The following is a 42,415-nucleotide window of genomic DNA, read 5'->3' on the forward strand; positions in this document are numbered from 1 at the left end:
CATCATCGATTGCCCGGACACGATGAAGCTGGCAGCCTTCTACTCCGAGGTGACGGGGCTCCCCGTCAAGGAGGGTAGTAACGAGAACTGGGCCGGTATCCAGTTCGGCGAGATCGAACTGGCCTTCATCCAGGTGGAGGACTACCGCGCCCCGCGGTGGCCCGACAGCGCGCACCCCAAGCAGTTCCACCTGGACTTCGAAGTCGACGACATCGAGGCCGAACAGTGCCGCGTCCTGGCCCTCGGCGCGACCCTGCAGCGGGACTGCATCGGCACCGAGGGCTACGGCTTCCGCGTCTATGCCGACCCCATTGGCCACCCCTTCTGCCTCTGCCGCAACAAGGGTGTCATCTGGACCGATCAGGGCCTCATCTGGCCCAAGCGCGACTAGGCCGTGTTTTAGAACTCGCTGACCTGCATGGTTGGCCGTCCGGGGAAGTCGCGGGCGGCCAACCAGATGGTGAGGTCGCGGGCGATGTCGTTGATGCTGGTCGCCGTGGTGACCTCGTGCACGTTGCGGGCGGTGTCACGGCGGACGATCTCGTAGCCGCCTTCGTCGAGAACGGCCACGGAGGCGAACCAGACGGGGTCGTCCTCGTCGGGCTGGACGACCACGAAGGTGTTGTCGGAGTCGTTGAGGTCACTGATCATCATGAACAGCGCGTCTTCGGAGGGGTCGTCGATGCGGTCGCCGTTCTCGCTGTCGGCGCCGTAGTACTGAGCCCCCATCGTTGCCTCTCCTTCGCTGTTGACCCGGGTCGTGGTCAGCATGGCATGAGGAACCGACAGCTCAGGCCGGTCACAGCCATTCACCGATCGCGGCGATCAGGACGGTGGCTTCGAAGCGGACGGCGAGCTTGTCGACCGGGTGGCGACCGCGCGGTTGCGCTAGAGTCGGTTGATCCCGCACTCGACCGCGTGCCGGGCCTTGTAGTCCTCGCGATCGAAGGCAGGGGGCCGTCCGCCGGCCTTCCCACGTCGTTTGCGGTTGGCGGCCTGGTCGGCAGGTTCCGGGATCGTGCAGCGGATTCCGCGCTTTCGGAGGTAGGCCCGGTTGGCGCGGGAGGAGTACGCCTTGTCGCCCCGCACTCGCAGCGGCCGGACACGGGGGCGGCCCGGTCCGGTGCGGGGCACCCGGATGCCTTCCAGGACGGCGGCGAACTGAGGACTGTCACCGCGCTGACCTGCGGTGACGAGCAGCGGCAGCGGTCGTTGGCCTTGCTCGCAGGCCAGATGGATCTTGGTGGTGAAGCCTCCCCGTGACCGGCCCAGGCCGTGGTCCTCGGGCTCGGTGCGGGTTCCGCCTGGCGGTTCCTTCTGGGCCTGGCCGTCGCGGCGGGCTCCCGCGGCATGCTGATGGGCCCGGCAGATCGTGGAGTCGACGTTGACCTCCCACGTGATCAGCCCGTCCGCGTCCGCCCGGGCCTGCAGCCGGGTCAGCAGTTCGGGCCAGGTGCCGTCGCGTTGCCAGCGGCGAAAGAGTCCGTAGACGGTCTGCCATGGCCCGTACTCCGACGGCAGATCCCGCCACGGAGCACCGGTCCGCACCCGCCACCGGATCCCGTCTATCAGTTTCCGCCGACCCAACGACGGCCGCCCCAGCACCACGACCGGCAACAGCGGCTCCAGCACAGCCCACTGCCCGTCAGAAAGATCCCCTCGTCCCACACCGCGATCATTGCGATGCGGGACGAGGAGCAGAGCCGACTTTCAAAAAACGGCCTAGCCCGCTCCCCGTCTTGTCCGTCTACGAAGCCCGGAAGCGGCGTGGTCGCGGGTTCGAGTCGAACTCGCGGGTCCGATGCCGTTCGGCATGACGACGGAACCCTGGGTTCCCGGCGAGGACTCTGCGGTTTGCGTGAACCCGCGGGACTCAAGGCCCTGTTCTTGTATAGCTACGGCGAGCGGACATGTAGCGCTGAGTAGCTGCCAGAACCCTCGTTTTCTCCGCTCTGGCTGCCTCGTTGAGCTGAATGAGTGACGGCGAGGGGTGGGGCGAATGATTAGGGCAGGTGCCGGAGGATCGCCCGGTACGCGGGCCCTTCCATGTAATCGTCGTCGGGGGCGACCCGATCGACCTTGGGCGGACCGTATAAGGGTTCCCACGTGTCGAACCACGGCGTCCGGGGGCCGACGTACACGGTCCCGTGCTCGGGGAACTGGTCGGCGGTGATGTCGGCGACAAGGCCCTCCCGCTCTGCCCAAGCATGGGTCTCGTGCGGGTTCTCCCTTTCGCCTCAGGCGTACAGCCAGCCGTCCAGACCCCGCTCGGCGAGGTAGGTGCACAGCATGACCGTGGCCGCGCCGTAGCTCCCCTGAGGGAAGTCCCGGAACCCTGGGTGTGGTGCGTCGAGGTCGCCGGCCTGCTTGGCGTCCTCGATGGCGCGGCGGAAACGGGTGGCCTCCAGCAGCACGTGATCTTCGTACGAAGCCATGGCCGGGAACCTACCTGGTGCGGTGAGAGGCAGCGGGTAGGCGCTCTGACGGCCCTTACGTACCTACGGCCGCTTGAGCGGGATGCGTCCGCAGTCGATCGCTTCGGCGGCCTCGTTCTCGTCGTAGCTCATGGTGCCTTCGCCGTGGCAGTCCTCGCAGGTGTCCCACACGAGGGAGTAGCCGTCGGGTGCTTCGTCGTCTTCCTGGCCGACCTGGATGGATCCTTCACCGTCGCATTCGAGGCAGTCGAAGACGTACTCGCCGGGTTCCAGCGCCAGTTCGTCGGCCCACGCCTCGAAGTCGTCGACATCAGTGTCGGGCGCGCTCGAGCGGGCGCGGGCGAGGACAGCGATTCCTCCGGCGAGCACCGCCATCGCGCCGACGGCCACGGCCGCCCGGCCTACGGGGCCGAGGCGGTCCCAGCGGGCGACGATACGCCGGCGCAGCGGCGGCCTGGTCTCGGCGTCGTCTGCTGGCTTCTGTGGTCCGTCGGTCATCGTGTGCCCTCGAGTGAAGTGGAGTAGTGGCAAGGGGCGTTCAGTGTGGCAGGAGCGCGGCCGCGACAGGGCGGGAATACAGTGATCCCGGCCTACAGCTACGCGGCCGCGCAGCCCCGTGTAGTTCCTCAGCGCTACATGTCCGTTCGCCGTAGCTATACGAGAACAGCAGTTGGCACTTGTGCCGAAGTACGTGCTCAGATCCAAGGCCCGCAGGTCAGCCGCCGTAGAGGCCCCACTCGTCGAGCCCCCCGTAGATGTGCGCTTCGAGGCATTGCGGGGCATCAAGGCCCACAGCCTCACCCCGGTACACGGCGATGAGGGAGTCCTTGCCCCGCCACCACGAGTCGGTCACACCCTGTACTTCGGGCACTGGCTCGAATTCACCGAGATCCAGTGCATCGACGGCCTTGCGCGTGACTCTTGTGACGGTTGTGGCCCAGCGGCGGGCATGAGCGGCGAGCGCCAGGGATTCCACCCATCCGTCAGTGCTGGCATGCAGGGGCGACCAGCGGTAGGCGTCGATACCGAACGCACCGTCGGGGCCGATCACGAAACTGTAGGCCATGGACACCCGGCAGTCGCCTGCCGGGAACGACCAGCCTTCTGCGGGCACCTCCTCGGGGCAGTCGGCGTCCAAGACGCGCGGACCGCCCTCGTAGAACGGGGCCGGGGGCAGGGCGAGGCCGCCCCAGCGGTCCTGGAAGGCAGTTACCCGTTCGATCTCCGCAGCGGGGATCCCGTGCTTGAGCCACGCGTCGCGGTGTCGTCGGAAGTCCTGCCGGCGAACGCGGATGCCCTCCGTCTCGATGAACCGCTGGGCCCTGCGGCTCAGGCCGGCAGGCGCGACCGGGACGGGCGATACGGGCTGGTCAGCCATTACCGCTGCTCGCCATCACCGGCGTGGAGCACGGCCGACGCAATCTCCCGCACACGCTCCAGGCTGATCCCTGTGCGCTGCTCGATGGCGAGGGGGTGGTCGGTGGGCTCCAGCTCGACGAAGGGGCGCTCGCCGACCGGACGGGTATGAACGCGAGTCTTCAGGTTGAGCGTCGTCGCTGGGTACACCGGAAGATCGGTGGTGAGCCAGCCGAAGTACGGCTTCTCGGCCTCGCGGCCGGGCCTATCCCACAGATCTGAGGCCCGGGAGAAGCCTTCTCGGCTGAGCGAGACCCAGACACCCCAGGAGAACACCTCGTCACTGCCGATGACCGGTATCTCGATCAGGCCCTTTACGAAGTAGTGCTGCGCGCGGACCACGCACTGGTCCGTAGAGAGCAAGCAGTCGTCAGCGTTGGCGAAGGCCGGATCCCACACGGCGGGGGCCTCGGCCGTGTAGTTCATCGGCAGCTCAGGGTGGTGGGCCCCGCAGCACGCGCAGGTGAACCCCAAATCACTGGTCATGGGCTCGGAGCCTAGCGACGGATTTCAGACGCACCCGAAGGGGGCTTGCCGGGCCACCGCTCTTTGCGCGGCCAACTACCGCGCTACCCGACCACAGCTGGTTGCCCCGATGACAGGTGATGGCAAGCGGCTTCCCTGGCGTCTTGGCACTGGAATGCCGCAGCTACGGAACAAGTGCACTCCGCCAACACATACGTCCCTCGCTCGGTGCCCACTTCACGGGACTGGGGGACAACGCCATGCACTCCGAGGAACTGTTCCCGGAAGTCCCGGTCCGCCCTGGTCGCCGTCGGCCGCTGCTGACAGACGAGAGGAGCCCTGTTTGGCCATGCGCCGGGCCGGCCTCTCCGCCCTCTCACAGAACTACTAGTCGCGAGTGTCCGGTGGACGGGCCGGGATGCCAGGGTCCCGGACTGGACGCAGGGAGTAGACGGGCGGGTGGGTGGGAAACGAGGCATGGACTGCACGGGGCTCGCTCTCAGACGTCGGCCGCGATGGAGAGGTTCGAGGGCGCCCGGCAAACGGACCGAGACGGGCGGGTGGGTGGGAGATCCCTCACGCCACCCGAACGCTCCGCGCCGCCCGGGACCCCATCACCGTCACCGTCACCACGCCGAGCACCGCCAGCAGGCCCAGCCCCACCGTTCCCGACCAGCCGCCCGCGTGGAACGCCACCGCGCCCAACGTACTGCCGGCGCTCGAGCCGATGTAGTACGCCGACTGGTACAGCGCCGACGCCTGCGCCCGGCCCGTCTTCGCCGTGTGGCTCACCGCCGAGGACGCCACCGCGTGCCCCGCGAAGAAGCCCGCCGTGATCAGCACCAGGCCCAGCAGGACCAGCGCCAGGGTGTCCGACAGCGACAGCAGCAGGCCCGACGTCGTCGTGCCCCCGGCCAGGTACAGCGCGCCCCGCCGACCCAGTCGGGCCACCAGCCTGCCCGCCGTCGACGCCGACAACGTACCCACCAGGTACACCAGGAAGACCGAGCCGACGATGCCCTGGGGCAGGCCGAAGGGGGCCTCCGTCAGGCGGTACCCGATCACCGTGTAGACCCCGCCGAACACCGTCATGAACAGCGCGCCGATCGCGTACAGCCGCCGCAGCAACGGGTTCGCCAGATGCGTACGCACCGTGCGTGCCAGCACCCGGGGCCGCAGCGAGCCCGTACGGAAGTGCTTCGGTGCCGGGAGCAGCAGGCGGAACGCCACCGCGCAGCCCACCGCGATCACGCCGATCACGCCGACCGCGACCCGCCAGCCCCACTCCTGCGCGACCCAGCCCGTGATGACCCGGCCGCTCATCCCGCCCACGCTGTTGCCGGCCACGAACAGGCCGATCGCCGTGATCAGGGCCTTGGGACGGACCTCCTCGGCCAGATAGGCGGTCGCCGACGCCGGGAGCCCCGCGAGGGCCGCGCCCTGCACCGCCCGCAGCGCGACCAGCGCGCCCAGCGACGGGGCGAAGGGGACCAGCAGTCCGACCGTCACCGCGACCACCAGCGACGCCGTCATCAACGTACGCCGCCCGAACCGTTCCGACAGGGCGCTCATCGGGAGGACGAACAGGGCCAGCGCACCGGTCGCCGCCGACACCGTCCAGCTCGCGTCGCTCGCCGTTACGCCGAACTCGCCGGAGATCAACGGCAGCAGTGCCTGCGTGGAGTAGAGGAGGGCGAAGGTCGCGACGCCCGCGAGGAAGAGCGCGAAGCTCATCCGCCGGTAGCCGGGCCCACCCGGGGTCATCCGGGAATCGACGACGGGGAGTGCGGGGGAGACGGCGGCCACTGTCGTGGACGCCTCGGTACTGGCAGGCATGCCTCGAAACTACGTACGCCCCCACTCATCCGTCCAATGCACAGAAACCCCATAATCGTTCCCATGGTGCATCAGCAGAGGTCAGCCGCCCACCTGTCACCGTCCAGTGACACAGAAGACATCGTCACAGCCCTCGCCCCACGCCTCTCCTACTTCGCCGGAGTCGCCCGCACGGAGCACGTCACCCGCGCCGCCCAGGAGATGCAGGTCCCGCAGTCGACGCTCTCCCGGGCGATGGTCCGCCTCGAACAGGATCTGGGAGTGGATCTGTTCGCCCGGAGAGGGCGCACGGTCTCGCTCACCCCGGCGGGGCGTACCTTCCTCGCCTCCGTCGAGCGGGCCCTCGCCGACATCGGGCGCGCCGCCGACGAGGTACGCGCCGACGCCGACCCCGCCACCGGCAAGGTCGCCTTCGGCTTCCTGCACACCATGGGCGCCGAGACCGTACCCGGCCTGCTGCACGCCTTCCGCGCCGACCATCCCCGCGTCCGCTTCACCCTCGTACAGAACTACGGCGAGGCCATGCTCGAACGCCTGCGCTCGGGCGAACTGGACCTCTGCCTCACCTCGCCCGTCCCCGACGCCCCCGACCTGGTCGCCCGTCGCCTGGACGAGCAGAAACTCCGCCTGGTGGTCCCCGCCGACCACCGCCTCGCCGCCCGCAGACGGATCCGCCTGGCCGAAGCGGCCGAGGAAACCTTCGTCACCCTCGAACCCGGCTACGGCCTCCGCCGCATCACCGACGACCTCTGCAAGGAGGCCGGCTTCCGCCCCCGGATCGCCTTCGAGGGAGAGGAAGCGGAAACGCTGCGAGGCCTGGTGGCGGCCGGCCTGGGGGTCGCCCTGCTTCCCCCTCCGGCCGTCCCCCGCCCAGGAGTCGCCGAACTGACGGTCACCTCCCCAAGAGCGGCCAGAGAAATCGGCGTGGCGTGGCTCGACGGCCACCCCGACACTCCACCGGTGGCAGCCTTCAAAAAGTTCCTCCTGGCAAGAAAGGGCAACCTGCTCCCGACGTGAGACGGGCGGGCTTTTAGGGGCGCGGGGAACTGCGCGACAAGCCCCCACCGGCCCGCACCCCGAACACAACCGATCCGCCCCCGAACCTATCGCCGCAAAGACGCCCCGAACCCCGCAGCCAACGGCATCCGCAACCCCAACGGCGGCGGAGCCATCAACGCATCGCGCACAGGCCGCGAAAACCCCCTCCCGAACAACACCCCCATCACGAAGTCCTCCGCCAACGCGTGCACTTCACGCCGGTACTGCCGCAACCCGTGGCCGTCCGCGTGCACTTCGAACCGACAGATGTCCCGGTTCGCCTTCTTCGCCCGCGCCGCGAATCGGAACGACAGTTCGGGATCGGTCCGTTCGTCGTTCGTGCCGTGCACGATCAGCACCTGCCGCCCGGTCAGCTGCCGTACCGGTTCCGGCGTCGCCGCCACATCGTCCTCGGGCAGCCAGGGCGCCATCGCCAGTACGGAGTTGACGGCCTCGTGATCCGCCGCGCGCAGCGCCGCCCGCCCGCCCATGCCGACGCCGACGAGGCACACGGAGACATCGCCGTACCGCCGGACGATCTCGTCGACGGCCCAGCGCGCATCGTGCGCGAGCTGCGCCTCGCTGCCGTTCCAGCCCCGGTAGCGGTAGTGGACGACGTGCACGGCCAGTCCGTCCGTACGGCCCGCGCGGGCGAGCCGGAGGCCCAACGTCCTTACGGAGGCGGCCGCCAGGACGGGCGACGGCCTGCGGGTCGACACCTCGTCACCGCCGGGAAGCAGCAGGACCACTCCGCTGACCGATGTCGGCTCGGGGCCAAGTACCTTTCCCAGCCGGGCCTGTCGTACCGGCGTCCCTTGGTGTGCCATCAGGACCTAGCCAGGGGACGCCCCGCTTTGGCGGGGTGGGGAATGGCTTCTGAGTCCTGCTCTGACCTCGACTGGGTGCACGGATCCGCACTGTTCACCTGTGCCCACCTTTCTGCCGCACTATACCTGCGGCGTGTGTATAGTGATCGCGTGGCTGTGACCAGGAAAGTTCGTCGATTCTCCGGCGGCGTGTACGACCTCGGGCTCCACATCGTGTGGTGCCCGAAGTACCGCCGTCCGGTCCTCGGCGGCCGGGTCGCGGAACGACTGGACGAACTGATCCGGCAGAAGGCAGACGAACGCGGCTGGGAGATCATCGCCCTTGAGGTGATGCCCGACCACGTGCACCTGTTCGTGAAGCACGACCCGAAGTCGTCGGCCTCGTACGTGGCGAACCAGTTCAAGGGCTTCACGTCCCGCGTGCTGCGCGAGGAGTTCCCGCACCTGAAGTCGCGGATGCCCACACTGTGGTCGTCGTCGTACTTCGCGGCCTCGGTCGGCGCCGTGTCGGCGGCCACGGTCGAGAAGTACATCAACACCCAGTGGGAACGTCCGCGGAAGAAGGGGGACGGCTCGTGATCCGCGCGTACAAGTTCCTCCTGCGCCCCACGGCCCGTCAGACGGCCGCACTCGGCGAGATACTGCGGGACCACTGCTCCCTCTGCAACGGCGCGTTGCAGGAACGCCGGGACGCCTACCGGCACACCTCGAAGACCAGTGTCCGGTACGGCGACCAGTCCGCGCAGCTCAAGGAGATCCGCGCGTTCGATCCCCAGCGGCAGGGCCGCTGGTCGTTCTCCTCCCAGCAGGCCACCCTGCGCCGTCTGGACAAGGCGTTCGCCGCGTTCTTCCGCCGCGCCAAGGCCGGGCAGACTCCCGGCTACCCCCGCTTCAAAGGCGCCGGCCACTTCGACACCGTCACCTTCCCCAAGGATGGCGACGGCTGCCGCTGGGACTCCACCCCCCACGACGCGCAGACCCGCGTCCGCCTCCAGGGCGTCGGACACGTCCGCGTGCACCAGCACCGGCCCGTACAGGGCCGCGTCAAGACGATCTCGGTGAAGCGTGAGGGCAACCGCTGGTACGTCGTCCTGTCCTGCGACAACGTGCCCGGTGAGGAACTGCCGCCCACCGGGGCGATCGTCGGTATCGACATGGGCGTCGCTCACTTCCTGACCACCTCTAACGGCGAACACGTCGCCAACCCGCGCTTCCTCCAAGCGATGGCCGACGAGCTGGCCGAAGCGCAGCGGCACCTCGCGACGTTCCCGAAGCGGACCCGCCGGCGCACCAAGCGCCACCGCGCCGCCGCCCGGAAGGTCGCCAGGCTGCACGGCAGGATCCGGCGGCAGCGCGCCGACTTCCAGCACAAGACCGCCCGTACGCTGATCGCCGACCACGACGTGATCGCGCACGAGCGGCTCAACACGGCGGGTATGGCCAAGAGCCCCGCACCCAAGGCCGACCCGGAGCAGCCTGGCAGCTTCCTGCCGAACGGTGCTGCCGCGAAGGCCGGACTCAACCGCAGCATCCTCGACGCGGGTTGGGCGCAGTTCCTCGCAATCCTGGCGAACAAGGCTGAGAGTGCCGGTCGCCTGGTGGTTGCGGTGGACGCGCGCAACACCTCCCGCACGTGCCCCGAGTGCGGGCATGTCGCGAAGGAGAACCGCGCCACCCAAGCGAAGTTCGCATGCACGGCGTGCGGATTCGCGGCGAACGCGGACCACGTCGGCGCGACGAACGTCCTCAACAGGGCCGGGCCGGCCCTCTGCGCGGCGGCTTAGCCACCGACGCAGGAAGCCCGCGCGTTCACGCGTGGGTGGAGTCACGACAGAACAGTGTCAGAAGCAACGGTGTACGCCACCTGTCCTCGCGGTCACCGTTACGTATCGGCGAAAACGTACAGGCGAAGAAAGGAAGAAGAGAAGGGAGGGACAGGGGGTGTTCTACGCGCGTAGGAGTTAGAGTGCGGAAATGACGAGCCAGAGTGACCGGACACCGGGTCGGACGACAGCGCAGAGCGCGGCCACCGTGAGCACGCCGGGCCCCAGTCCCACCCCGGACCAGATCCGCCGCGCCCCCAAGGTCCTCCTGCACGACCATCTCGACGGTGGCCTGCGCCCCGGCACCATCGTCGACCTGGCCCGCGACACGGGATACGCCCAACTCCCGCAGACCGACCCCGACAAGCTCGGCGCCTGGTTCCGGGACGCCGCCGACTCCGGTTCCCTGGAGCGGTACCTGGAGACCTTCGCGCACACCTGTGCCGTCATGCAGACCCGCGACGCCCTAATCCGGGTCGCCGCCGAGTGCGCCGAGGACCTCGCCGAGGACGGCGTCGTCTATGCCGAGGTGCGGTACGCGCCCGAGCAGCACCTCGAAGGCGGGCTCACCCTCGAGGAGGTCGTCGAGGCGGTCAACGAGGGCTTCCGGGAAGGCGAGCGGCGGGCCCGGGAGAACGGTCACCGGATCAGGGTCGGCGCCCTGCTCACCGCGATGCGGCACGCCGCCCGCTCGCTGGAGATCGCCGAACTGGCCAACAGCTACCGCGATCTGGGCGTCGTCGGCTTCGACATCGCCGGAGCCGAGGCCGGCTTCCCGCCCACCCGGCACCTCGACGCGTTCGAGTACCTCAAGCGCGAGAACAACCACTTCACCATCCATGCCGGTGAGGCCTTCGGGCTTCCCTCCATCTGGCAGGCCCTCCAGTGGTGCGGCGCCGACCGGCTCGGCCACGGCGTCCGCATCATCGACGACATCCAGGTCCTGGACGACGGCTCGGTGAAACTCGGCCGCCTGGCCTCCTACGTACGGGACAAGCGCATCCCCCTGGAGCTGTGCCCCAGCTCCAACCTCCAGACCGGCGCCGCCGCCTCCTACGCCGAGCACCCCATCGGGCTGCTGCGCAGGCTTCATTTCCGTGCGACGGTCAACACCGACAACAGATTGATGTCGGGTACCGGAATGAGCCGGGAATTCGAGCACCTTGTCGAGGCGTTCGGCTACACGCTCGACGACCTGCAGTGGTTCTCTGTCAATGCTATGAAGTCGGCATTCATTCCTTTCGATGAACGACTGGCGATGATCAATGACGTCATCAAGCCCGGATATGCCGAGCTGAAATCCGAATGGCTGTTCCGACAGACCGCCTCCACCAGCGGTTCTGTCGAAGAACAGGGCTGATCCGGGAGTCCGGGAAGCGGTCGGGTCGGTGCGATTCGACCGCTTTTCGATATTTGCGGAGGGCGACTTCCCGTGTTTACGGTTATGGACCGCTCACAACCTCGTCTCGCATTCAAGGACGCATTCACTATGAAGCAGTCTGCTGCCAAGACCCTCGGTGTCGCCGCTCTCGGTGCCGCCTTCGCCGCGGCGGGTGCGGGTGCCGCCAACGCCGCCCCGGCCCTCCCCGCCCTCCCGGACTCCGCCGCGCTGGGCTCCGTGACCCAGACGCTGCCCGTGGAGAGCGCGTCGAAGGCGCTGCCGGGTGCCGCCGAGGCCGTGGCCCAGGGGCAGAGCGCGATCGGCGCGGGCATGGCCGCCACGAAGCCCGCCGCCGCCAAGCCGCACCCCCAGGGCCCGACCGCGCCGGTCGCCGGCCTGCTCGGCGGCCTCCCCACGCAGGGCCTGCCCACGCACGGCCACTCGGTGAACGGCATTCCGCTCGTCTGACCCACCCCGTGAACGCGCCGATGGGGCGCACCCCTGCATCAGGGGTGCGCCCCATCGGCGTACAAGCAAAGGTCCAGGCAAAGGTTCAACCGGCTACCAGGCGGTGTGCGCCTTGTCCGCGTACTTCTCGGAGGGCAGCAGGAACCACAGTGCTATGTAGAGCACGAACTGCGGGCCGGGCAGCAGACAGGAGAGCACGAAGATCACGCGCATCGTCGTCGCGGAGATCCCGAAGCGCCGTGCCAGCGCGGCACACACTCCGCCGATCATGCGGCCGTTCGTGGGGCGGGCAAGGGCGGTCATGGCGTCTCCTCGATGACTACGGTGACGGGGACCGGCCTGTCCGGTCGCCTCATCTGTACTCAACGTTACGGACGCACAGCGGACGAAGCGTCGCTCTACGGGGCGATCCCGACCCTGGGAATCGTCGGGGTCATACCCTGAGTCGCTTCCTCCCTGCGGATGGCCGCCCGGCGCCTGGTCTCACTCCTGCGGCGCAGCCAGGACCGTACGGCGGGCACCACGGCGACATGGGCGAGGCCCACGCCCACCGTGTTCAGGAGCAGCGAGTCGACGTCCAGTACCTGACCGGGCACGCCGGTCTGCAGCAGCTCGATGCCGAGCGAGATCAGGGCGCCCGCCATGACCGTACGGACGAGCGAGGCGAGCGGGGAGACGTCGAGCCGGCCGCCCGCCATCGGCAGCAGCACGCCCAGCGGGGCCAGCAGGGAGAGGCCCTCGGCGATGCGCCGGGCCGCCTCGGGCCAGCCGAGGGCCAGATCGGCCCTCAGGCCAGCGAACGGGCGCAGGTTCGTGGGCAGTTGCCACGGGACGTCGAGCGGACGCAGCGTGATCCAGGCGACGAGTGCGAGATGGGCGACGAGGAGGACACCTCCCGCCGTACGGATGCGGAGCGCGGCACTTTCGCCGCTCGAACCAGGACGCTGCACGCCCCCCAAGACGCGGGGGGCGGCACGATCGGTTCCGGGTTGCCCCCTTTCAGGGGAGTGAGGGATGGGCCACACGGGGGGCGGTGGGTCTTTGGCTGCGGGCCGGTGGGGGCTTGTCGCACAGTTCCCCGCGCCCCTTGTCGGGGCGCTGCGCGCCCCTCCGGGCGGCGCGGTTCTTCGGCCGCGGGCCGGTGGGGGCTTGTCGCGCCCCGCGGCGGAGCCGCAGATCGATACAGCCCCGCGCCCCTGGACGGGCGCTACGCGCCGTCCACCGTTGATGACGGGGGGACCTGGGAGCCTGGGCGGGAGCGGACCTCCGGTGTGCAGGCGTAGCGGCGTAGGGGGGCGTTGTCGGGGCCGCCCAGGACGACGTGGCCGCCTCCCTCGGCGGCGGCCGAGTCGGAGAACGTGCAGACGATCTGGGCGAGGGCGTACGAGGCCAGGTCGGCCGGGGGTGTACTCAGGCGCAGGGCGTCCTCGGGGTCCTTCGGGCCCGGGCCGCTCACGCTCATCCCGCCGCGTACGTCCGTGGTGTAGCCGGCCTCGGTCTCGCTCGCCGTCGGGGTCCTGGCCAGCTCGTCCAGCAGCCCCTGGGCCACCAGCACGCGCCGCCGCGCCTCCGGCGTACCGTCCGGGACGCGCACCGCGCGGTCGACGGTCACCAGCTGGGAGGCGCACAGCAGGAACACCTGCACCGGTACGCCCGCCGGGGTCTGCGCGGCGACGGAGTCCGGTGAGGTGGGGGCGGTGACGTCGGAGAGGGAGCACGGAACGCGGGAGGGTGCCGGACCGAAGTCCGTCGGGACCTCGGTGGCCCGGATCCCGCATCCGGCGAGCAGCGCCGCGAGCACCGGGACCGCCAGCCAGGGCCGCCGCCCGCCACGTACGTTCATCACGAGCCCTCCCCGTGGCCGCTGCCGTCGTCGTTGCTGTTCGCGCCGTTCGGGTCGGCCGGTGTCTCCGTCAGTGCCGACGGGTCCCTGGGGAGCCGCAGGGTGAACACCGCGCCGCCCTTCGGGGAGTTGGCGGCGGTGATCTCACCGCCGTGGATGTGGGCGTTCTCCAGGGCGATGGACAGACCGAGCCCGCTGCCCTCGGAGCGGGGCCGGGACGCGCTCGCCTTGTAGAAGCGGTCGAAGACGTGCGGCAGGACGTCCTCGGGGATGCCGGGACCGTGGTCCTGCACCTCGATCAGCAGGTCGGGATCGGTGTCGGACGCGCGCACCGACACCCGAACCGGCGAACCGCCGTGCTTGAGGGCGTTGCCGATGAGGTTGGCGAGGATGACGTCCAGGCGGCGCGGGTCGAGCAGGGACATGATGCCGCGCTCGGCGTCCAGGTCGACCGCGTCCAGCCAGGCGCGGGCGTCGATGCAGGCCGTGATCTGGTCGGCGATGTCGACGTTGTCCAGGACCAGCCGGGCGGTGCCCGCGTCGAAGCGGGTGACCTCCATCAGGTTCTCCACCAGGGAGTTGAGCCGCCGCGTCTCGCTCACCACCAGCTTCACAGCCGGTTCGATCATCGGGTCGATGCTGCCGGTCTCCGCGTCCAGTTCCTCCTCGAGGATCTCGGTCACGGCGGTGATCGCGGTGAGCGGCGTACGCAGCTCGTGGGACATGTCCGCCACGAACCGCCGGGATGCCTCGTCACGGGCGCTCATGTCGGCGACCCGCTTCTCCAGCGCCTCCGCCGTGTGGTTGAACGTGCGGGAGAGATCGGCCAGTTCGTCCGTACCGGAGACCCGCAGTCGGGTGTCGAGCTTGCCCTCGCCGAGCCGCCGGGCCGCGATACCGAGCCGGTGCACCGGCTTCAGTACGGTCGTCGCGGCGGCCTGCGCGAGCAGCGCGGAGCCGATCAGCGCGAGGCCCGTGGCGATACCCAGCGACCAGGCAAGCGAGTTGAGATCCTTCTCCTCGGGCTCCAGCGACTTCAGCATGTACCCGGCCGGACCCCCACCGATCACCATCGTGCCCGCGACCAGGTACGGCTTGTCGCCGTCTATGATCCGCTGCCAGTACAGGTGGTACGGGTCCTTGTTGTTCGAGGTGACCGACTGCCGCTTGCCGACCGCCGTACGCAGCGACTTGGGCACGTCGGCCAGCGAAAAGGTGTCCAGCGCGCCGGAGTTGCCGACGACCGTCCGCCCGTTCTCGTCCTGGGCGACCAGCAGCACACTGAACCGCTGGCTGCTGGCGGCCATCTGGCCCGCGGTGTGCTGGAGTTCGTCCTGCGAGGGGTGGGTCGGCAGTACACCCGCGCGGTTCTGCATCTCCTGCTGGAAGTCGCGCAGCACCGCGTCCTGCGTACGCGTCAGCACCGCCTCGCGGTTGAGCCAGTACGCGATCCCGGACGCCGACACGGCCGCCGTCAGCGCCACAAGACCGAACACCACGACCAGACGCAGCCGCAGGCTGGTGAAGCGCAGCCCGGAAAGTATCGCCTTGCGCGCCGCGGCCCAGCCACGGAGCTTGTCCTGCGGGTTCGTCACTGAGGCGAGTCCAGCCGGTAGCCGACCCCACGGACGGTACGGATCAGCGTCGGCGACGACGGCACGTCCTCGACCTTGGCACGCAGCCGCTGCACACACGCGTCCACCAGCCGCGAGTCGCCCAGGTAGTCGTGCTCCCAGACCAGCCGCAGCAACTGCTGGCGCGACAGCGCCTGACCGGGCCGCCGGCTCAGTTCCAGGAGCAGCCGCAGCTCGGTGGGCGTCAGTTGCAGGTCCTCGCCGTTCTTCGTCACCGTCATCGCCGAGCGGTCGATGACCAGCGAACCGTAGGTCGCCGAGTCGTTGGACTCCCGCTCCCCACGGCGCAGCACGGCCCGGATACGGGCGTCGAGCACGCGCCCCTGCACGGGTTTGACGACATAGTCGTCGGCGCCGGACTCCAGTCCGACGACCACGTCGATGTCGTCGCTGCGCGCGGTGAGCAGAATGATCGGCAGTTGGTCGGTGCGCCGGATGCGCCGGCACACCTCGAATCCGTCGATGCCGGGCAGCATCACGTCCAGGACGATCAGATCCGGCCGCTGCTCGCGCAGCAGCTTCAGACCGTCCTCACCGGTGGCAGCGGTGGCAACCCGGTGGCCCTGGCGCGTCAAAGACAGCTCCAGGGCCGTACGGATGGCGTCGTCGTCCTCGATCAGCAACAGGGAAGGCACGGATGCATTCTGGCCCATGGCCGGGCCGGGCTGCGACTGCCAGGGGGTTGTCGGGTGTTTGTCGGGTGTTTTGGGGGTCGCGCGGGCGCGTACCGCGCGTTGCTGTGACATCGCTGTGATGTTCCTGGGACGGAGCCCTGTTGCACGCCTGTGACAGTCGGCGGACACCGTCATGAAGTGGCTTGGGCAGAGTTCTCGGCACAGGCAAGGGAGCACCACGAACCAAGCCGAAGACCGGGAAGTCCACGACGGGGGGCGCGAGATGAGCACGCTGCACAGCACAAGCGCGAACGCAGTGATCACGCGCCTGCACGACGTCACCCGGACCACCGAGAAGTCCGGTGCCGTAAACGGGCGGGGGTGCGTTCGCGGCACCGGGCGTCAGCACACCACGTACATGTCGGTGGTTGACGCACGCACGGGGGGAAGCGGAAGCGGCGCCACGGGGGAAACGGGGCGCACGGGGGCGGCGTACAGGGAGACAACGGGAGAGCGTCGTTCGCTGTCGGAGGCGGAGTTCACCGCCTACGTCCAGGAGCGTCGAGCCTCCCTGTACGCGACCGCCTACCACCTCACCGGTGACCGCTTCGAGGCGGAGGACCTGCTCCAGAGCGCGCTGTTCTCGACGTACCGCGCCTGGGAGCGGATCAGCGACAAGGCGGCGGTCGGGGGCTACCTCCGCCGCACGATGACCAACCTGCACATCAGCGCGTGGCGTCGCCGCAAGCTGAACGAGTACCCGACCGAGGAACTGCCGGAGACGGCCGGCGACACGGACGCGATGCGCGGCACGGAGCTGCGCGCGGTCCTGTGGCAGGCGCTCGCGCGGCTGCCCGAACTCCAGCGGACGATGCTGGTCCTTCGTTACTACGAGGGCCGTACGGACCCGGAGATCGCGGAGATCCTCGACATCAGTGTCGGCACGGTGAAGTCGAGCATCTGGCGGTCGCTCCGCCGGATGCGCGAGGACGAGGTCCTCAGCTTCGGCCGTGACGAGGAGGAGTCCTTCGGGGAGCTTGTCGCCTGAGGGTCCGGGGGGAGCACCGCTCGGGGGAGCGGTGAACGGGGGTAGCACGGGGGAGCACCACCAAGGGGGGAACCACCGCGGCTGGGGGGCCGCGGTGGATCACTGCACGGGGGAAGCACCGCACGGGGGAAGCACGAAGAAGCGGGACTGGAGGGCCGGGGGGTCCGTCCAGTCCCGCTTTCGTGTGTCGCCTACGTGTTGCGGACGTACGTGCTGCGTACGTATGTGTTCGTGCCCGCCGCCGCGTCCGCCAGTCTGCCCATCGCCTCGTCCCGGTCGCACGCGTACGCGCCCAGGGCCGTCTGGCGGGCCACGATGGAACGCTCGTCGCGCATCAGCCGCCAGCCGCGGCGCAGCAGGAACGGCACCGACTTGCGGCCCTCGCGCAGATCCCGCAGGAACCGCCGGCGGAACGTCTTGACCGGGCCCCGGCTCAGGCAGAGCGCGTCCGCGAGGACGCCCTCCTCCTGGCAGCGCGCGACGATCTCGGCGGCGAAGATGCCCTCCGCGATGAACAGCGGGGTCCGGCCGATCTCGACGCCCACCACGCCCGTGCGGGCGCTCAGCGAGATGTCGTACACCGGAACGTTCGTACGGCCCGTGCGGCACAGCTCGGTGATCGCGGTGACCGCCGTGTCCGCGTCCCAGGACCGCGGGTGGTCCCAGTCGATGTCGGTGCTTCCCAGGACCTGCGGCAGCGTCGGGTCGCCGCCCTCCTTGTAGAAGTCGTCGAGCCGCAGCACCGGGAGACCGGAACGGGCGGCGAGGAGGGACTTGCCGGAGCCGGAAGGGCCGCAGAGCAGCACGACGCGGGCGGGTATGGGCGGGTGGGAGGTCACGAGTCACCAGTGTGAGGCATCGGGCGGCCCCCTGCCGACCCCGCAGGTCGGCTTTGAAAGGTGCGTCACACCTCAACTACGTTTTGTGGCGTTCTGATTACCCAGTGCACCGCAGGTGGCCACCAGTCATGGCGCGACGAACGTCCCCCCAGCACCAGACCGCACAGCGCGCCCTGATCGCCCTCGCGGCCACCGGCGCGGCCCTGGGGGCGGGCACCGCGACGGCCTCCGCCGCCGAGGTCGGACCCCCGGTGGACGCCATCCGCATGGACCCCCCCACCTCGCTGGGGCAGATCGACCCGCAGAGCGGCCTGGCGGCGCTGACCGGCTCGGTCGGCTATGTCACGGGAGCGGTCCAGGGGCTCAAGCCCAATCCGCTGGCCGGTACGGGAGTCGACCCGCTCGACAACGGGGTGGGTACGCAACTCGCCGACTTCCAGCCCCTGACCTCCCAGGCACTGACCGGCCCGGTGGCCCAGGCACAGTCGATCGGCAGCATTCCGTTGCTGGGGGAGGCGACGGCGCTGCTGGGCGGCTGATGCACGACGCAGAGCCGCGTCTCCTTCGGGTGTGAGGAGACGCGGCTCTTCGGCCTCTGGTGGCCGTCAGTACGAGGAACCCGACGCGCCCAGTGAGCCGGTCGGGTGCCAGACCGTCTTCGTCTCCAGGAACGCCGTCATGCGGTCCAGGCCCGGAGCGGCCGTCCAGTCGTCCACAGGCTGTGGACGCAGGACGCGCTTGAGGTTGTCGGCCGCGGCGATCTCCAGCTCCTTCGCCAGGACATCGTCCGCGCCGGCCAGGTCGATCGCGTTGACGTCCTGGTGGGCGGCCAGGGGCGCCGCGATCTCCGCCGTACGGCCGGAGAGGACGTTGACGACACCGCCGGGGACGTCGGAGGTGGCCAGCACCTCGCCGAGCGACAGCGCCGGGAGAGGGGACCTCTCGCTTGCGATCACGATCGCCGTGTTGCCGGTCGCGATCACCGGGGCCAGTACGGAGACCAGGCCCAGGAAGCTCGACTCCTGCGGGGCCAGGACCGTCACCACGCCCGTCGGTTCGGGGGAGGAGAGGTTGAAGTACGGGCCGGCCACCGGGTTTCCGCCGCCGACCACCTGGGCGATCTTGTCGGTCCAGCCGGCGTACCAGACCCAGCGGTCGATGGTCGCCTCCACCAGGGCGGCGGCCTTCGACTTCGACAGACCCTCGGCGTCGCCGACCTCGTGGACGAACTGGCCCTTGCGGCCCTCCAGCATCTCGGCGACGCGGTAGAGGACCTGGCCCCGGTTGTACGCCGTCGCGCCGGACCAGCCGCCGAACGCCTTACGGGCGGCGACGACCGCGTCACGGGCGTCCTTGCGGGAGGAGAGCGGCGCGTTCGCCAGCCACTTGCCCTTTGCGTCGGTCACCTCGTACACCCGGCCGCTCTCGGAACGCGGGAACTTCCCGCCGACGTACAGCTTGTAGGTCTTGAAAACAGACAGGCGGTCAGACATCGAGGTACGCCTCCAGGCCGTGGCGACCGCCCTCGCGGCCGAAGCCCGACTCCTTGTAGCCGCCGAACGGCGAGGTGGGGTCGAACTTGTTGAACGTGTTGGACCAGACGACACCGGCGCGAAGCTTGTTGGCCACGGCGAGGATTCGCGAGCCCTTCTCCGTCCAGATGCCCGCCGACAGGCCGTACTGGGTGTTGTTGGCCTTGGCGACGGCCTCCTCCGGAGTACGGAAGGTGAGGACCGAGAGCACCGGGCCGAAGATTTCGTCGCGGGCGATGGTGTGCGCCTGGGTGACGTTCGTGAACAGCGTCGGGGCGAACCAGTAACCGGCGGACGGGAGTTCGCAGGCCGGCGACCAGCGCTCGGCGCCCTCCGCCTCGCCCGCCTCGACCAGGGTGGTGATCCGGGAGAGCTGCTCGGCGGAGTTGATCGCGCCGATGTCCGTGTTCTTGTCCAGCGGATCGCCGAGGCGCAGCGTGGACAGCCGGCGCCTGAGCGAGTCGAGCAACTCGTCCTGGATCGACTCCTGGACGAGGAGCCGGGAACCCGCGCAGCAGACCTGGCCCTGGTTGAAGAAGATGCCGGTGACGATGCCCTCGACGGCCTGGTCGATCGGCGCGTCGTCGAAGACGATGTTGGCGCCCTTGCCGCCCAGTTCCAGCGTGACCTTCTTGCGGGTACCGGCGACCGTGCGCGCGATCTGCTTGCCGACGGCCGTCGACCCGGTGAACGCGACCTTGTTGACGTCCGGGTGCGCGACCAGCGCCGCGCCCGTGTCGCCGTAGCCGGGAAGGATGTTGACGACGCCCCTGGGCAGGCCCGCCTGGCGGCAGATGTCCGCGAAGAACAGGGCGGAGAGGGGGGTCGTCTCGGCGGGCTTCAGTACGACCGTGTTGCCGGTCGCGAGGGCCGGGGCGATCTTCCACGCCAGCATCAGGAGGGGGAAGTTCCAGGGGATGACCTGGCCCGCGACGCCGAGGGGGCGCGGGTTCGTCCCGAAGCCCGCGTGGTCGAGCTTGTCGGCCCAGCCCGCGTAGTAGAAGAAGTGGGCGGCTACGAGGGGCAGGTCGGCGTCCCTCGTCTCCTTGATGGGCTTGCCGTTGTCCAGGGTCTCCAGGACGGCCAGCTCGCGGCTGCGCTCCTGGATGATCCGGGCGATGCGGAAGAGGTACTTGGCGCGCTCGGCGCCCGGGAGTGCCGACCACTTCTCGAAGGCCGTGCGGGCGGCCTTCACCGCACGGTCGACGTCCGCCTCGCCCGCCTGGGCGATCTCGGCGAGGACCTCCTCGGTGGACGGGGAGACGGTCTTGAAGACCCTGCCGTCGGCGGCCTCGGTGAACTCGCCGTCGATGAACAGGCCGTAGGAGGGGGCGATGTCGACGACCGAGCGGGACTCGGGGGCCGGGGCGTACTCGAAAAGGGGTGCCATGGTGATCAGTCCACCGTCACGTAGTCGGGGCCGGAGTAGCGGCCGGTGGCCAGCTTCTGACGCTGCATCAGCAGGTCGTTCAGGAGCGAGGAGGCGCCGAAGCGGAACCAGTGGTTGTCGAGCCAGTCCTCGCCCGCGGTCTCGTTGACCAGGACCAGGAACTTCACGGCGTCCTTGGTGGTGCGGATCCCGCCGGCCGGCTTCACGCCCACCTGGACGCCGGTCTGCGCGCGGAAGTCGCGTACGGCCTCCAGCATCAGGAGGGTGTTCGCGGGCGTCGCGTTGACGGCGACCTTGCCGGTCGACGTCTTGATGAAGTCGGCCCCGGCGATCATGCCGAGCCAGCTCGCGCGGCGGATGTTGTCGTACGTCGACAGCTCGCCCGTCTCGAAGATGACCTTGAGCCGGGCGGACGCCCCGCAGGCCTCCTTCACGGCGGCGATCTCCTCGTACACCTTCAGATAGTCGCCCGCGAGGAACGCGCCGCGGTCGATGACCATGTCGATCTCGTCGGCACCGGCGGCGACCGCGTCACGTACGTCCGCCAGCTTCACGCCGAGGGCGGCGCGGCCGGCCGGGAAGGCGGTGGCGACGGAGGCGACCTTCACGGTGGTGCCGGCGACGGCCTCCTTCGCGACGGCCACCATGTCGGGGTAGACGCAGACCGCGGCCGTGGCGGGCGCGGTGCGGTCGGTCGGGTCGGGGCGGACCGCCTTGGCGCCGAGCGACCGGACCTTGCCGGGGGTGTCCGCGCCTTCCAGCGTCGTCAGGTCGACCATGGAGATGGCGAGGTCGATGGCGTACGCCTTCGCGGTGGTCTTGATGGAACGTGTGCCGAGGGAGGCGGCGCGGGCCTCGAGGCCGACTGCGTCGACGCCGGGGAGCCCGTGGAGGAAGCGGCGCAGTGTGCTGCCGGACGTGGTCACGTCCTTGAGCGTGGATGCGGGGGCTGCAGTGGTGGGCATGGTCACAAGCCGAGCATATCTACGCGCGTAGCGGCTGTACAGCCCTGAGAAATCGCTGGGGCGGGCTTGATTCGGCTTGGAGGTGTCGTCGGGCTTGTTCTCGGTTGTTGTTGTTCCTGGACTGGTCAGATGCAGTAAACGGGTGGGTGGGTGGGTGGGTGGGAAAACGCACCCCGAGGCGCATCAACCCCACCCTCGAGCCGCCGGGGGCGTCGTGCAGAATCGGGGGCATGACGACCCCGGACCATCCGTCGCCCTCGCAGGGGCCTACGCCGCCCGAGTCTCCCGACCGGGTTTTTCGGTCACCCTCGTCCCTGGTGGCCGGCGTGCTGCTGCTCGGGCTCGCGGGCTGGCTCGGGGGTGACGCGCTGATCGTCGGTCACGGGCGGACGCCCTGGCTGGCACTCGCCACGCTCCTCCTCGTCGTACCCCTGGTCATCGCCTTCACCCTCCGGCCCGCCGTGTTCGCCAACGACCACCGGCTGCGCGTACGCAACCCCTTCCGGGTCGTCGTGGCGCCCTGGGGAGCCGTCGAAGGGTTCCGGTCGGGCTTCTCGAACGAGGTCGTCGTCGAGTCCGGCGCCAAGTACCAGCTCTGGGCCGTCCCCGTCTCGCTGCGTGCCCGCAAGCGCGCCAACCGGGCCAAGATGCGCGAGGCCCGCGAGGCCGGCGGGGGCGGGGGTCGGATGCCCCTGATCCCGCCCGGTCCGACCCGCGCCCAGAACGACCAGATCATGGACGACCTGGGCCACCTGTGGGAGGCCCGCGAGAAGGCGGCCACCTCACAGGGCGAGGTCACCGTCAAATGGTCGTACGAGATCATGGCGCCCGCCGCCGCGGGTGCGGTTCTGCTGGCGATTCTGCTCGCGGTCGGCTGAGCCGGGTGACCTTCCCCGACGGGCCGTTGCGGCTGCCCTCCGCCTCCATACCCGACGGCTGTCAGGACTGGACCACGTCCCGCGCCGCTGACTGGGCGGCCGCGCTCCCGCCGCGCTGGACCTTTCTGCGGGTACGCCGTTCCTTCGCCGCCGGTCTCGCCACCCTTGTGCTGTGCGTCGGCGCCCTCGTCGCGATGGCCGGCGGACTGTGGCCGTTCGTCGCGGCCGGGTTCGCCGTGTACGTGCTGTGGGTGCTCGCCCGGCCCGAACTCGTATGGGTCGGCGCGCCCCTCCTGCTGCTCGCCCTCGCCGCGGAGGCCTCCTCGAAGTCATGGGCACTGACCGGCTTGGGAGTCGTGGTCGTGCTCGGCTCCTGGGCCGTCGTGGCCGTACGGCTGCGGGCGCGCGGTGAGCAGCTGGAACGGGCCATGGAGGCCGCCGGGGGCGTCGCCGTACCGGTGCCGGGCGCCGAGGCTCCCGTACGACGTGGGCGGTTGCTGTTCGTCCTGGGGTTCGTCGTGCTCGGGCTCGGCGTGCTGACCGGGAGCACCGCCGGTTTCTGGGGCGCGGTCGAGGACCAGGAGGGCGCCTGGGTCGTCACCGTCTTCCTGGCCGGCCTCGGCGCGACCGCGCTGGCCTCGGCCCGGCTCGGCCGACAGCGGGCGGGTGCCCTGCGCGCGGCTCCCGTGCCCGTGCTGCGCGTGCTCGTACGGGACGACGCCCAGGGCAGTACGGAGGTGTACGCCGCCGACGATCTCGCCGCCGAACGCCCCCTGTTCACCGTCGAGCTCACCTCCTTCGACGAGGACGACGAGGACGACGAGGAGGACGAGGAGGACGGTGACGGTGACGGTGACGCCGAGCTTCGGCGGGCGATGCTCGGGATCGACGACGACACCCTCGGGCCCGTCCGGGAAGCCGTTCTCTACGGGGCTCCCTTCGACGGCGCCGAGGTTCTCCTCGTCAGCGCCGACGAGGATCCCGAGCAGCCGCCGCTGACGGAGTGGTCGGCGGGGCCGGTCCGGCCGTTGTCGCCGGGCGCGGGGCGCCGACGGGTCGCCAAGCAGCGCGAGCAGGCCGCGGACAGTCTCCAACTGGAGTTGCAGGGGCGGGAGTTGGCCGAGCGGCAGACAGCCACCGGGCAGGTGCGGCGATGGCGGGCGGGGTGGCTGGACTGGCTGGCCACCGCGTTTCTCGTGCAGTGGGGCCTGTGGCTGGTCTGGGGCTGGTTCGACGAGCCCGGCCTCTCGTCGTGGACACTGGCGCTCATCCCTCTGCTCGGGCTGTACGGGGCGGTCCGCGTCCCCATGAAGCTCGCCTGGCGCGTCACAGCCGACCGCACCGGCGTCTGGGTCACCGGACTGCGCGGCCCCCGGCACGTGCCCTGGGACGACCTCCGTTTCGTACGGCGCCGGTCCCTCGAGCTGAAGATCGACTGGCAGGGCGGCGACTGGACGGTCTCCGCACCCCGCTGGGCCTGGCTCCAGCGCCGCCGGGGGCTCGTCCATCCGTACGACGCCCTGGCCGCCGAACTGACCGCCATGCGCCTCGACGCCGACCTGCGCCCGACCGCCGAGAGCGCACCGGCGGAACGCGGGCGGCCGATGTGGCCGTCGGCCGCGGTGCTGGCCGTGGTGTGGGTGGTGGCGCTGGTGGCGGCACGCTGAGCCGGTAGGCGAAGGGTTTGCAGCAGGCCGGACACATGCCTTCAGGCATTCAGGGTGCGCTCGGCCAGACCAGCAGCATGTACGCGCCGCCGTACGCCGACAGTGCCACCGCCGTCGTGAGCGCGATCATGCGGAAGCGGCGGGACGCGCGGGCCAGATGGACCGCCACGGGCAGCAGCAGCGGGAACGCCGGGACGAGGAAGCGGGCGCGCGGGTAGTAGACGCCGCCGCTGCCCAGGACGATCGCCAGCAGGACGCCCGTGAAGACCAGCAGCGGGAGGGGCTGGCGGTCCCAGACCGACAGGACGAAGAGGCCTGCCGCGCCCAGCAGAACCCCGGTCACCATCACCAGGAACAGTTCGGGCGTCGAGTCGTACATCAGCAGCTCCCGCATCCTGCGCAGGGTCAGCGCGCCGCCGTCCATGTCCTGGCGCCACAGTCGCTGCACGGCGAAGTAGCCGTCCCAGCGGCCCAGGCGCAGGCCCACCCAGCCGACGTAGCCGAGCCACCCGAGCGGGGACAGGGCGGCGGCCGCGAGGACGCGGGCCGAGCGGTGGCGGCGGAGGGCGAGGAGCGCGGTGAGCGACACCGCGGCGGCCACGGCGACACCGGTGGGGCGGGTCAGTCCGGCGAGGACGGCGAGCGAGGCCGCCCACAGCAGGCGGCCCGTGAGCACGGCGTACAGCGACCAGGCCGCCAGCGCGGTGAACAGGGACTCCGTGTAGCCCATCCACTGGACCGCGCCCACCGGGAACGCGGCCCACAGCGCGGCCAGGACGACGCCCGTCCGGCGGTCGTGCAGGCGTTCCCCGACCGCGAAGACACCCCAGGCGGCGACGAGCGACGCGACGACGGCGAGAGCCAGCCCCGTACTGGCCCGGGTGCCCGGGGTGAGGACGGCCAGCGCCTTGACGAGGGCCGGGTAGAGCGGGAAGAAGGCCAGGCTGCCCGAGTCCTGGACCGAGCCCAGGGCGTGCGGGTAGCCGTGGTCGGCGATGCCCAGGTACCAGTCGGCGTCCCACCGGGTGGCCAGGAGCGGCCACACACCGTGGTGCCCCCGGTGCGCCCAGAGAGTGAGGACGAGCAGGCCCGTCGCGCGGACCGCCGTGTACGCGACGAGGGCGGGGGCCGCGCGCCGCAGGGCCGCGAGAGCGTCGCGGACGATCGGGGCGGTGGTGGCCCCGGTGGGCGCGGTGGCCACGGGGGTGGGCGTCGGCCGGGTAACCGTCGAGGACATGGGGCGGCTCCAGGTACGGGGCGACGGGGGCGGTACCCGGTCACCGTTTCCCGGAGGGCGGCGGGAGTGGCGGAGCGTGCGTCGGCCGGCGGACGCAAATCACCCGATGGGGTGCCCGCAGTCGGCGGCACCCCATCTGCGTTCCGTCGCGTACGGGTCAGATGCCCGCCGCCGCGGACAGGTCCCGCTTGATCGTCTCCAGCAGGTCCGTAGCCTTCGCCCGGGCCATCACGAGCTCCGCGTGCGCGGGCACCGGGAGGACGACCTCCAGGTAGCACTTCAGCTTCGGCTCCGTACCGCTGGGCCGGACGATGACCCGGGCCCCGTCGAGCGTGTAGCGCAGACCGTCCGTGGGCGGGAGCGTCTCCGTGCCCTTGGTGAGGTCCTCGGCCTTCGTGATCGCCAGGCCCGCGAGGTGGGTCGGGGGCTGCTCGCGCAGACGGCTCATGGCGTTCGCGATGACCGACAGGTCCTCGACCCGCACCGAGAGCTGATCCGTGGCGTGCAGCCCGTGTTCGACCGCGATGTCGTCGAGCAGGTCGAGGAGCGTACGGCCCTCCGCCTTCAGCTCGGAGGCGAGTTCCGTGACGAGGAGCGCGGCCGTGATGCCGTCCTTGTCGCGTACGCCCTCCGGGTCGACGCAGTAGCCGAGGGCCTCCTCGTAGCCGTAGCGCAGGCCCTCGACCCTGGCGATCCACTTGAAGCCGGTCAGGGTCTCCTCGTAGGGGAGGTTCGCCTTCTCGGCGATCCGGCCGAGGAGCGAGGAGGACACGATCGACTCGGCGAACGTGCCGTGTGCTCCGCGCCGGACCAGATGGGTGGCGAGCAGGGCGCCCACCTCGTCGCCGCGCAGCATGCGCCAGTCGCCGGTGGGCGTTCCCCTGTCGGTCAGGGGTACGGCCACCGCGCAGCGGTCCGCGTCCGGGTCGTTCGCGATGATCAGGTCAGGGTTCGTCTCGCGGGCCTTCGCGAAGGCGAGGTCCATCGCGCCGGGCTCTTCCGGGTTGGGGAAGGCGACGGTCGGGAACTCCGGGTCGGGGTCGGCCTGTTCGGCGACCAGCTCGGGGGCGGGGAAGCCGGCCCGGGCGAAGGCGGCGAGCAGGGTGTCCCGGCCGACGCCGTGCATCGGGGTGTAGACCGTGCGGGCGGTACGCGGGGAGTCGGGGGCGAGCACCGCGTCCGTACGGGCCAGGTAGGCGTCCAGGACGGTGTCGTCGAGGGTTTCCCAGCCGGCGGTGGGGCGGGGCACATCGGCCAGGGCCCGTACGGCGGCGATCTCCGCGGCGATCTCGGCGTCGGCGGGCGGGACGATCTGGGAACCGTCGCCCAGGTACACCTTGTAGCCGTTGTCGCGGGGCGGGTTGTGGCTGGCGGTGACCTCCACGCCCGCCACGGCGCCGAGGTGCCTTATGGCGAACGCCAGTACGGGGGTGGGGAGGGGGCGGGGGAGGACCGCTGCCCGGAGTCCGGCGCCGGTCATCACGGCGGCGGTGTCCTGGGCGAAGTCGGCCGACTTGTGGCGGGCGTCGTAGCCGATGACGACGAGGCCGTCCGTCCGGCCCTTCGCCTTGAGGTACGCGGCCAGGCCGGCGGCTGCGCGGATGACGACGGAGCGGTTCATGCGCATGGGGCCGGCGCCCAGTTCGCCGCGTAGGCCTGCGGTGCCGAACTGGAGGGTGCCGGAGAAGCGGGGGGTGAGTTCGGGGAGGTCGTGGGTGGCGATGAGTTTGGCGAGTTCCTCGCGGGTTTCGGGGTCGGGGTCCTCGGCGAGCCACGCCTTGGCCCGGGCGATGAGTTCGTCGTCGTGCACGGGGGGTGCCTCTCGTTGGGGTCGTGCGTGGGTGCGGGGCCACGAGTCTCGCCCCCGCCGCCCCTACCCGTCCCATCCTCGGGGGCGCTGCCCCCGAACCCCCGCTCCTCAAACGCCGGAGGGGCTGGCATACCAGCCTGTCCGGCGTTTGAGGACGAGGCCCCTTCAGGGCCGAATGCGGGGGTCTGGGGGCGGCAGCCCCCAGGGACAGGATGGGACGGGTAGGGGCGGCGGGGGCGATCAAGTTCTACAGGCGGTCCAGGACCTGGGCCAGGAGGGACCCCATGCGGGTCGCGCTGTCGCGGCCCGCCTGGAGGACCTCCTCGTGGTTCAGCGGCTCCCCGGTCATCCCCGCCGCCAGGTTCGTCACCAGGGAGATGCCCAGGATCTCCGCGCCGGCCTCCCGCGCCGCGATCGCCTCCAGGACCGTCGACATCCCGACCAGGTCCGCCCCGATCGTCCGGGCCATCCGGATCTCGGCCGGCGTCTCGTAGTGGGGACCCGTGAACTGGGCGTACACGCCCTCCTCGAGGGTGGGGTCGATCTCCTTGCACAGGGCGCGCAGCCGAGGCGAGTACAGGTCCGTCAGGTCGACGAAGTTCGCCCCGACGATCGGGGACGTAGCCGTGAGGTTGATGTGGTCGCTGATCAGGACCGGCTGGCCGGGGCGCATGTCGGCGCGCAGGCCGCCGCAGCCGTTGGTCAGGACGATGGTCTTGCAGCCGGCGGCCACGGCGGTACGGACCCCGTGCGCGACGGACGCGACGCCCCGGCCCTCGTAGTAGTGCGTGCGGCCCAGGAAGACCAGCGCGCGCTTTTCCCCGATCCGGTACGAGCGGATCTTGCCGCCGTGTCCCTCGACCGCCGGCGGCGGGAAGCCCGGCAGCTCGGTGACCTGGAGCTCGGCCTCGGGTGCGCCCAGGGCGTCCACGGCCGGTGCCCAGCCGGAGCCCATCACGAGCGCGACGTCGTGGGTCTCGGCGCCCGTGAGCTCCCGCAGGCGCGCGGCGGCGGTGTCGGCGGCGGAGTAGGGGTCGCCCTGGATGTCGTCCGGAAGAAGAGATGCGTTCACGCGCCTGAGCGTATCCGCTCGGAGCCTACGCGCGTAGATGACAGAGGCGACGGGATGACGATCGTTGTCTTGTCGTTTCCAACCAAGGACCCTCAGCAGGGGCGTTTTCTCAGTTCCATCACATAGTCGTGCGGAGCCCCCGACGATTCCGCCGCGTCGGCGATCTCGCCCAGGTTCCGGGCCGACGGAAGGCCGCCCTCGTACCCGTTGAGGACGTACACCCAGGCCGGTTCCTCGCCCTCCAGCGTGTGGACGCGCAGCCGCATCCGGCGGTAGATGTCGAGGCCCACGCCCTCCCAGCGGTCCAGCGAGTCCTCGTCCAGCGGGGCGATGTCGTACAGCGCGACGAAGACCTGGGAGCGCGGCGCCTCGACGATCGTCGGGAGGGCGCCCTCCCAGCCCATGTGCTCGCCGCCGAAGGTCAGCCGCCAGCCGGTCAGCCAGCCGGTGGCGCGCAGCGGCGAGTGAGGTGCGCGACGCGTCATGAGCCGCGCGTCGAGGTTGCCGGCGTAGGCGGCGTAGAGCGACATGGATCGAGAGTACGGCAGCGAGCACGGCCGTCACTCCGACAGCACACGCCTCTCCCGCACCCGTACAGGTGTGCGGCTCACAGCCCCCTTTCAAGCCCCTGGATGCCGCCCCGGGCCCGTACGGCGGCCCCGGGGCGTCGGCCGCGCGGGGCGTGCGGGACAATGGGGTATGTGACTCGGATCGTGATCATCGGTGGCGGACCCGGCGGCTACGAAGCGGCGCTGGTGGCAGCGCAGCTCGGCGCGGAGGTGACCGTCGTCGACTGCGACGGTCTGGGCGGGGCGTCGGTGCTCACCGACTGCGTACCGTCGAAGACCCTGATCGCCACGGCCGAGGTGATGACCACCTTCGACTCGTCGTACGAGGAACTGGGGATCATCGTCGCCGACGACACCCCACCGGAGAAGCAGGCCGCCCGCGTCGTCGGGGTCGACCTCGGCAAGGTCAACCGACGGGTGAAGCGTCTCGCCCTCGCCCAGTCGCACGACATCACCGCCTCCGTCACCCGGGCCGGCGCACGCGTCCTGCGCGGGCGGGGACGGCTCGACGGGCTGCAGGGCGTCGACGGCTCCCGCAAGGTCGTCGTACGGGCCGTGGACGGCAGCGAGGAGACCCTCGTCGCCGACGCCGTGCTGATCGCCACCGGCGGACACCCGCGCGAGCTGCCGGACGCGCAGCCCGACGGCGAGCGCATCCTCAACTGGACCCAGGTCTACGACCTCACCGAACTGCCCGAGGAGCTCATCGTCGTCGGGTCCGGTGTCACCGGCGCCGAGTTCGCCGGTGCCTACCAGGCCCTCGGGTCCAAGGTGACCCTCGTGTCGTCGCGCGACCGCGTGCTGCCGGGTGAGGACCCGGACGCCGCCGCCGTCCTCGAGGAGGTCTTCCGGCGTCGTGGCATGAACGTCATGGCCCGCTCCCGCGCCGAGTCCGCCAAGCGGGTCGGCGACCGCGTCGAGGTCACCCTCTCCGACGGGCGCGTCATCACCGGCTCGCACTGTCTGATGGCCGTCGGCGCGATTCCCAACACTGCCGGGATGGGGCTGGAGGAGGCCGGGGTCAGGCTCCGCGACTCCGGGCACATCTGGACCGACAAGGTGTCGCGGACGTCGGCCCCGGGCGTGTACGCCGCCGGTGACGTGACCGGCGTCTTCGCGCTCGCGTCCGTCGCCGCCATGCAGGGCCGTATCGCCATGTACCACTTCCTCGGCGACGCGGTGGCCCCCCTGAACCTGAAGACCGTCTCCTCCAACGTCTTCACCGACCCCGAGATCGCCACCGTCGGTTACACGCAGGCCGACGTCGACGGCGGCAAGATCGAGGCCGTGGTCGTCAAACTGCCGTTGCTGCGCAATCCGCGGGCGAAGATGCAGGGCATCCGGGACGGCTTCGTGAAGCTGTTCTGCCGCCCCGGCACCGGGATTGTGGTGGGCGGCTGCGTTGTGTCGCCGCGCGCCTCCGAACTCATCCATCCCATCTCGATCGCCGTCGACAACAATCTGACGGTCGAGCAGATCGCGAACGCGTTCACCGTTTACCCCTCCCTTTCGGGATCGATCGCCGAGGTCGCCCGGCAGCTCCACACACGCAAGACGTCGGGCGAGGGCTGACCGCCGGGCGGGCAACTTCCCGCTGGTCATGGGGGATTGCCGTCCAATTACCGTTCATTGGCACGGCGTAAGCGGTCGGGATAGGCGCGTATACCACTTCCCGTACCTCCATGCGAACAACTTCTGTTATTCGGCGGATACTGCTGAAAGCGGACGGTCGTTGGGGTTACTGTCAGTTTCGTGTTCGCTGCAGAACGTCGCCAATTGATCCTCGAAATGGTGCGTGCCAATGGAGCCGTGTCGCTCCGTGAGCTCGCCCGCGTCGTCCAGACCTCCGAAGTGACCGTACGGCGGGACGTGCGCGCTCTGGAGGCAGAAGGACTCCTCGACCGCCGGCATGGCGGTGCGGTATTGCCGGGCGGGTTCACGCGGGAGTCCGGCTTTCCGCAGAAATCTCATCTCGCGACCGCCGAGAAGACGGCCATCGCCGACCTCGCCGCGAGCTTCGTCGAAGAGGGCGAGGCCATCGTGGTCGGGGCGGGGACCACCACGCAGGAGCTGGCACGCCGGCTCGCGCGGGTTCCCGGGCTGACCGTCGTCACCAACTCCCTGTTGGTGGCCCAGGCGCTGGCCCACGCGAACAGAGTGGAGGTCGTGATGACCGGCGGCACTCTGCGCGGTTCCAACTACGCCCTGGTCGGCAGTGGCGCCGAGCAGTCCCTGCACGGGCTGCGGGTGTCCAAGGCCTTCCTGTCCGGAAGCGGGCTCACCGCCGAACGCGGGCTTTCCACCTCCAACATGCTGTCGGCGTCCGTCGACCGCGCGCTGGTGCAGGCCGCCGCCGAGGTCGTCGTGCTCGCCGATCACACCAAGCTCGGTTCGGACACCATGTTCCAGACCGTGCCCACGGATGTGATCACCCGCCTCGTCACCGACGAACCGCCCGTCCACGACGACCGCGCCGGTACGGAGCTCCAGGCCCTGGCAGACCAGGGAGTGCAGATCGCCGTGGCCGGATCGGCCGGCTCGGGAAACGGCTCCCCGGGAAACGGGGCGCAGGGCGGTGACCAGGTCCCATCGCGCGGACAGCGCCGTGACGTGCCGCTTCCCAACCCGCGCCGGGGACAGCTGCCCGGCGGCGCGGCGGGCCATCCGCTGCGCGGCACGATGGTGGGCGAGCAGCCCGGCGGACCGGGTGAACGCGAGCGGGAACGGGCCCGGGTGGCGGATCTCCGCCGCCGCTAACCCCGCCGTACGACGGGGATGCCGGTCACCGAGGTAACGGTTACTGGGGTACGGCCTTCAGGCCCCGCAGGGTCAGGGTCAGGAGGCGGTCGGCCAGGTCCGGGTCGTCCGGGGTCTCCTCGGCCGCCAGCGCGATGGCGTTGGTGAGCTGGAGCAGGTCGCCGATGGAGACGTCGGTGCGCAGGGTGCCGGCCTGCTGGGCGCGGGCGAGCAGGGCCGCGCCCGCCTCCCGCATCGGGTTGCTGCACCTGGCCAGGGCCGAGTCGGCGTCGTGCGACACCGACATCAGGGCCCGGGCGAGGCCCCGGTACTCACCGGCGTGCGTGATGATCTCGCGGAGCCAGGTGACCAGTGCGGCGCACGGCTCCGGGGCGGTCAGCAGTTCGCGGGAGCGGGCCAGCAGGTCGCTGACCGCGTCCTCGAAGACCGCGCTCAGCAGGGCGGGGCGGTTGGGGAAGTGGCGGTAGAGGGTGCCGATGCCGACGCCGGCGCGTCGGGCCACGTCCTCGAGGGAGGCGCCTGTGCCGTGTTCGGCGAAGGTGGAGCGGGCCTCGGTGAGCAGGCGTTCGTAGTTGCGGCGGGCGTCCGCGCGGAGGCCTGCCGGCGGCTGGGCCATGGGGTCACCTGCCCTTCGTGTGCTTGTTCCGTGGGGTCAGCATGCCATCGGGGCGGGGTCGTGGGGTGCGGTGGGGGGTTGCCGGGTGCGGGTCCGGTGGGGGCTTGTCGCGCAGTTCCCCGCGCCCCTGAGGGACGGGCGCTGCGCGCCCAGTACCTCAGGAAAGAAGGCGCCCGGTGGGCTGATTGCTCAGTCCGCCGGGCGCCTCACTCAGTTGTACGGGGTGTTGTGCGGGTCAGTCCTTGATTTCGCAGATGGGGGCGCCTGAGGTGAGGGAGGCGCCTACCTCGGCTGCCAGGCCCTTGATGGTGCCTGCCTTGTGGGCGTTGAGGGGCTGTTCCATCTTCATCGCTTCGAGTACGACGATCAGGTCTCCCTCCTTGACCTCCTGGCCCTCCTCCACGGCCACCTTGACGATGGTGCCCTGCATCGGGGAGGCGAGGGTGTCGCCGGAGGCCGCCGGGCCCGACTTCTTGGCCGCGCGGCGCTTGGGCTTGGCGCCCGCCGCGAGGCCGGTGCGGGCCAGTGACATGCCCAGGGAGACGGGCAGGGAGACCTCGAGGCGCTTGCCGCCGACCTCGACGACCACGGTCTCGCGGCCGGCCTCCTCGTCCACCTCGATGTCGGCGGGCGCGGCGAAGGCCGGGATGTCGTTGACGAACTCGGTCTCGATCCAGCGGGTGTGGACCGTGAAGGGGTCCTGGCTGCCGGTGAGTTCGGGGGCGAACGCGGGGTCGGCGACCACCTTGCGGTGGAAGGGGATCGCGGTGGCCATGCCCTCGACCTGGAACTCGGCCAGGGCGCGGGCGGCCCGCTGGAGGGCCTGCTCGCGGGTGGCGCCGGTGACGATCAGCTTGGCGAGCAGCGAGTCCCACGCCGGGCCGATGACCGACCCGGACTCGACGCCCGCGTCCAGCCGGACACCCGGGCCCGAGGGCGGGGCGAAGGTGGTGACGGTGCCGGGGGCGGGCAGGAAGCCCCGGCCCGGGTCCTCGCCGTTGATGCGGAACTCGAAGGAATGGCCGCGCAGTTCGGGGTCGCCGTAGCCGAGTTCCTCGCCGTCGGCGATACGGAACATCTCGCGTACGAGGTCGAGCCCCGCGACCTCCTCGGTGACCGGGTGCTCCACCTGGAGACGGGTGTTGACCTCGAGGAAGGAGATCGTGCCGTCCATGCCGACGAGGAACTCGACCGTGCCGGCGCCGACGTAGCCGGCCTCCTTGAGGATCGCCTTGGAGGAGGAGTACAGCTCCGCCACCTGGGCCTCGGACAGGAACGGCGCGGGAGCCTCCTCCACCAGCTTCTGGTGGCGGCGCTGCAGCGAGCAGTCACGCGTGGAGACGACGACCACGTTGCCGTGGGAGTCGGCCAGGCACTGCGTCTCGACGTGGCGGGGCTTGTCGAGGTAGCGCTCGACGAAGCACTCGCCACGCCCGAACGCGGCCACGGCCTCACGCACGGCGGAGTCGTACAGCTCCGGCACCTCTTCGAGGGTGCGGGCGACCTTCAGACCGCGTCCGCCACCGCCGAAGGCGGCCTTGATCGCGATGGGCAGGCCGTGCTCCCGGGCGAACGCGACGACCTCGTCCGAGCCCGAGACCGGGTCGGGCGTGCCGGCCACCAGCGGGGCGCCGGCGCGCTGGGCGATGTGCCGGGCGGCGACCTTGTCGCCGAGGTCGCGGATGGCCTGCGGGGGCGGGCCGATCCAGGTCAGGTCGGCGTCGATGACGGCCTGGGCGAAGTCGGCGTTCTCGGAGAGGAAGCCGTATCCCGGGTGGATCGCGTCCGCTCCGGAGTCCTTGGCGGCTTGCAGCACCTTGGCGATGTCGAGATAACTCGTCGCCGGGGTGTCACCGCCCAGGGCGAACGCCTCATCCGCGGCGCGGACATGCAGAGCGTCCCGATCCGGGTCGGCGTAGACGGCCACGCTCGCGATCCCGGCATCCCGGCAGGCCCGGGCAACGCGGACAGCGATTTCGCCACGGTTGGCGATGAGCACCTTGCGCACGATTGAGGCTCCCTCCTTGAAACAAGCCGAGTTTAGGGACTGCCGACACGGCGCATCGACCCGTCCTCACTGGTGAGCTTGCCCACACGGAGCGTGATGCGAGGCTTGCTCGACCCGCGAAATCCCTTGTCGCACCTATGTACGCAGGACTCCATCGGGAAACCCTAGTCCCCTGATGTGGTCAAGGTCTCTGTGAGAGCGTGCTGCGGCCCACTCGGTTTCTTTGTGGGGACCCTACGAACGGCCCAGTGATTCTTTGCCTCTCGCTGAACCTTCGCCGAACCCTTGTCCGCGCGTATACCCGTGAGTAGCGTTCAGGATGTATCGAACGTACTAGTGCCAACAGCAGACTTGCTCGTGCGGCAGTCGAAAGTGGGTGGGGGCCGGTGGTCCGCAGACCGGTTGCTTGGATCGTCGCGGTCGTCCTCTTCGTGGAGGCGTTCGGCATCGCCGCGCTGAACTGGTTCCTCGGGATCGTCGTCGACAACCAGAAGATGTCCCTCGCCGGTCTCGACCCGGACGTGATGTCCCTGTCCTCGAAGATCGGCGGCGTGGTCTTCGGCGCCTACTTCGCGCTGTGCGGCGTGGTGGCCCTGCTCGTCGCCCTGCGCGACCGCTCCCCGGCCGGCCTCGGCCGCATCCTGCTGATCAGCGTCGCCGTGGTGCACGCGCTGCTGGGCGCGTTCGCGTGGGGTCTGGTGGGCGTGCCGGCGTTCCTGACGATGGCCGTGGTGCTGGCGCTGGTCGTGCTCCTGCTGATGACGTACGACAGGTACGACGGCACGGCGGCGGCCAAGACCCCCGAGGACGGCACAGGCGACCCGGACGGCGGCTCTCCGGCCGCGGACACCGAGGGCTCGCCGCTCACCTCCCCGCCGGCCCCCAGCGCCCCCTGACGGCCTCTACTTCCCCCGGTTCTCAGGGTCTTCCCGGGGCGTCCACAACTCCGTGATGCCGACGCCCAGTTCGGCGAGCAGTGTGCGTACGAGCGGCAGGCTGATGCCGATGACGTTGCCGTGGCCGCCGTCGATGCCGTCGATGAAGGGCGCCGAGCGGCCGTCGAGGGTGAACGCCCCGGCGACGTGCAGGGGCTCGCCCGAGGCGACGTAGGCCGCGATCTCCTCGTCCCTCGGCTCGCCGAAGCGGACCACGGTGGACGCGGTGGCCGAGGCCTGGCGTCCCGTCGCCGTGTCGTGGACGCAGTGCCCGGTCTGGAGGACGCCCTCGCGGCCGCGCATCGCCTTCCAGCGGGCGGTGGCCTCCTCGGCGTCGGCCGGCTTGCCGTACGCCTCGCCGTCCAGCTCGAGGACGGAGTCGCAGCCGATCACCAGCGCGCCCCGCACACCCGGCTGCGCGGCCACCACGGAGGCCTTGGCCTCGGCGAGGGCGAGGGCCAGTTCGGAGGGGGTCGGCGCGGTCACGGCGTCCTCGTCGAACCCGCTGACGATCACCTCGGGGTCGAGCCCGGCCTGCCGGAGCAGATTGAGCCGGGCGGGGGACTGGGAGGCGAGCACGAGACGGCGGCGCGGCTGATCGGTCATGCGGATCAGGGTATCGGCGGCCCGCGGACCCCGGACAGGTGCTAGCGCACGCCCAGGACGATCATCGCGAACACCATGGCCAGCGCCATGAGAAAGCCGAGCCGCCGAAGCATCCGCTGCGCGTCGCGCAGTTCCTTCGGCGGCTCGTTCTCGGGGTCGGACCACAGCATGCCACTAGCGTGGGGCTTGGCGGAGGGTCGGCGCCTGAGTAGGGGTACTCAAATCGGCGCCCTTTGTTGTCCTTCTGCGCGCGGTTCCTCGCGCCCCTGAGGGCCTACCCGGGCCAGTACGTGCGGGTCCACGATGTCGGGCCCGGCTGGGGGATCCGGTGGGCCGCGATCCTTGCCGGGTCGGCCCACGCGTCTGTCGGGCCCGCCGCGCCGCTCGGCGTCGTGGGTGCCGCCGCGGCGCGGGCTCGGACCACCGCCAGGGCGGCGGCGAGCTCCTCGGGGGTCGGGTTGCCCCGTACGACCTTGATCGTCATGACGACGGCTCCTTACAGCGGGATGTTGCCGTGCTTCTTCGGGGGCAGGGACTCGCGCTTGGTACGGAGCTGGCGCAGCCCCCGTACGACGTGGCGGCGGGTGTCGGACGGCAGGATCACCGCGTCGACGTAGCCGCGTTCGGCGGCGATGTACGGGTTGAGGAGGGTGTCCTCGTACTCCCGGATCAGCCGGGCGCGGACCACCTCGAGATCCTCCCCGTTCGCCTCGGCCTCGGCGATCGTGCGGCGGTGCAGGATGTTGACGGCGCCCTGGGCGCCCATCACGGCGATCTGCGCGGTGGGCCACGCCAGGTTGAGGTCGGCGCCCAGGTGCTTGGAGCCCATGACGTCGTACGCGCCGCCGAAGGCCTTGCGGGTGATGACCGTGATGAGCGGGACGGTCGCCTCCGCGTAGGCGTAGATCAGCTTGGCGCCGCGGCGGATGATGCCGTCGTGCTCCTGGTCGACGCCGGGGAGGAAGCCGGGGACGTCCACGAAGGTGAGGACGGGCACGTTGAAGGCGTCGCACGTACGGACGAAACGCGCCGCCTTCTCCGACGCGGCGATGTCGAGGCAGCCGGCGAACTGCATCGGCTGGTTGGCGACGATCCCGACCGGACGCCCCTCCACCCGGCCGAACCCGGTGAGGATGTTGGGCGCGAACAGGGCCTGCGTCTCGAAGAACTCGGCGTCGTCCAGGACGTGTTCGATCACCGTGTGCATGTCGTACGGCTGGTTCGCGCTGTCCGGGATCAGCACGTCGAGCTCGCGGTCCTCGTCCGTGACGGCGAGGTCCGCCTCCTCCGGGAACACCGGGGGCTCGCTGAGGTTGTTGGACGGCAGGTACGACAGCAACTGCTTGACGTACTCGATGGCGTCCTTCTCGTCGCCGGCCATGTGATGGGCCACGCCCGACGCGGAGTTGTGGGTCCTGGCCCCGCCCAGCTCCTCGAAGCCGACGTCCTCGCCGGTGACCGTCTTGATGACGTCCGGGCCGGTGATGAACATGTGCGAGGTCTGGTCGACCATGACCGTGAAGTCGGTGATGGCCGGCGAGTACACGGCGCCACCGGCGCAGGGCCCGACGACCAGGCTGATCTGCGGGATGACCCCGGACGCGTGGGTGTTGCGGCGGAAGATCTCGCCGTACGCGCCCAGGGACGCCACGCCCTCCTGGATACGGGCGCCGCCCGAGTCGTTGATGCCGATGACCGGGCAGCCGGTCTTCAGCGCGAAGTCCATGACCTTGACGATCTTCTGGCCGTAGACCTCGCCCAGCGCACCGCCGAACACGGTGAAGTCCTGGGAGAAGACGGCGACCGGACGGCCGTCGACGGTGCCGTAACCGGTCACCACGCCGTCCCCGTACGGGCGGTTCTTCTCCAGGCCGAAGTTGGTCGAGCGGTGCGTGGCGAACTCGTCCAGCTCCACGAACGAGTCCTCGTCCAGGAGCAGTTCGACGCGCTCACGGGCCGTCAACTTGCCCTTGGCGTGCTGCTTCTCGACAGCCCGCTGCGATCCGGCGTGCGTCGCCGCCTCGACGCGGCGCTGCAGGTCCGCGAGCTTGCCAGCGGTGGTGTGGATGTCGATCTGCTGCGGCTGTACCGGCTCGGCCATCGGGATGCGGCTCCCTGCAAAGTGTGACGTGCTCAGAAGGGGGACTGGCTACTCATCCGTAGCGTAGTGGGGTGCCTACCCATCGGCAGTGCGGCGTTTACCACATCTAGTGTGGCTTGCATGACGCCGCGAGATGACGCAGACAGCACCGAGCCGGAACCCGCCACGGGAAGCGACGGGCGGTGGTCCGACCTCGACCGGCCGCCCCTCAACGCCGGTGCGCTGCGCCGGGCGCTCGTCCGGGAGGGCGGGCTCTGGTCGGGGGTGGAGGTCGTGCGCAGTACGGGATCCACCAACGCCGACCTCGTCGCCCTCGCGGGCGAGGGCAAGGCGGAGGAGGGCCTGATCCTGCTCGCCGAGGAGCAGACCGCCGGGCGGGGCCGGCTGGACCGGCAGTGGACGGCGCCGGCCCGCTCCGGGCTGTTCTTCTCCGTGCTCCTGAAGCCGACCGACGTACCGGTGACCCGCTGGGGATGGCTGCCGCTGCTCACCGGGGTCGCCGTGGCGACGAGCCTGGCACGCGCGGCGGGCATCGACACGTCCCTCAAATGGCCCAACGACCTGCTGGTGACCGTGGGGGACGAGGAGCGGAAGGCGGGCGGCATCCTCGCCGAGCGGGCCGGGGAGGACGGCGTGGTGATCGGCATCGGCATCAACGTCACCCTGCGCGAGGACGAGCTGCCGGTGCCCACCGCCGGGTCGTTGGCGCTGGCGGGGGCCGTGCGCACGGACCGGGATCCGCTGCTGCGGGCGGTGCTGCGGTCGCTGGAGCGGTGGTACTTGCGGTGGCGGGCGGTGGAGGGGGATCCGGTGTCGTCGGGGCTGCAGGAGACGTATGCGGCGGGGTGCGCGACGTTGGGGCGGATGGTGCGGGCGGAGTTGCCGGGGGACCGGAGTGTGGTGGGGGAGGCGGTCGCCGTGGACGGGGACGGGAGGTTGGTGCTGGCCACGAGGGAGGGGGTGCAGGAGCCGGTGGGCGCGGGGGACGTGGTGCATTTGCGGCCGGCGTGAGGGTTCCCGTCCTCGGGGCTTGATCTTTCAGCCCAGGCCCAGGCATCTCCAGCCCGTCTGGGGGTCCCCCCTCTGGGGGAGTTTGAGGACGAGGCCGTTCAGGCCGAAGCGGGGGTCTGGGGGCGGCAGCCCCCAGGGACGGTCACACCGGCTCCGGGTGCGTCGTCCCTGCTGGACCTGACGGAGTGAGGCCGTATCGTTGAGGGCGGTCGATATCTGACCGTGACAGATCGGAAGGGCAGCAGGCGTGACCGTCGACGACATGGACTCCGACGCGGCGGGCAGCCGGGTGGACTCGCAGGACGTCGACCCCGCTGACAACCCGCTCGCCCTGCGTCTCGAATCGCTCATCCTCGGTGCCGAGCGCCGCTACACCCCCTTTCAGGCGGCCCGCAGCGCCGGGGTCTCCATGGAACTGGCGTCCCGGTTCTGGCGGGCGATGGGCTTCGCCGACATCGGGCAGGCCAAGGCGCTGACCGAGGCGGACGTCCTCGCGCTGCGCAGGCTCGCCGGTCTTGTCGAGGCGGGGCTGCTGAGCGAGGCGATGGCCGTGCAGGTGGCGCGCTCCACGGGGCAGACCACCGCCCGTCTGGCCGAGTGGCAGATCGATTCCTTCCTGGAGGGGCTGACCGAGCCGCCCGAGCCCGGAATGACACGCACCGAGGTGACGTACCCGCTGATCGAACTGCTCCTGCCCGAGCTGGAGGAGTTCATCGTGTACGTCTGGCGGCGCCAGCTCGCCGCCGCGACCGGGCGGGTCGTACAGGCCGCGGACGACGAGGAGATGGTCGACCGGCGGCTCGCCGTCTGCTTCGCCGACCTCGTCGGGTTCACCAGGCTGACGCGTCGGATGGAGGAGGAGGAACTCGGCGAACTCGTCGAGGCCTTCGAGACCACGGCCGCCGACCTGGTGGCGGCGAACGGCGGGCGGCTCGTGAAGACGCTCGGCGACGAGGTGCTGTACGCGGCGGACGACGCGGGGGTGGCCGCCGAGATCGCGCTGCGGCTGATCGAGACGATGGCGCACGACGAGACGATGCCGGAGCTGCGGGTCGGGATGGCCTTCGGCACGGTGACCACCCGTATGGGTGATGTGTTCGGGTCGACGGTGAATCTGGCCTCGCGGTTGACGTCGATAGCGCCACGGGATGCCGTGCTCGTCGACGGGGCGTTCGCGCAGGAGCTGATCCGTACCGGGGACGCCCCCGCCTCCGAGGCGGAGGCGGCGGAGGCCGCGGCCGCCGCCGAGAAGGAGGGCGAGGAGGCCCCGGTGTACCGGTTCGCGTTGCAGCCGATGTGGCAGCGGCCGGTGCGTGGGCTGGGCGTGGTGGAACCGTGGCTGCTGACTCGGCGGACGGGGTTCGGCGCGTAGCCGGTGGTTTCGTCTCGGCCCGGGCTGAGGCCCGGTGGTTGTTGCGGGGGAGGCGGGCGGGTGGGCGAGGTGGAGCCGCGGTCATCGCTCCGGCGGGCTGGTGCCGGCGGGTAGGACCGGCCGTAGCGCACCCCTCCGCACCGCACACCGTTTCCGTTCCGGACGAGGCACGCGGGCGCTGCGGGGCGAGCCGGCCCTGTTGTGCAGGGCCGGCTCGCCCCGTTTCCCTGGCTCAGTGGTCGTGGTTCAGGGCGTCCACGCACAGGCCGATCAGCGGTACGCACACTCCGTCGGCAGGCGCGGGCTTCGAGGCCGGTGACGAGGGTTCCGGGGTCGGTGCGGGCGCCGATTCCGCCTGCTGAGGGGGCTGGGGCTGCTGTGCCGCCGGGGCCGGGGGCGGGGCTGCCGGGCGTAGTACGCCGGGGGTGGGGGCGGGCTCCGGGGTGCTGGGCTGCTGGGGGATCGTCGTGGCGTCGGCGGCCGGTGCGAGGGGCGTCGGGAGCGCGTCGAGGGGCAGGCGTCGTAGGGAGCCGGTGGCGCTCGGCAGAGCCGTCGGGAGTGCGGTCGAGGGCGTGGTCGGGGCCGGGGTCGCGCCGCCGCCCATGGGGGCGCTCGCCGACGGGGTCGCCCTGGGGACGTCGCCCACCGTCGCCGCCGTGTTGTCGGTGCGGTCGGTCGAGGTGTCGTCGTACGTGCCCTCGTTCCTGCCCGTGCTCGTGTCCACGTCCAGGTCCGACGGGGCCTGTGCCCTGCCGACACCGTCCACTCCGCCGTCCGGCGTCAGTCGTACGAGGCTCAGGACCCCGGCGGCCAGCGCGAAGCCGCCCGCCGCGAGCAGCACCTTGCGGGGGCGGGGCTTGCGGTGCCGGCCCCGGGGGCGGTTGACGAGGGGGGTGTCGGGCGGGGTCTCGGGTGCGGGGGGCGGCGCCCAGGCTCGGGTGGGCGGTGGTGAGTGGGGTGTGACCTGCGGCGGGACCCTGGGGGCGACCCGGGGCGGGAACAGGGCGTGCCTCGGTGTGCCTGTGTCGACCGGCCTTGTCGCTGTGTCCGTCATCGCGATCCCTCCCGGTTGCGTCACGCCCCGGGTGCGCCGTGGCGGAGCGCACGTTATGCGCTCTTGGGTAGGAATTTCGGGGGATCGGGGCGTTGTCACCCGAATGAGGAGAGGGGGTCCCCTCTCTGTCCATCCGTCTGTTCTTCCCCTGGGTGCGGGCGTGCTGCGATGATCGGGCGGTCGTAGTTAACCCGCGTTAACCAGGAGGGTGTCATGGCTGAGGAACGGGCCGAGGAGCGGTTCGGGGAGTTCGTCGTGGTGCGGCGGCACGAGCATGTCGCCGAACTCGTCCTCGATCGGCCGAAGGCCATGAACGCGGTCTCCTCCGCCATGGCCCGGTCCATCGGCGGTGCGTGTGCGGCGCTGGCCGCCGACCGTGACGTACGCGCGGTGGTGCTGACCTCCACCCATGAGCGGGCGTTCTGCGTCGGGGCCGACCTCAAGGAGCGGAACTCGATGTCCGACGCCGAACTGGTCCGGCAGCGGCCGGTGGCGCGGGGTGCGTACACGGGTGTGCTGGAGCTGCCGATGCCGACGATCGCCGCGGTGCACGGGTTCGCGCTGGGGGGCGGGTTCGAGCTGGCGCTGTCCTGCGATCTGATCGTGGCGGACTCCACGGCGGTCGTGGGGTTGCCGGAGGTCTCCGTGGGGGTGATTCCGGGCGGCGGCGGTACGCAGTTGCTGCCCAGGCGGGTGGGGGCGGCGCGGGCCGCCGAGCTGATCTTCACCGCACGGCGGGTGGAGGGCGCTGAGGCGCGGGACCTGGGGCTCGTGGATGTGCTGGTGGAGGAGGGGCGCGCCCGGGAGGAGGCGCTGGCGCTGGCGTCCCGGATCGCGGCGAACTCCCCGGTGGGGCTACGGGCGGCCAAGCGGGCGTTGCGCACGGGCTTCGGCCTCGACCTGCGGGCGGGCCTCGAGGTGGAGGACGCCGCATGGCGAACCGTCGCCTTCTCGGGCGACCGCGCGGAGGGGGTGGCGGCCTTCGCCGAAAAGCGAACGCCGGCCTGGCCGGGGGAGTAGGGGTCGGGCGCGTCCGGGTGGGCCGGGGGAAGCCGAGTCGGGCGGGGTGGGAAGGCAGAACCGGGCAGGGTTGGCTGGGTGGAACCGGGCTGCCCGGGTGGGCCGGGGGAAGCTGAACCGGGGGGAGGCTGGGCCGGGCTGGCCCGAA

Annotated in this window: 43 protein-coding genes and 1 pseudogene (1 of these 44 only partly in view); 16 read left to right on the forward strand and 28 right to left on the reverse strand. The window is 70.7% G+C overall.

The window, feature by feature from the left end; all coding sequences use genetic code 11:
* Positions 1 to 391, forward strand: the 3' portion of a protein-coding gene (locus PV396_RS33565; protein WP_319211107.1) for a VOC family protein. The gene continues 20 nt to the left of window position 1, outside the view; only the last 391 of its 411 coding nucleotides appear in the window; its start codon lies beyond the left edge, outside the window; the stop codon is at positions 389 to 391.
* Between the two features lie 8 nt (positions 392 to 399).
* Here PV396_RS33565 and PV396_RS33570 read toward each other — a convergent pair whose 3' ends face one another.
* The 7 genes and pseudogenes from PV396_RS33570 to PV396_RS33600 form a co-directional block, all read right to left on the reverse strand.
* A complete protein-coding gene (locus PV396_RS33570; protein ID WP_319211109.1) occupies positions 400 to 771 on the reverse strand; it encodes a hypothetical protein in 372 nt (123 codons plus the stop codon).
* 28 nt (positions 772 to 799) lie between these two features.
* Positions 800 to 1,668: pseudogene (locus PV396_RS33575) on the reverse strand (IS5 family transposase).
* 569 nt (positions 1,669 to 2,237) lie between these two features.
* Complete coding sequence (locus PV396_RS33580) at positions 2,238 to 2,435, reverse strand: hypothetical protein (protein WP_319211111.1); 198 nt, start codon at positions 2,433 to 2,435, stop codon at positions 2,238 to 2,240.
* Positions 2,436 to 2,498: 63 nt separating this feature from the next.
* Positions 2,499 to 2,933: a hypothetical protein gene (locus PV396_RS33585; RefSeq protein ID WP_319211112.1), complete on the reverse strand. Its 435-nt coding sequence runs from the start codon at positions 2,931 to 2,933 to the stop codon at positions 2,499 to 2,501.
* A 217-nt stretch (positions 2,934 to 3,150) separates the two neighbouring features.
* Positions 3,151 to 3,813 (reverse strand): hypothetical protein, encoded by a 663-nt coding sequence (locus PV396_RS33590; RefSeq protein ID WP_319211113.1) that lies wholly within the window; start codon positions 3,811 to 3,813, stop codon positions 3,151 to 3,153.
* Entirely contained in the window at positions 3,813 to 4,277 is a 465-nt protein-coding gene (locus PV396_RS33595; RefSeq protein WP_319211383.1) for a DUF2199 domain-containing protein, read from the reverse strand. The genes PV396_RS33590 and PV396_RS33595 overlap by 1 nt, the downstream gene beginning before the upstream one ends.
* A 615-nt stretch (positions 4,278 to 4,892) precedes the next feature.
* Positions 4,893 to 6,152, reverse strand: a complete 1,260-nt coding sequence (locus PV396_RS33600; RefSeq protein ID WP_319211114.1) for an MFS transporter — start codon at positions 6,150 to 6,152, stop codon at positions 4,893 to 4,895.
* Between the two features lie 63 nt (positions 6,153 to 6,215).
* On the opposite strand from PV396_RS33600, the gene PV396_RS33605 reads away from it, so the two are divergent.
* Positions 6,216 to 7,169, forward strand: coding sequence for a LysR family transcriptional regulator (locus tag PV396_RS33605; protein ID WP_319211116.1), 954 nt, complete (start codon positions 6,216 to 6,218; stop codon positions 7,167 to 7,169).
* An 86-nt stretch (positions 7,170 to 7,255) separates the two neighbouring features.
* On the opposite strand, the gene PV396_RS33610 is transcribed toward PV396_RS33605, so the two are convergent.
* A complete protein-coding gene (locus tag PV396_RS33610; protein WP_319211118.1) occupies positions 7,256 to 8,017 on the reverse strand; it encodes an alpha/beta hydrolase in 762 nt (253 codons plus the stop codon).
* Between the two features lie 150 nt (positions 8,018 to 8,167).
* On the opposite strand from PV396_RS33610, the gene tnpA reads away from it, so the two are divergent.
* The 4 genes from tnpA to PV396_RS33630 all read left to right on the forward strand — a co-directional run bounded on the left by tnpA (position 8,168) and on the right by PV396_RS33630 (position 11,689).
* Positions 8,168 to 8,596: an IS200/IS605 family transposase gene (gene tnpA, locus PV396_RS33615; RefSeq protein ID WP_416071523.1), complete on the forward strand. Its 429-nt coding sequence runs from the start codon at positions 8,168 to 8,170 to the stop codon at positions 8,594 to 8,596.
* Positions 8,593 to 9,801, forward strand: a complete 1,209-nt coding sequence (locus tag PV396_RS33620; protein ID WP_319211120.1) for a transposase — start codon at positions 8,593 to 8,595, stop codon at positions 9,799 to 9,801. Before tnpA ends, PV396_RS33620 begins: the two co-directional genes overlap by 4 nt.
* 190 nt (positions 9,802 to 9,991) lie before the next feature.
* Positions 9,992 to 11,200, forward strand: a complete 1,209-nt coding sequence (locus PV396_RS33625; RefSeq protein ID WP_319211122.1) for an adenosine deaminase — start codon at positions 9,992 to 9,994, stop codon at positions 11,198 to 11,200.
* A 129-nt stretch (positions 11,201 to 11,329) separates the two neighbouring features.
* Positions 11,330 to 11,689, forward strand: coding sequence for an ATP-binding protein (locus PV396_RS33630; RefSeq protein ID WP_319211124.1), 360 nt, complete (start codon positions 11,330 to 11,332; stop codon positions 11,687 to 11,689).
* 93 nt (positions 11,690 to 11,782) lie between these two features.
* Here PV396_RS33630 and PV396_RS33635 read toward each other — a convergent pair whose 3' ends face one another.
* The 5 genes from PV396_RS33635 to afsQ1 form a co-directional block, all read right to left on the reverse strand.
* Complete coding sequence (locus tag PV396_RS33635; RefSeq protein WP_319211126.1) at positions 11,783 to 11,992, reverse strand: PspC domain-containing protein; 210 nt, start codon at positions 11,990 to 11,992, stop codon at positions 11,783 to 11,785.
* 95 nt (positions 11,993 to 12,087) lie between these two features.
* Positions 12,088 to 12,639, reverse strand: a complete 552-nt coding sequence (locus tag PV396_RS33640; RefSeq protein WP_319211129.1) for a VanZ family protein — start codon at positions 12,637 to 12,639, stop codon at positions 12,088 to 12,090.
* 257 nt (positions 12,640 to 12,896) lie between these two features.
* Entirely contained in the window at positions 12,897 to 13,532 is a 636-nt protein-coding gene (locus tag PV396_RS33645; protein ID WP_319211131.1) for a hypothetical protein, read from the reverse strand.
* Positions 13,532 to 15,127: a HAMP domain-containing sensor histidine kinase gene (locus PV396_RS33650; protein ID WP_319211133.1), complete on the reverse strand. Its 1,596-nt coding sequence runs from the start codon at positions 15,125 to 15,127 to the stop codon at positions 13,532 to 13,534. Before PV396_RS33650 ends, PV396_RS33645 begins: the two co-directional genes overlap by 1 nt.
* Positions 15,124 to 15,801 (reverse strand): two-component system response regulator AfsQ1, encoded by a 678-nt coding sequence (afsQ1, locus tag PV396_RS33655; RefSeq protein ID WP_006383553.1) that lies wholly within the window; start codon positions 15,799 to 15,801, stop codon positions 15,124 to 15,126. The genes PV396_RS33650 and afsQ1 overlap by 4 nt, the downstream gene beginning before the upstream one ends.
* 262 nt (positions 15,802 to 16,063) lie before the next feature.
* Here afsQ1 and PV396_RS33660 point away from each other — a divergent pair, with 262 nt between their 5' ends.
* A complete protein-coding gene (locus PV396_RS33660) occupies positions 16,064 to 16,828 on the forward strand; it encodes a SigE family RNA polymerase sigma factor (RefSeq protein WP_319211135.1) in 765 nt (254 codons plus the stop codon).
* Between the two features lie 191 nt (positions 16,829 to 17,019).
* On the opposite strand, the gene PV396_RS33665 is transcribed toward PV396_RS33660, so the two are convergent.
* Positions 17,020 to 17,667 carry a uridine kinase gene (locus tag PV396_RS33665; RefSeq protein WP_319211136.1) on the reverse strand — a complete coding sequence of 216 codons (648 nt, stop codon included), beginning with the start codon at positions 17,665 to 17,667 and terminating at the stop codon, positions 17,020 to 17,022.
* A 128-nt stretch (positions 17,668 to 17,795) separates the two neighbouring features.
* Here PV396_RS33665 and PV396_RS33670 point away from each other — a divergent pair, with 128 nt between their 5' ends.
* Positions 17,796 to 18,206, forward strand: a complete 411-nt coding sequence (locus PV396_RS33670; protein WP_319211138.1) for a hypothetical protein — start codon at positions 17,796 to 17,798, stop codon at positions 18,204 to 18,206.
* 66 nt (positions 18,207 to 18,272) lie between these two features.
* Here the strand turns inward: PV396_RS33670 and PV396_RS33675 are convergent, their stop codons facing one another.
* Genes PV396_RS33675 through deoC form a run of 3 tightly spaced genes read right to left on the reverse strand, consistent with a single transcriptional unit; the run spans position 18,273 to position 21,554 of the window.
* Positions 18,273 to 19,160, reverse strand: coding sequence for an aldehyde dehydrogenase family protein (locus tag PV396_RS33675; protein WP_319211140.1), 888 nt, complete (start codon positions 19,158 to 19,160; stop codon positions 18,273 to 18,275).
* Positions 19,153 to 20,589 carry an aldehyde dehydrogenase family protein gene (locus PV396_RS33680; protein WP_319211142.1) on the reverse strand — a complete coding sequence of 479 codons (1,437 nt, stop codon included), beginning with the start codon at positions 20,587 to 20,589 and terminating at the stop codon, positions 19,153 to 19,155. Before PV396_RS33680 ends, PV396_RS33675 begins: the two co-directional genes overlap by 8 nt.
* Positions 20,590 to 20,594: 5 nt before the next feature.
* Positions 20,595 to 21,554 (reverse strand): deoxyribose-phosphate aldolase, encoded by a 960-nt coding sequence (deoC, locus tag PV396_RS33685; RefSeq protein ID WP_319211144.1) that lies wholly within the window; start codon positions 21,552 to 21,554, stop codon positions 20,595 to 20,597.
* 230 nt (positions 21,555 to 21,784) lie between these two features.
* On the opposite strand from deoC, the gene PV396_RS33690 reads away from it, so the two are divergent.
* Both PV396_RS33690 and PV396_RS33695 read left to right on the forward strand, forming a co-directional pair.
* Entirely contained in the window at positions 21,785 to 22,432 is a 648-nt protein-coding gene (locus PV396_RS33690) for a PH domain-containing protein (RefSeq protein ID WP_319211146.1), read from the forward strand.
* Positions 22,433 to 22,437: 5 nt separating this feature from the next.
* Complete coding sequence (locus PV396_RS33695) at positions 22,438 to 24,099, forward strand: hypothetical protein (protein WP_319211148.1); 1,662 nt, start codon at positions 22,438 to 22,440, stop codon at positions 24,097 to 24,099.
* 49 nt (positions 24,100 to 24,148) lie between these two features.
* Here the strand turns inward: PV396_RS33695 and PV396_RS33700 are convergent, their stop codons facing one another.
* The 4 genes from PV396_RS33700 to PV396_RS33715 all read right to left on the reverse strand — a co-directional run bounded on the left by PV396_RS33700 (position 24,149) and on the right by PV396_RS33715 (position 28,748).
* Entirely contained in the window at positions 24,149 to 25,336 is a 1,188-nt protein-coding gene (locus PV396_RS33700) for a hypothetical protein (RefSeq protein WP_319211150.1), read from the reverse strand.
* Between the two features lie 157 nt (positions 25,337 to 25,493).
* Positions 25,494 to 27,146: a phospho-sugar mutase gene (locus PV396_RS33705; RefSeq protein ID WP_319211152.1), complete on the reverse strand. Its 1,653-nt coding sequence runs from the start codon at positions 27,144 to 27,146 to the stop codon at positions 25,494 to 25,496.
* A 247-nt stretch (positions 27,147 to 27,393) separates the two neighbouring features.
* Positions 27,394 to 28,218: a purine-nucleoside phosphorylase gene (locus PV396_RS33710; RefSeq protein ID WP_319211153.1), complete on the reverse strand. Its 825-nt coding sequence runs from the start codon at positions 28,216 to 28,218 to the stop codon at positions 27,394 to 27,396.
* 92 nt (positions 28,219 to 28,310) lie between these two features.
* Entirely contained in the window at positions 28,311 to 28,748 is a 438-nt protein-coding gene (locus PV396_RS33715; RefSeq protein WP_319211155.1) for a gamma-glutamylcyclotransferase, read from the reverse strand.
* 162 nt (positions 28,749 to 28,910) lie between these two features.
* On the opposite strand from PV396_RS33715, the gene PV396_RS33720 reads away from it, so the two are divergent.
* Together PV396_RS33720 and PV396_RS33725 are read left to right on the forward strand one after the other, a co-directional pair.
* Positions 28,911 to 30,359, forward strand: coding sequence for an NAD(P)H-quinone dehydrogenase (locus PV396_RS33720; protein WP_319211157.1), 1,449 nt, complete (start codon positions 28,911 to 28,913; stop codon positions 30,357 to 30,359).
* 180 nt (positions 30,360 to 30,539) lie between these two features.
* Positions 30,540 to 31,544: a DeoR/GlpR family DNA-binding transcription regulator gene (locus PV396_RS33725; RefSeq protein WP_319211159.1), complete on the forward strand. Its 1,005-nt coding sequence runs from the start codon at positions 30,540 to 30,542 to the stop codon at positions 31,542 to 31,544.
* Positions 31,545 to 31,584: 40 nt separating this feature from the next.
* Here PV396_RS33725 and PV396_RS33730 read toward each other — a convergent pair whose 3' ends face one another.
* Both PV396_RS33730 and PV396_RS33735 read right to left on the reverse strand, forming a co-directional pair.
* Entirely contained in the window at positions 31,585 to 32,160 is a 576-nt protein-coding gene (locus PV396_RS33730; protein ID WP_319211161.1) for a helix-turn-helix domain-containing protein, read from the reverse strand.
* A 235-nt stretch (positions 32,161 to 32,395) separates the two neighbouring features.
* Positions 32,396 to 34,168 carry an acetyl/propionyl/methylcrotonyl-CoA carboxylase subunit alpha gene (locus PV396_RS33735; protein WP_319211163.1) on the reverse strand — a complete coding sequence of 591 codons (1,773 nt, stop codon included), beginning with the start codon at positions 34,166 to 34,168 and terminating at the stop codon, positions 32,396 to 32,398.
* 386 nt (positions 34,169 to 34,554) lie between these two features.
* Here PV396_RS33735 and PV396_RS33740 point away from each other — a divergent pair, with 386 nt between their 5' ends.
* Complete coding sequence (locus PV396_RS33740) at positions 34,555 to 35,064, forward strand: hypothetical protein (RefSeq protein ID WP_319211164.1); 510 nt, start codon at positions 34,555 to 34,557, stop codon at positions 35,062 to 35,064.
* Positions 35,065 to 35,070: 6 nt separating this feature from the next.
* Here PV396_RS33740 and PV396_RS33745 read toward each other — a convergent pair whose 3' ends face one another.
* The 4 genes from PV396_RS33745 to PV396_RS33760 form a co-directional block, all read right to left on the reverse strand.
* Positions 35,071 to 35,709 carry a nucleoside triphosphate pyrophosphatase gene (locus PV396_RS33745; protein ID WP_319211165.1) on the reverse strand — a complete coding sequence of 213 codons (639 nt, stop codon included), beginning with the start codon at positions 35,707 to 35,709 and terminating at the stop codon, positions 35,071 to 35,073.
* 41 nt (positions 35,710 to 35,750) lie between these two features.
* Positions 35,751 to 35,879 carry a morphogenic membrane protein MmpB gene (gene mmpB, locus PV396_RS33750; protein ID WP_319211166.1) on the reverse strand — a complete coding sequence of 43 codons (129 nt, stop codon included), beginning with the start codon at positions 35,877 to 35,879 and terminating at the stop codon, positions 35,751 to 35,753.
* Positions 35,880 to 35,983: 104 nt separating this feature from the next.
* Positions 35,984 to 36,193, reverse strand: coding sequence for an acyl-CoA carboxylase epsilon subunit (locus PV396_RS33755; RefSeq protein ID WP_319211167.1), 210 nt, complete (start codon positions 36,191 to 36,193; stop codon positions 35,984 to 35,986).
* Positions 36,194 to 36,205: 12 nt separating this feature from the next.
* Positions 36,206 to 37,810, reverse strand: coding sequence for an acyl-CoA carboxylase subunit beta (locus PV396_RS33760; RefSeq protein ID WP_319211169.1), 1,605 nt, complete (start codon positions 37,808 to 37,810; stop codon positions 36,206 to 36,208).
* Between the two features lie 120 nt (positions 37,811 to 37,930).
* On the opposite strand from PV396_RS33760, the gene PV396_RS33765 reads away from it, so the two are divergent.
* Positions 37,931 to 38,821 (forward strand): biotin--[acetyl-CoA-carboxylase] ligase, encoded by an 891-nt coding sequence (locus PV396_RS33765; RefSeq protein WP_319211171.1) that lies wholly within the window; start codon positions 37,931 to 37,933, stop codon positions 38,819 to 38,821.
* Between the two features lie 262 nt (positions 38,822 to 39,083).
* Positions 39,084 to 40,193: an adenylate/guanylate cyclase domain-containing protein gene (locus tag PV396_RS33770; RefSeq protein WP_319211386.1), complete on the forward strand. Its 1,110-nt coding sequence runs from the start codon at positions 39,084 to 39,086 to the stop codon at positions 40,191 to 40,193.
* A 232-nt stretch (positions 40,194 to 40,425) separates the two neighbouring features.
* Here the strand turns inward: PV396_RS33770 and PV396_RS33775 are convergent, their stop codons facing one another.
* On the reverse strand, positions 40,426 to 41,247 hold the full coding sequence (locus tag PV396_RS33775; RefSeq protein ID WP_319211173.1) for a hypothetical protein: 822 nt from the start codon (positions 41,245 to 41,247) through the stop codon (positions 40,426 to 40,428).
* Positions 41,248 to 41,460: 213 nt separating this feature from the next.
* On the opposite strand from PV396_RS33775, the gene PV396_RS33780 reads away from it, so the two are divergent.
* Positions 41,461 to 42,267, forward strand: a complete 807-nt coding sequence (locus tag PV396_RS33780; protein WP_319211174.1) for an enoyl-CoA hydratase/isomerase family protein — start codon at positions 41,461 to 41,463, stop codon at positions 42,265 to 42,267.
* Positions 42,268 to 42,415: the final 148 nt, after the last annotated feature.

The sequence above is a fragment of the Streptomyces sp. ME02-8801-2C genome (assembly GCF_033793965.1).
Lineage (GTDB): Bacteria > Actinomycetota > Actinomycetes > Streptomycetales > Streptomycetaceae > Streptomyces.

Coding starts and splice junctions, on each gene's coding strand:
- PV396_RS33570 (WP_319211109.1), bottom strand. CDS start 771: ATGCTGACCACGACCCGGGTCAACAGCGAAGGAGAGGCAACGATGGGG.
- PV396_RS33580 (WP_319211111.1), bottom strand. CDS start 2,435: ATGGCTTCGTACGAAGATCACGTGCTGCTGGAGGCCACCCGTTTCCGC.
- PV396_RS33585 (WP_319211112.1), bottom strand. CDS start 2,933: ATGACCGACGGACCACAGAAGCCAGCAGACGACGCCGAGACCAGGCCG.
- PV396_RS33590 (WP_319211113.1), bottom strand. CDS start 3,813: ATGGCTGACCAGCCCGTATCGCCCGTCCCGGTCGCGCCTGCCGGCCTG.
- PV396_RS33595 (WP_319211383.1), bottom strand. CDS start 4,277: ATGAACTACACGGCCGAGGCCCCCGCCGTGTGGGATCCGGCCTTCGCC.
- PV396_RS33600 (WP_319211114.1), bottom strand. CDS start 6,152: ATGCCTGCCAGTACCGAGGCGTCCACGACAGTGGCCGCCGTCTCCCCC.
- PV396_RS33605 (WP_319211116.1), top strand. CDS start 6,216: ATGGTGCATCAGCAGAGGTCAGCCGCCCACCTGTCACCGTCCAGTGAC.
- PV396_RS33610 (WP_319211118.1), bottom strand. CDS start 8,017: ATGGCACACCAAGGGACGCCGGTACGACAGGCCCGGCTGGGAAAGGTA.
- PV396_RS33625 (WP_319211122.1), top strand. CDS start 9,992: ATGACGAGCCAGAGTGACCGGACACCGGGTCGGACGACAGCGCAGAGC.
- PV396_RS33630 (WP_319211124.1), top strand. CDS start 11,330: ATGAAGCAGTCTGCTGCCAAGACCCTCGGTGTCGCCGCTCTCGGTGCC.
- PV396_RS33635 (WP_319211126.1), bottom strand. CDS start 11,992: ATGACCGCCCTTGCCCGCCCCACGAACGGCCGCATGATCGGCGGAGTG.
- PV396_RS33645 (WP_319211131.1), bottom strand. CDS start 13,532: ATGAACGTACGTGGCGGGCGGCGGCCCTGGCTGGCGGTCCCGGTGCTC.
- PV396_RS33660 (WP_319211135.1), top strand. CDS start 16,064: ATGAGCACGCTGCACAGCACAAGCGCGAACGCAGTGATCACGCGCCTG.
- PV396_RS33670 (WP_319211138.1), top strand. CDS start 17,796: ATGGCGCGACGAACGTCCCCCCAGCACCAGACCGCACAGCGCGCCCTG.
- PV396_RS33675 (WP_319211140.1), bottom strand. CDS start 19,160: ATGTCTGACCGCCTGTCTGTTTTCAAGACCTACAAGCTGTACGTCGGC.
- PV396_RS33680 (WP_319211142.1), bottom strand. CDS start 20,589: ATGGCACCCCTTTTCGAGTACGCCCCGGCCCCCGAGTCCCGCTCGGTC.
- deoC (WP_319211144.1), bottom strand. CDS start 21,554: ATGCCCACCACTGCAGCCCCCGCATCCACGCTCAAGGACGTGACCACG.
- PV396_RS33690 (WP_319211146.1), top strand. CDS start 21,785: ATGACGACCCCGGACCATCCGTCGCCCTCGCAGGGGCCTACGCCGCCC.
- PV396_RS33700 (WP_319211150.1), bottom strand. CDS start 25,336: ATGTCCTCGACGGTTACCCGGCCGACGCCCACCCCCGTGGCCACCGCG.
- PV396_RS33715 (WP_319211155.1), bottom strand. CDS start 28,748: ATGTCGCTCTACGCCGCCTACGCCGGCAACCTCGACGCGCGGCTCATG.
- PV396_RS33720 (WP_319211157.1), top strand. CDS start 28,911: ATGGGGTATGTGACTCGGATCGTGATCATCGGTGGCGGACCCGGCGGC.
- PV396_RS33730 (WP_319211161.1), bottom strand. CDS start 32,160: ATGGCCCAGCCGCCGGCAGGCCTCCGCGCGGACGCCCGCCGCAACTAC.
- PV396_RS33745 (WP_319211165.1), bottom strand. CDS start 35,709: ATGACCGATCAGCCGCGCCGCCGTCTCGTGCTCGCCTCCCAGTCCCCC.
- mmpB (WP_319211166.1), bottom strand. CDS start 35,879: ATGCTGTGGTCCGACCCCGAGAACGAGCCGCCGAAGGAACTGCGCGAC.
- PV396_RS33755 (WP_319211167.1), bottom strand. CDS start 36,193: ATGACGATCAAGGTCGTACGGGGCAACCCGACCCCCGAGGAGCTCGCC.
- PV396_RS33760 (WP_319211169.1), bottom strand. CDS start 37,810: ATGGCCGAGCCGGTACAGCCGCAGCAGATCGACATCCACACCACCGCT.
- PV396_RS33765 (WP_319211171.1), top strand. CDS start 37,931: ATGACGCCGCGAGATGACGCAGACAGCACCGAGCCGGAACCCGCCACG.
- PV396_RS33770 (WP_319211386.1), top strand. CDS start 39,084: ATGGACTCCGACGCGGCGGGCAGCCGGGTGGACTCGCAGGACGTCGAC.
- PV396_RS33775 (WP_319211173.1), bottom strand. CDS start 41,247: ATGACGGACACAGCGACAAGGCCGGTCGACACAGGCACACCGAGGCAC.
- PV396_RS33780 (WP_319211174.1), top strand. CDS start 41,461: ATGGCTGAGGAACGGGCCGAGGAGCGGTTCGGGGAGTTCGTCGTGGTG.